The sequence below is a fragment of the Ruminococcus difficilis genome (assembly GCF_016680995.1).
The window spans coordinates 1-50,194 of sequence record NZ_JAEQMG010000068.1 but is presented as its reverse complement, the minus strand read 5'-3'; the positions used below and the strand labels follow the sequence as shown (position 1 = coordinate 50,194).

45 protein-coding genes are annotated in these 50,194 nt (G+C 52.9%); 11 read left to right on the top strand and 34 right to left on the bottom strand.

The window, feature by feature from the left end:
• The 3 genes from JKK62_RS08105 to JKK62_RS08095 form a co-directional block, all read right to left on the bottom strand.
• A partial coding sequence (locus JKK62_RS08105) for an AzlC family ABC transporter permease (protein ID WP_201427498.1) occupies positions 1-212 on the bottom strand: 212 nt, incomplete at its 3' end.
• Between the two features lie 39 nt (positions 213-251).
• On the bottom strand, positions 252-956 hold the full coding sequence (locus tag JKK62_RS08100; protein ID WP_201427497.1) for a Crp/Fnr family transcriptional regulator: 705 nt from the start codon (positions 954-956) through the stop codon (positions 252-254).
• A gap of 174 nt (positions 957-1,130) precedes the next feature.
• On the bottom strand, positions 1,131-1,901 hold the full coding sequence (locus JKK62_RS08095) for a 3'-5' exonuclease (protein ID WP_201427496.1): 771 nt from the start codon (positions 1,899-1,901) through the stop codon (positions 1,131-1,133).
• A gap of 496 nt (positions 1,902-2,397) precedes the next feature.
• On the opposite strand from JKK62_RS08095, the gene JKK62_RS08090 reads away from it, so the two are divergent.
• Entirely contained in the window at positions 2,398-3,813 is a 1,416-nt protein-coding gene (locus JKK62_RS08090) for a L,D-transpeptidase family protein (RefSeq protein WP_243411792.1), read from the top strand.
• Here JKK62_RS08090 and JKK62_RS08085 read toward each other — a convergent pair.
• Complete coding sequence (locus JKK62_RS08085) at positions 3,784-4,242, bottom strand: hypothetical protein (protein ID WP_201427495.1); 459 nt, start codon at positions 4,240-4,242, stop codon at positions 3,784-3,786. The genes JKK62_RS08090 and JKK62_RS08085 overlap by 30 nt on opposite strands.
• Before the next feature lie 292 nt (positions 4,243-4,534).
• Here JKK62_RS08085 and JKK62_RS08080 point away from each other — a divergent pair, with 292 nt between their 5' ends.
• Together JKK62_RS08080 and JKK62_RS08075 are read left to right on the top strand one after the other, a co-directional pair.
• On the top strand, positions 4,535-5,266 hold the full coding sequence (locus tag JKK62_RS08080) for a lysophospholipid acyltransferase family protein (protein ID WP_201427494.1): 732 nt from the start codon (positions 4,535-4,537) through the stop codon (positions 5,264-5,266).
• An 11-nt stretch (positions 5,267-5,277) separates the two neighbouring features.
• Positions 5,278-6,138 carry a diacylglycerol/lipid kinase family protein gene (locus JKK62_RS08075; protein ID WP_201427493.1) on the top strand — a complete coding sequence of 287 codons (861 nt, stop codon included), beginning with the start codon at positions 5,278-5,280 and terminating at the stop codon, positions 6,136-6,138.
• A gap of 34 nt (positions 6,139-6,172) precedes the next feature.
• Here the strand turns inward: JKK62_RS08075 and JKK62_RS08070 are convergent, their stop codons facing one another.
• Together JKK62_RS08070 and JKK62_RS08065 are read right to left on the bottom strand one after the other, a co-directional pair.
• Positions 6,173-6,877: a 5'-methylthioadenosine/adenosylhomocysteine nucleosidase gene (locus JKK62_RS08070; protein WP_201427492.1), complete on the bottom strand. Its 705-nt coding sequence runs from the start codon at positions 6,875-6,877 to the stop codon at positions 6,173-6,175.
• A 17-nt stretch (positions 6,878-6,894) separates the two neighbouring features.
• The gene (locus tag JKK62_RS08065) at positions 6,895-7,620 is read right to left on the bottom strand and encodes a 16S rRNA (uracil(1498)-N(3))-methyltransferase (RefSeq protein WP_201427491.1); all 726 of its coding nucleotides are present in this window, start codon (positions 7,618-7,620) and stop codon (positions 6,895-6,897) included.
• Between the two features lie 101 nt (positions 7,621-7,721).
• Between JKK62_RS08065 and JKK62_RS08060 the strand changes: the two genes are divergently transcribed.
• The 4 genes from JKK62_RS08060 (at position 7,722) to JKK62_RS08045 (ending at position 11,195) form a co-directional block, all read left to right on the top strand.
• On the top strand, positions 7,722-8,273 hold the full coding sequence (locus JKK62_RS08060) for a CinA family protein (protein ID WP_201427490.1): 552 nt from the start codon (positions 7,722-7,724) through the stop codon (positions 8,271-8,273).
• Between the two features lie 9 nt (positions 8,274-8,282).
• A complete protein-coding gene (locus tag JKK62_RS08055) occupies positions 8,283-9,281 on the top strand; it encodes a helix-turn-helix transcriptional regulator (protein WP_201427489.1) in 999 nt (332 codons plus the stop codon).
• Between the two features lie 141 nt (positions 9,282-9,422).
• Complete coding sequence (locus JKK62_RS08050; protein WP_201427488.1) at positions 9,423-10,262, top strand: helix-turn-helix domain-containing protein; 840 nt, start codon at positions 9,423-9,425, stop codon at positions 10,260-10,262.
• 138 nt (positions 10,263-10,400) lie between these two features.
• Positions 10,401-11,195, top strand: coding sequence for a hypothetical protein (locus JKK62_RS08045; protein WP_201427487.1), 795 nt, complete (start codon positions 10,401-10,403; stop codon positions 11,193-11,195).
• Positions 11,196-11,479: 284 nt separating this feature from the next.
• Here JKK62_RS08045 and JKK62_RS08040 read toward each other — a convergent pair whose 3' ends face one another.
• The 22 genes from JKK62_RS08040 to JKK62_RS07940 all read right to left on the bottom strand — a co-directional run bounded on the left by JKK62_RS08040 (position 11,480) and on the right by JKK62_RS07940 (position 38,611).
• On the bottom strand, positions 11,480-12,889 hold the full coding sequence (locus JKK62_RS08040) for an alpha-amylase family glycosyl hydrolase (RefSeq protein WP_436286304.1): 1,410 nt from the start codon (positions 12,887-12,889) through the stop codon (positions 11,480-11,482).
• Positions 12,889-13,437, bottom strand: a complete 549-nt coding sequence (locus tag JKK62_RS17470) for a starch-binding protein (RefSeq protein WP_243411791.1) — start codon at positions 13,435-13,437, stop codon at positions 12,889-12,891. The genes JKK62_RS08040 and JKK62_RS17470 overlap by 1 nt, the downstream gene beginning before the upstream one ends.
• Before the next feature lie 212 nt (positions 13,438-13,649).
• On the bottom strand, positions 13,650-16,193 hold the full coding sequence (locus JKK62_RS08035; RefSeq protein ID WP_201427486.1) for a leucine-rich repeat protein: 2,544 nt from the start codon (positions 16,191-16,193) through the stop codon (positions 13,650-13,652).
• Positions 16,194-16,344: 151 nt separating this feature from the next.
• On the bottom strand, positions 16,345-17,160 hold the full coding sequence (locus tag JKK62_RS08030; RefSeq protein ID WP_201427485.1) for a Cof-type HAD-IIB family hydrolase: 816 nt from the start codon (positions 17,158-17,160) through the stop codon (positions 16,345-16,347).
• 70 nt (positions 17,161-17,230) lie between these two features.
• Complete coding sequence (locus tag JKK62_RS08025; RefSeq protein WP_243411790.1) at positions 17,231-17,554, bottom strand: MGMT family protein; 324 nt, start codon at positions 17,552-17,554, stop codon at positions 17,231-17,233.
• On the bottom strand, positions 17,535-18,296 hold the full coding sequence (locus JKK62_RS08020) for a signal peptidase I (RefSeq protein ID WP_201427483.1): 762 nt from the start codon (positions 18,294-18,296) through the stop codon (positions 17,535-17,537). Before JKK62_RS08020 ends, JKK62_RS08025 begins: the two co-directional genes overlap by 20 nt.
• 151 nt (positions 18,297-18,447) lie before the next feature.
• Complete coding sequence (locus JKK62_RS08015; RefSeq protein WP_201427482.1) at positions 18,448-19,662, bottom strand: Ig-like domain-containing protein; 1,215 nt, start codon at positions 19,660-19,662, stop codon at positions 18,448-18,450.
• 17 nt (positions 19,663-19,679) lie between these two features.
• Positions 19,680-22,709, bottom strand: coding sequence for an InlB B-repeat-containing protein (locus JKK62_RS08010; RefSeq protein WP_201427481.1), 3,030 nt, complete (start codon positions 22,707-22,709; stop codon positions 19,680-19,682).
• A gap of 21 nt (positions 22,710-22,730) precedes the next feature.
• On the bottom strand, positions 22,731-24,689 hold the full coding sequence (locus tag JKK62_RS08005) for a hypothetical protein (protein ID WP_201427480.1): 1,959 nt from the start codon (positions 24,687-24,689) through the stop codon (positions 22,731-22,733).
• A 26-nt stretch (positions 24,690-24,715) separates the two neighbouring features.
• Positions 24,716-25,690: a hypothetical protein gene (locus JKK62_RS08000; protein ID WP_201427479.1), complete on the bottom strand. Its 975-nt coding sequence runs from the start codon at positions 25,688-25,690 to the stop codon at positions 24,716-24,718.
• 50 nt (positions 25,691-25,740) lie between these two features.
• Complete coding sequence (locus JKK62_RS07995; RefSeq protein WP_201427478.1) at positions 25,741-28,329, bottom strand: coiled-coil domain-containing protein; 2,589 nt, start codon at positions 28,327-28,329, stop codon at positions 25,741-25,743.
• Between the two features lie 90 nt (positions 28,330-28,419).
• Complete coding sequence (locus JKK62_RS07990; RefSeq protein WP_201427477.1) at positions 28,420-29,958, bottom strand: hypothetical protein; 1,539 nt, start codon at positions 29,956-29,958, stop codon at positions 28,420-28,422.
• 184 nt (positions 29,959-30,142) lie between these two features.
• Positions 30,143-30,874, bottom strand: a complete 732-nt coding sequence (locus JKK62_RS07985; RefSeq protein WP_201427476.1) for a signal peptidase I — start codon at positions 30,872-30,874, stop codon at positions 30,143-30,145.
• 58 nt (positions 30,875-30,932) lie between these two features.
• Positions 30,933-31,700, bottom strand: coding sequence for a hypothetical protein (locus tag JKK62_RS07980; RefSeq protein ID WP_201427475.1), 768 nt, complete (start codon positions 31,698-31,700; stop codon positions 30,933-30,935).
• Positions 31,701-31,938: 238 nt separating this feature from the next.
• Complete coding sequence (locus JKK62_RS07975; RefSeq protein ID WP_201427474.1) at positions 31,939-32,826, bottom strand: hypothetical protein; 888 nt, start codon at positions 32,824-32,826, stop codon at positions 31,939-31,941.
• Positions 32,827-32,866: 40 nt separating this feature from the next.
• Complete coding sequence (locus tag JKK62_RS07970) at positions 32,867-33,679, bottom strand: hypothetical protein (RefSeq protein ID WP_201427473.1); 813 nt, start codon at positions 33,677-33,679, stop codon at positions 32,867-32,869.
• Between the two features lie 302 nt (positions 33,680-33,981).
• Positions 33,982-34,155: a DUF6472 family protein gene (locus tag JKK62_RS07965; RefSeq protein ID WP_201427472.1), complete on the bottom strand. Its 174-nt coding sequence runs from the start codon at positions 34,153-34,155 to the stop codon at positions 33,982-33,984.
• The gene (locus JKK62_RS07960; protein WP_201427471.1) at positions 34,155-34,724 is read right to left on the bottom strand and encodes an LOG family protein; all 570 of its coding nucleotides are present in this window, start codon (positions 34,722-34,724) and stop codon (positions 34,155-34,157) included. The genes JKK62_RS07965 and JKK62_RS07960 overlap by 1 nt, the downstream gene beginning before the upstream one ends.
• Before the next feature lie 12 nt (positions 34,725-34,736).
• Positions 34,737-35,324, bottom strand: a complete 588-nt coding sequence (gene lexA, locus JKK62_RS07955; protein ID WP_201427470.1) for a transcriptional repressor LexA — start codon at positions 35,322-35,324, stop codon at positions 34,737-34,739.
• Between the two features lie 304 nt (positions 35,325-35,628).
• Entirely contained in the window at positions 35,629-36,276 is a 648-nt protein-coding gene (locus JKK62_RS07950) for an HAD family hydrolase (protein WP_201427469.1), read from the bottom strand.
• 117 nt (positions 36,277-36,393) lie between these two features.
• Entirely contained in the window at positions 36,394-37,320 is a 927-nt protein-coding gene (locus tag JKK62_RS07945) for a DMT family transporter (RefSeq protein ID WP_201427468.1), read from the bottom strand.
• Between the two features lies 1 nt (position 37,321).
• Entirely contained in the window at positions 37,322-38,611 is a 1,290-nt protein-coding gene (locus JKK62_RS07940) for an alpha-amylase family glycosyl hydrolase (protein WP_201427467.1), read from the bottom strand.
• A gap of 116 nt (positions 38,612-38,727) precedes the next feature.
• On the opposite strand from JKK62_RS07940, the gene JKK62_RS07935 reads away from it, so the two are divergent.
• Entirely contained in the window at positions 38,728-39,540 is an 813-nt protein-coding gene (locus tag JKK62_RS07935) for a hypothetical protein (RefSeq protein ID WP_201427466.1), read from the top strand.
• A gap of 60 nt (positions 39,541-39,600) precedes the next feature.
• On the opposite strand, the gene JKK62_RS07930 is transcribed toward JKK62_RS07935, so the two are convergent.
• On the bottom strand, positions 39,601-40,548 hold the full coding sequence (locus JKK62_RS07930) for a transketolase family protein (protein ID WP_201427465.1): 948 nt from the start codon (positions 40,546-40,548) through the stop codon (positions 39,601-39,603).
• Complete coding sequence (locus JKK62_RS07925; protein ID WP_201427464.1) at positions 40,548-41,396, bottom strand: transketolase; 849 nt, start codon at positions 41,394-41,396, stop codon at positions 40,548-40,550. Before JKK62_RS07925 ends, JKK62_RS07930 begins: the two co-directional genes overlap by 1 nt.
• Before the next feature lie 241 nt (positions 41,397-41,637).
• On the opposite strand from JKK62_RS07925, the gene JKK62_RS07920 reads away from it, so the two are divergent.
• The 3 genes from JKK62_RS07920 to JKK62_RS07910 all read left to right on the top strand — a co-directional run bounded on the left by JKK62_RS07920 (position 41,638) and on the right by JKK62_RS07910 (position 44,178).
• On the top strand, positions 41,638-42,405 hold the full coding sequence (locus JKK62_RS07920; protein WP_201427463.1) for a type III pantothenate kinase: 768 nt from the start codon (positions 41,638-41,640) through the stop codon (positions 42,403-42,405).
• A gap of 163 nt (positions 42,406-42,568) precedes the next feature.
• A complete protein-coding gene (locus tag JKK62_RS07915; protein ID WP_201427462.1) occupies positions 42,569-43,165 on the top strand; it encodes an ECF transporter S component in 597 nt (198 codons plus the stop codon).
• Positions 43,166-43,200: 35 nt separating this feature from the next.
• Positions 43,201-44,178, top strand: a complete 978-nt coding sequence (locus JKK62_RS07910) for a biotin--[acetyl-CoA-carboxylase] ligase (RefSeq protein WP_201427461.1) — start codon at positions 43,201-43,203, stop codon at positions 44,176-44,178.
• Positions 44,179-44,244: 66 nt separating this feature from the next.
• Here JKK62_RS07910 and JKK62_RS07905 read toward each other — a convergent pair whose 3' ends face one another.
• The 4 genes from JKK62_RS07905 to JKK62_RS07890 form a co-directional block, all read right to left on the bottom strand.
• Positions 44,245-44,733 (bottom strand): hypothetical protein, encoded by a 489-nt coding sequence (locus tag JKK62_RS07905; protein ID WP_201427460.1) that lies wholly within the window; start codon positions 44,731-44,733, stop codon positions 44,245-44,247.
• A gap of 136 nt (positions 44,734-44,869) precedes the next feature.
• The gene (locus JKK62_RS07900; RefSeq protein ID WP_201427459.1) at positions 44,870-46,438 is read right to left on the bottom strand and encodes a zinc ribbon domain-containing protein; all 1,569 of its coding nucleotides are present in this window, start codon (positions 46,436-46,438) and stop codon (positions 44,870-44,872) included.
• Positions 46,439-46,599: 161 nt separating this feature from the next.
• Positions 46,600-49,473, bottom strand: a complete 2,874-nt coding sequence (secA, locus tag JKK62_RS07895) for a preprotein translocase subunit SecA (RefSeq protein WP_201427458.1) — start codon at positions 49,471-49,473, stop codon at positions 46,600-46,602.
• Positions 49,474-49,507: 34 nt separating this feature from the next.
• Positions 49,508-50,194: penicillin-binding transpeptidase domain-containing protein (locus tag JKK62_RS07890; protein WP_279380612.1), on the bottom strand; the 687-nt coding region annotated here is incomplete at its 5' end.

Sequence of the window (50,194 nt, the reverse complement as noted above, 5' to 3'; positions counted from 1 at the left end):
GCGGTGGTGAGTATCGTCGCGCCGCCCGCGAGAAAGTCGACGCCCGCGTACTGACCCGAGCCCGCGAACATGGTTATGCTCATGAGTATCGCCCACCAGAAGCTGTAGCCCTTGCTCTCAAGGAGCACGCCGAAGCCGAATCCCAGAGCGAGGTAGCCCGCGAGTATCGGCAGGCTGTCGCGAAATGCGCGTTTAAAAGTCCGTTTTGTCATAAATCTTCCTTCTGTAATCCGTATCCCAAATTTTTCATATCAATATTTAAACAGCCGCGTGCTGAGTATCCGGAAGCGGCTGCGGTTGAAGTCGATAACTCCCTCTTTTTTGAGCTCGCCGAGAGTCCGCGAGAGCGACGCTCTGTCGACCGCGAGGTAATCCGCAAGCTCCTCGCGCGAGAACGGCACAGTGAATTCGTAGCACCGCACTCGTTCGGCGTAGTAATACAAAAAGCGCATGACCTTGTCCCTGACGGTGCGCTTTGAGAGGCAGGCGAGGTGCTGGGTCATCTCGTAGTAGAGGTTCTTCTGACCCGCGATGAGGTTGACGAGGATCTTGTGCTGAACCTGAACGTCGCCGAGCTCCTGAACGCGGATAGAGTCGGGCGTGAACATTATCATCTCGGCGTCCGACGACGCGACGAACTCAACAAGCGAGTTCTGGTAGTCGAGCATCGAGCAGAGAAGTCCGCTTGTTTCGCCGTCCCCGAGCGAGCGCAGAAGCGTGCGCGTGCCGTCGTAGCCCACGCTGTAGATGTGGGTCACGCCCGTGATAACAAGCCCTATCATGTGGGAGAACTCGCGGTCAAGGCGAATTCGCTGACCTTCGTAAAGCTCGACGTAGACAGGGTTTGCGTGGACGATGAAGGAGCGGATTTCGTCGCGGTTCATGCCGCGGAAAAGCACCTTGGACTGTAATATTTCAATGTGTTCCTCGCGGAAATGGTCGAGATATCTTTCCATATAATTTCACCTTAATGATTATAGCATATATTTTTGCAAATGCAACAGATATGCAACAAAAAAGCAACGTTACTTATCACGGGAACACTTCCCGCGAAAATGCAACGCTGCCTGAATATTTAACCTATAGTACGCGAGGAGCCCGCGGGCGCTTGCCCGCTGTCAAACCTCTTTTTATTGCTTGTTCCTGCGCCAGATGAAGCCGCTGTAGGGCTTGTCGCGTTCCATTGCGAGCGAGATCTTGTTGCTGATGTTCTGCTTCTCCCTGACGGTGAGCTTCTTCTTGAGCTGCGTCTGAGAGAGCCACTCGGCAGCCTTGCCGCAAGAGGCAAAGGTGATCTCGAACTCGTCGCGGAGAGCCACTACGCTGCGCTTGCCGGTATGGACGATATCCGCCGGGGAGGGAAGCTCCTCCTCAAACGGGCACTTGTCGATGACCTCGCTGCGCGACCTGAAAAATACCTCGCGCAGATATACCGCGTCGTCGAGGGAGTTGTGCCGCTGCACGATCTCCTCGCCGCGGTAGTAGGACACAGCCTTCGCAAGTCCGATGGAACGCTTCATCTTGAAATGCCGTCTGAGCTCGACCGAAAAGTCGACTATGTTGGCGATGATCAGGCTCAGAGCCGTCTGGGCGCTGAAATCCGTGACCGTAACGACCGTGTTGAGCGCAAACCGCCTGTCACAGTCGCCGTAGCAATAGAACTTCAACGCCTCGCTTTTGTCGAGCCAGTCGTAGAAACGGGCGAAAACCTCGTCCGCCTCGGGCGCAGAGAGAACCTCCTCGCGCGTTATGCCCGTCAGCTTGGTGATGAAGTCAGTCACCTTTTTCGGTTTTTTAGGGCGCACCAGAGAGTAGAAGCTCCGTCCGCTCTCGTCAACACAGCCCACCGAGATTATCTCCTCGGCAAACTGCGACGCCTCAAAATCGATGAAATACCTCATAGTCGTCCCTTTTTTTAAGCGTTCCTTATAGATAGAAAAACAGCACCGCCGCGTTTGCTTATAGAAGACATTCTGTGTTTTATTCTTCACGCGGCAATGCTGCAAGTTTTGAACATCAGGTTCTGCCATCCTTTAGTTCATTACAATTATATCATCTTTTTCAATATAATACAAGTTAATTCGGAAAACAATGTTGCTATTTTCCGGTGCCTCTTCTGTCATTTTTTGTAACAAGATATAATACGCGCTGATTTTCATGGCTTTTTTCGGTCATTTCAGTGCAGTTTCTGCCCCGGAAATATCATATTGTCAAAAATACCCCCAAAAATCCCCCGACGCATTGGCAGTTCATATAAAAAGCGGCTTTTCGCCGCAAAAAATTCTCTCAGGGAATTGACAGACCGCGGCAAAATAATATATAATAATCTAAATATCGATAACAGCCTATCTGAAAACCAAAACTTTGTATAATTTACGAGAGAGAGATGGAAGGTATATGAAAAAATCAAGAATTGCCCTTTCGGTGATCCTTGGCTCCGTGGTTCTGGTTTCCGCTGTCGCGGTAAGCATCTTCGTCGTCGCGAACGACACCGCCGCGTCGTCCCCGGCTCAGACCGCCGACGTCGCAAAAATGTCGCCCGCCTCGCTCAACGAAAATGCCGCGCTTCCCGTTCAGTCGCGCGGTGTGATCGACACAATCAAAAAAACCAGCTATGAGCCCGACCGCATTGACCTTTCCTGGGACGCTGCCGACGACGCCGACGGATACTCTGTCTATATCTGCGACAGGGACAGCTCCGAGGACTACGTCAAGGCAAAGGACGTCACCGAGCCAGAGGTTTCTATCGGTGAGCTCAAGAGCGGCACCCAGTACTGGATCAAGATCGTTCCCTACACCGTGATCGACGGCGAAACGAGAGAATATCCCGAGTCCGTCAAGAAAACCGCCACCCAGGCAGGCGAGGTTTCGAACCTCCACGCCCTGCACAGCTCCGACGAGATGGAGATCGGCTGGGACAAGTCCGACACCGCCGACAGCTACCGCGTTTACCGCTCCGTCGAGGACGGCAAGTACACGCTCGTCGCTGAGATAAACGACGCCGACAAGACCACCTTCGCCGACGACGACGTCAAGGAAGGCGTTCTCTACACCTACAAGGTCTGCGCGAACCGCACTCTGTACAACGGCGTCAACTACCCCTCAGAGGGCAGGACGATCCAGCTCGTCTGCGGCATGAGCGCGCCTACCGACCTCATCGCGACAAGCGAGGCGTCGAGAGTTCACCTGAGCTGGAACTACAACACCTACGCTACAGGCTACAACATCTATGTCGCTCACGGCGACAGCGACCTCGAGTACCTCGACGCGACCGAGAGGAACTACTTCATCACCGACAAGCTAACCGCAGGCGACACCTACACCTTCCGCGTTGAGCCGTACTATGTGCTCGGCAATAACAAGGAAGCCCGCGGCACATACACCACCTGCGAGATCGAGGTTTCCAAGGCGGAGGGCAAGAATAACGCCGCCACCGCCGCGGGAAGCGGTACGTATATTGAGATCAGCATTTCGCAGCAGCACCTCTGGTACTACGAGAACAACGAGCTGTATCTCGACACCGACGTTGTTACAGGCAACAACGACGGCGAGTGCAACACTCCCACAGGCCGCTACAGCATCAGCTCACGCGCTGTCAACACCACCCTCACAGGCCCCGGATATTCGTCCTTCGTCAACTTCTGGCTGGGCTTCAACGGCGGTATCGGAATCCACGACGCGAGCTGGCGCTCGTCCTTCGGCGGCACTATCTACAACGGCAACGGCTCTCACGGCTGCGTCAACACGCCTTATGACAAGGTAAAGATCCTCTATGAGCGCACCTCATACGGCACGCCCGTAATCGTATATTAAAAGCAAAAACGCACGCTGAACGCGTGCGTTTTTCTTATTCTCATACAGCAGCTTATCCGCCCTCGAGATCGCCTCGTGAACGGCGCTGAGGTCTGCGGCTGTCAGTCTGACAAAGCCGTAGGCAAAGCTCAGCTCGGGTCTGCCCTTGTCGGTCGAGTATTCCCTAAGGCAGATATCCGCGCCCACATAGGACGGTATCATGCGGCTGAGCGAATGCCTGTTATAAAGATGGGTAAGGCTGTCGTGGTTGGCTATATCCTCGAGCGCGCCGTTGAGCTCCTCGACGCGGAGCTTCTGATTAAGGCTGTTGACCCCGACGCGGTAGCGCACGATCGAGCTGCCGACGAGTATCAGGATAAAGAGCGTGTAGTTGATCGGCTGGATCTTGCCGGGCTTGAGCCAGTACAGCAACGGTTCTTTGAGCTTCATGCAAATTACTATTATTTTGTTTTAAAAAATTTATGGAGCAATTGTGCTGATTGGTACATTGCTCACTGTTATTTTAACACTATTTGAGGGTGTTTTCAACATCTGCGGCGCAAGTCTTTTCACGATTCCGAAATTTCATAAAAAAAGTACAAATGCCCGCGGCAACGCCTTTTGTTTTTGTCGTTATTCCGTATTTTTCCGCACTCAAAAAACGTATTTATTTGTGGAAATCGTTGACGTTCGGTCGATTTTTGTATATAATTATAGTATCTTATTATAAGGAATGTAAATTATGGGAACCGTTATTTTTTGGATCATTTTCTGGATAGTTATCGCTGTGCTCGCGTTCTGTCCGCTTTATTTCATCTTTCTCTTCATCGTCGGGCTATTCGTCGACATGAATAAGGAGTACGAGCACGACAGCAAATTCTTCCGCTTCCTGCTGACGAACTCCACCGCCGTCGCGGCAAAGCTCATTCGTATCCGCGTCAAGGTCACGGGCAGAGAGCTTCTGCCGAAGGATACAAGGTACCTGCTCGTGTGCAACCACCGCTCGAAGTTCGACCCGATACTGACATGGTACGCCTTCGGAAAGGAACAGCTCTCGTTCATCTCGAAGCCCGAGAACTTCAAGGTGCCGGTCTACGGAAGGATTATCCACCGCTGCCTGTTCATGGCGATCGACCGCGAGAATCCGCGCAACGCCATGAAAACCGTCAACCGCGCCGCCGATCTGCTCAAGCGCGGCGAGGTCAACGTCGCCGTTTATCCCGAGGGCAGGCGAAACTACGACGAGGGTCTGCTGCCCTTCCACGGAGCGATGTTCAAGATCGCCCAGAAGGCGAACGTCCCGATCGTGGTCATGACCGCGAAGGGCACGTATGAGATCCAGAAGAACTTTCCTCTCCACCGCAGCCATGTCGAGCTCGACGTTCTCGGGGTGCTGTCTGCCGAGGAGATAAAGGGTATGAAAACGACCGCAATCGGCGAGAGGGTCGCCGGGATCATGAATAAAAATCTGTGAGGCGAACAATTATGAAAACCTACGTTATCTACAACAAAAAGTCCAACAACGATCAGGGCGCCAAGGGCGCGTTCAGGATCAAGGAGATCTGGACGCAGAAGGAGCTTGTTTACAAGGAGGTCAATGAGTTCGACACCTATCAGGAGCTGTTCGACAGCATCTCGCCCGACGACGAGGTCGTTGTCTGCGGCGGCGACGGCACGCTGAATTTCCTCGTCAACGAAATCGACTGCGACTCCATCGAGAACCGCGTCTACTATTACCCCACGGGCAGCGGCAACGACTTCTGGACCGACATCGGCAAGAGCGCCGAGGACGGCCCCGCGCTGATCAACGATTACCTCGTCAGGCTGCCGTCCGTCATCGTCAACGGCATGACAAAGAAATTCATCAACGGCATCGGCTACGGAATCGACGGCTACTGCTGCGAAGAAGGCGACCGTCAGCGCACAAAGGCGGGCGACAAGCCGATCAACTACACCTCCATCGCGATCAAGGGACTGCTCTTCCACTACAAGCCCACCCGCGCGACGATCACCGTCAACGGCGAGACCCATGTTTTTGACAAGGCGTGGCTCGCTCCCACGATGAACGGCAGGTTCTACGGCGGCGGCATGATGGCGACTCCCGACCAGGACCGACTCAACACGCAGAGAACAGTCACTACTATGGTTATGTACGGCAAGGGCAAAATAGGAACGCTCGCCGCCTTTCCGTCAATCTTCAAGGGCGAGCACGTCAACAAGACAAAAATCGTCAAGACCTTCGTCAGCAACCGCGTCAAGGTAGCGTTCGACAGACCCGTCGCGCTCCAGATCGACGGCGAAACCGTCCTCAACGTCAGAGAGTACGAGGTCATCACGGCGGAATAAAATAAAAATCCCTTCCTCGGCGGAAGGGATTTTTTTATTCGGCAGTTTGCAGCAGGAACTTGTCCAGCACCTTGACCGTCTTGTCGGCGGCGAGGCGGCAGAACTTCACGAAGTCCATGCCCTTGTTCTCGTCGAGGTCGTCCGAGATCGCCCTGAGTATCGCGAACGGAACCCCGAAGCAGCGGCAGACGTGTCCGATAGCCGCGCCTTCCATCTCACACGCGACCGCGCCGAAGCGGTCGTTGAGCAGAAGGCGTTTCTTTCTGTCCGAAATGAATACGTCGCCGCTCGCGATTATGCCCTGAGCGACGCGAGTGCCGGGCAGCTCCTTACAGATCACCGCGAGCCTTGTCGCGGCTGCCTTGTCGCAGTCAAAATACGTGCACATTCCCTGACCGGGGAGGTTGACCTCGCCCTGCTTGTAGCCGAGGGCGGTGCCGTTCATGTCGTGCTCGACCGCCTTGCTGCCGACAACAAGGTCGCCTACGCTGACGATCGGCGAGAGCGCGCCCGCGACGCCGCTGTTGATGATCAGGCTCGGGCTGTATTCGCGGATAAGCGTCGCCGTACACATCGCGGCGTTGACCTTGCCCTCGCCGCATACGACGACAACGAACTCTCTGCCGTGCAGAGCGGCGGTATAGAACTTCATTCCGCCGATGATTTCTTCTTTTACGTTCTCCGAGAGCGCGACGATTCCGTCTGCCTCGAGCTGCATTGCGCAGATAATACCAATCATTTCCTACTCCTTGATCTCTATGAAAAATTATCCGTCTGGTACATGATTATCGAGAGAGCCGCCAAAGGCGCTGTCTCCGCGCGGAGGATACGCCTGCCCAAGGTCGCCGCGACTGCTCCGCTCTGCACCGCGAGCTCCGCCTCGCTCTCCTCAAAGCCGCCCTCGCTGCCGATGAACATTCCGACGCTCTCCGGCTTTTCGCTGAGGATCTCCTTCACGCTCTCGCCGCCGAGCTCGTAGAAAAATATGTTCCGCCCGTTCTCAGCCGACTGCTCCACCGCCTGCGCGAATGACACACACTCGCCGACCTGCGGTATAATTCCGCGGCGGCTCTGCATTGCCGCCTGCAAGGCGATTTTCTGCCACCTCTCGCGCTTCTTGCGCATTGACTTCTCGTCGGGACGCGACACGCACCTCGCGCTGAGCACGGGCACGATACGGCTGACTCCGAGCTCGACGCACTTACGGACGATGTAGTCCATCTTGTCGCCCTTCGGAAGCGCCTGATAGAGCGTCACGAACACGTCCGGCTCGTTCTCGCACCTTTTTCGCGAAATTATGCGCGCTGTCACGCAGTCGCCCGAGACGTTCTCCATCACCGCCTCGCACTGTTCGCCCGAGGGTGTGACGATCGTCACCTCTTCGCCCTGACGAAGCCGCAGAACCCTGATGTGCTTTGCGTTCTCGCCGTCAAACTGATAGACGTCCGAAGGCACCCCGCCCCCGGAGAAAAACCATGCCATACGCATTACTCCGTTCTATAGTATATAAATATAATACTCCAAATCAAAAATAATTGCAATATTAAATATATCGTGCTAAAATAATCAGAGAGGTGACTGCTATGGTAACATTGACATATGCCGACATCATGGCTCTGCTCAAAAAGAACGGGCTCGAGCCTGACAAGGTCGAATTTGAGGTGGTCGAAAGGCTCCGCGAGAAAAATCTCAAGGTCGCGACCGCCGAGAGCTGCACTGGCGGCCTGATAAGCGAAAGAATCACGCGCGTCAGCGGTGCAAGCGAGGTATTTGACTGCGGCGTATGCTCCTACGCGAACGAAATAAAAGAAAAGCTGCTCGGTGTTCGGCACGACACGCTGAGCATACTCGGCGCAGTATCAGCCGAAACCGCGATACAGATGGCTGAGGGCGTCAAAAAGCTCTCGGGCGCGGACATCACCGTCAGCGTTACGGGAATCGCGGGGCCCTCGGGCGGAACCTCCGAAAAACCCGTCGGACTTGTATTCCTCGGGATTTGCAGCGAAACCGACGCGTACGCCGTCAAGCTGCTCCTCGGCGAGGACAATGAGCGCGACTATATCCGCGCGATGGCGAGCACAGCTGCGCTGTTCATCGTGCTCGAGGAAGTACACAAATACATCGTCATCAGCTGAGGTGGAACCATGCCCAAAAGCGCTAACCAGAAAAAGAAGCTGCTCTACCTGCAGAAAATCCTTCTCGAAAAAACCGACGACGCCCACGCAATGACCGTTAATGAGCTCAAGGAAGCGCTCGCCGCCTACGATATCCACGCCGACCGCAAGACGCTCTACGACGACCTCGAGCTGCTCGGCGGCTGCGGACTCGATATCTGCACTATCCGCACCAACACCGTGCGCTACTACGTCGGCAACCGCGACTTCCAGCTCGCCGAGCTCAAGCTCCTCGTCGACGCGATTCAGAGCTCGAAGTTCATTACGCGCAAAAAGAGCCTTGAGCTTATCGACAAGCTCTCGCACCTCGTAAGCGAAAACGACGCAAAACAGCTTCGGCGGCAGGTCTTTGTCACGAACCGCGTCAAGAGCGTCAACGAGAAGATATACTACAGCGTCGACATTCTTCACAACGCCATCTCCGCCGACAGGCAGATCAGCTTTATCTACTACAAGTACGAGGTCGACTTCACCTCGCCCGAGAGAATCAAAAAGGTGCCCAAAAAGGACGAGCCGTATGCGGTATCTCCGCTCGCGCTCTGCTGGGACGACGAGAACTATTACCTCATCGCCTTTGACAGCGCCGCGGGGATCATCAAGCACTTCCGCGTCGACAAGATGGAGCGTATCGAACAGCTCGCCGCACCGCGCGAACACAACGATATCATCGACGCCTTCAACCCCGCTCAGTACGCAAAGGCGGTTTTCTCGATGTTCGGCGGCGAGGAAGCCGACGTAAGGCTCTCCGTCGACAACGACAAGATCGGCGTTATCGTCGACCGCTTCGGCACGGATATCATCATCTCACCCGAGAGCGACAAAACTTTTACTGTCAATTTACGTCTTATTTTAAGCCCCCAATTCTACGCGTGGCTCTTCGGAATGGAAAACAAGATAAGAATTATTTCTCCCGAATATGCGAAAATTGCTTTTTCTAACAAGATATTGGCGGTATCATCTGGGCATTAATGGTCATTTCTTGCTTTTATGTCAATTTTTTATCTTTATGGCAAAAAAACATTGACAAAATACCATTTATTTGATAGAATGATTGTACAATAGGATAAGTTTACACAGCACATTACTTGAACAAATTTTGGGGGATTTCTCATGAGTATTGAACTGCTGAATGCAACTTCGGCATCCAACTCGGCGTTCAGAGTCGTGTGCGGAACCATGCCTCGCGTTGAGAAGAGCATCTCACATCATGAGGCGTTGTTCGGTCACATAAAGCATGGCACTGTCACGCTGGAAACCGCCGACGGAGCAACACAACTGAATCAGGACGATATCTACTTCATATCGCCCAACACAAGGTACAAGCTGACCAAGTATGAAGCCGAAATTAGTGTTATCACCATTAATTTCACAAACCCTGCAGCCGTGACGCAGGACTACCTGCCGCAGAGCATTATCCGCGCGCTGATCAACGGCAACTGCACCAGCTACGCGAAGATTTCTCCGATTGAAGCTCCGCACAGCCGCATTCTGAACTGCATCTCGATTGCCAAGAAGGCTGAGTTCGAGAAGCCTGACTTCTTCCAGCTGCTTGTCTACGGCAAGATGTACGAGGCGTTCTACGAGCTCTTTGCCAACAAGTACGTCCGCATTGTCGACGCCGAGAGCAAGAGCAAGAAGTACCGCGCTCTGCAGAGAGTCACGAACTACATTGACGAGCACTACATCGACGGCCTCTCTCTCGACGAGGTTGCCGCCGCGACAGGAATCAGCCGCTACTATGTATCGCACCTCTTCAAGGAGCTTATGGACACCACCTTCGTGGGATATGTCAACGAGCTTCGTCTGAACCGCGCGGCGATGCTGCTGATGACCTCGGACAGCCCGATTATCGAAATCGCAGCGCTCTCGGGCTTCAACAACCTCTCGAACTTCAACCGTGCGTTCAAGCTGCACTTCGGCAAAACACCGTCAGCCTACCGAAAATCCTAATTGCACCACGTCCCGTTTCCGATGAGACGGGACGTTTCTCTTTTAAATAGCGGAGCATGTCTGCCAACTATCTCCCCTTGAAATCCGCGCAAGCTTGTGCTATAATAGGAACACATTATCAGAATTCAAGGTGAAAGAATGAATAAATTATCCGGGTTTTTCAAGAACCACAAGAAGGTCGTGATGATTTCCGCAACCGTGCTTGCTCTCGCCGTCATCGGAACGGTGGTCATGCTGACGGGCGGTCTGTGGAAGGCAGGCGACGGTGAGGCTGCCGCGCTGCCTGCCTCGAACATCTACCCCACAGCGCGCGCGACGGCGGACTCCGTCAACACACCGCCGGCAACCTCGGTTCCCAAAACGACAGCGGCTGCAGCAACAAAGACAACCGAAAAGGAAAACACGACCACAAAGCCAAGCACGACCACGCCGAGCTCGACGGCTCCCGACGGCACCGTACCCTTCGCCACCGCAATCGCGCCCGATACTCCTGCCGACTATCAGGCTCAGTGGGACGCGGGTTATCTCGTAGCCATCGACAACCCCGACTACACCTACTCCTGCTACCACATTTCGCTCACCGATGAGGATCGTGACCTGCTCGAGAGGCTCTGCTACGGCGAATTCGGCTCGGGCGGATTTATCGGAGCCGCGATGATCGCCCAGTGCGTCAGAGACGCGATGTGCTTTGACGGCTATTCCACGGTCGAGGACGTTATCAAGTACTGCCGCTACGACGGCAGCACCACCAGCGGCACCAGCGACGAGTGCGTTCAGGCTGTGCGCTACATCTTTGACGACGACGGCAGCGCGGTTCAGCACCGCATGCTCTATATGTACAACCCCTACATGGTCAAGAGCGCCTTCCACGAGAGCCAGAACTTCATTCTCAGCTATCAGGGCGTCAGATTCTTCGACCGTTTCGGATATTGATTCTCCGCCTTTTTAAATGTTCATCTGCATTATTGGTATCATGAACGGCGGGTCAGACGTTTGCGTTTGCGAAAAATGCAGCTGTCCCTGTCATACCTTTGTACTGAATCAAATAAATCCAAACTCAAACTTTAGATTAATCCGTAGGGGAGCTCCTTGTGGGCTCCCCTTCAAATTTGCAGAACAACTGCAATTTTGAAAGACAGCCGCAAGGGCTGTCACTACGTAATACTGCCAACTAAAAAAGGCTTGACCGAAGTCAAGCCTTTCTTTTATGCCTTTAATTACTTGAGATATGTGCCGTTTTCGCCAATCTTGCCGCTGATGCCCTTGAAGCCGCCTGCGCAGCATACATATACTCTCATGTTGCCCTTGCCGATGGAGGGAACGCTGAGTCTGCCGCCGGAGATGGCTACGCACGCAAGGCTGTCTACGCCGTTAGCGGTGTAGCGGCGTGTGAACGCCATGTTGCCGCCCGATACGTTAGAGGTTGTGTACTGACCCTTCTGGAGAGCGGGTACAGCGCGTCTGATCTGGTTGAGCTGCTGGAGGTGCTTTGCGAGAGGCTTGTTGAGTGTTGTCGCAACCGCGCCGCTCGCGCCTGTGTACTTACCGAAGTCGGTAGCTGTTACGCTGCCCTCGATGTTGTCGCCGAAGTAAGCACGGCCTGTCTTGCTCAGAGGAGCGTTGGGGCCGACGTCGATTTCGGCGCCCTTCTGGAACTCGATCTCGGAGCCGTAGTAGATACACGGAATTCCGCGGAATGTCCACATGAGATCCATGTTCTCAGCCCATGCCTGCTCGCCGCCGATGTAGCGTACCTTCTGGCAGAAGTCGGGAGAGTAGTCGTGGGAGTCAACGTAGGTTACGTTCCATGTGGAGTCGGTGAACGGAGTTGTGCTGAAGTTGCCGATCCACTTGCTGTCGGTTTCCTTCCATGTGTAGAAGAAGCAGGAGTCGGACGCGCCGCCCTCGTTGATGAACTCGCTCCAGCGTGCGCAGACCTCGCCGAAGATGTAGAAGTTCTTGTACTGGCCGCCTGTGAAGTGCGGGAAGTACGCGCTGTTGAGCGTCCAGCGGTTTATGTGCTTCTCTGTGTCAAGACGGAACGCGTCAACGCCCATGTTTACATACTGGGTGTACGCTTCCTTGATGTAATCAGCTACAGGCTGGTTCTCGGTGTTGACGTCGCGGCAGTCGCCCTCGATGGAGCCTGTCTGCTCGGTCGCCTGTCCCCAACCGGCGTTCTCGGGATCGTGATAGTAGCCCTTTGAGTTGTACTTGGGATTCTTGGTCGCCTGCATTACGTCAAGACGCGCCTGGAACTGCTCGCCCGGGGGCAGGCTCGCGTAGTTCGGATAGCCTGTCGCCATCTCGCTGCCGGGAATGATCTCCATGCAGTCCGCGGTGGACAGATCCTTGCTGTAGTTCTTCTTGAAAATCGGGCAAAGGAACGCTTCACCCCAGTTGCCTGTGTGGTTCCATACAACGTCCTGTACGATCTTCATGCCCTTGTTGTGAGCGGCGTTGATAAGATCCTGGTATGTAGCGCCTGAGCTCTCGTAGCGCGGGTCGACCTTTGAGAAGTCGAGCGCGTGATAGCCGTGGTAGTCGTAGCCCGAAGCGTTCTCAACAACAGGAGTGATCCAGATTGCGGAGAAGCCCAGCGCCTTGAGGTAGTCGAGCTTGTCGATCAGACCCTTGAAGTCGCCTCTCCAGGCGGGGTCGGAGTCGAGTTGTTCGCCTTCTGGTCGTCCCAGCAGTGAACGTTGTTGCCCTTGTCGCCGTCGTAGAAACGGGTGGTGATAACGAAGTAGATCGAATCCTCGCGCAGGTCGGTGCGATCCCATGTGACTATATCATCGGGGTCGTGGTCATACCAGCGGCTGTTCTTGTACCACCATTCGCCTGCGTTGCGGGTGAGCTCTTCAGACTGCTTTCCGTCTACAACGAAAAGGAAGTTGATTTTGCTCTCGGTGCTGAAGGTGTACTTGTAGTAGTTGTTGCCTTCATCAATCATCGCAGGTCCCGGATAGCTTGTCTCCTTGTTCTGGGGCAGGCTGTTCCAGTAGTAGATTGAAGGCTTGCCGTCTTCACAGATATAGTGAACCGTGATTCCGACAGCAGCGCCTACTTCCTCGCCCGCGTCGTCGGTCTCCGCAGCGGTCGCGGCAAAAATGCCCACCGTGCAGAAAACGCAAGCCGCCAACAGCAGAGCAAGAATTTTCTTCATATGTGCCATATATTCTCCTCCTTATAATCTGAATATGACTATACATTTATATTATAATTTAAGAGAAAAAATCTATTTTTCTTTTTTAGCATTATCCCTTTTGGCACCCTCCAAAGTTTTGACCGCCGATTTGTATATATTGTCCAAAGGCGCTCTTTCATACCCCTCACAGCCGCCTCAGACAATTCAAGGCAGGCTATGGAAAGCCTGCCTTTTGTGTTTTAATCGAAAGATTTGATTATTCCTGCGATGTACTTCTGGGCAGCGGTTGCGTCGTTGATGTCGACCGCGCCGTCCTTGTTCACATCGGCGTACTTGAGCTGCGCCGCATTGAACTTTTTATATGCCGCGGCGTACTTCTGGATAGCAGTAACGTCGCTTATGTCTATCTCGCCGTCGCCGTTCGCGTCGCCGTACACGGTGGGATTCGGCCCGTCGTCGAGCGCAACAAACGTAAATCCGTTGTCATTCGCGTAACGCTCAGCCTCGGTTCCCCTGCAGCCCTTGATCGTGAAGCCGTCGTACTTTTTGTAACCCCTTGCGTTTTCATCATCGTTCCATTCGTCTGAATATCCTAACGCGTCCTCGCCGATCGAGGTCACGCTCTTGGGAACGGTGACCTCCTTGAGCGACTCGCAGCCCCTGAAGGCGCTATAGCCTATTTTCTTTACCGTTTCCGGGATCTCGATTTTATCAAGCGTCTTGCAGCCCTTAAACGCGTCTTCGCCGATCTCGGTCACGCTGTCCGGGATCTCGATTTTTTTAAGCGAGGTGCAGTCGCAGAATGTATAACCATTGATTTTTTCGATTTTCGACGGAAGCTTGACCTCATCGAGCATCGCGCAGAGGTAAAACGCGCCGTCACCGATCTCGGTTACGCTGTCCGGGATTTTTATGCTTGTGACCGAGCTGCACGAAAACGCGTGATCGCCGATCACCTCAAGGCTCTCGCTCAGGCTGACGTCGGTGAGCTTGGTGCAATTGGTGAACGCGTATTCGCCGATTTTCTTTACTGTATCGGGCAACTTGACGCTTACGATATCGCTGACGCTGTACGCGGTTTCAAAGATCTCAGTCACCTCGAGAGCTCCCTCGGCGTCCTTGTCAAGATAAGCGCCGGGATTTTCGGGGTCGTACGGAGGATTGTAGTGAGAGGGAATATTGACCTCGGTCTCTCCCGATAAATCACCCATGAGCACTCCGTTTTCGATCACATACGGCGAGCACTCCTCCAGAGTAACCGAGCAGTCGACCGGGTCGCCGTAGACCTCCGGACTCAAAACATAGGTTTTTCCAGCCTCCGCCCTGAAGCAGCAGTTAAAATCCCGGAACGGATCATAGTTCCGGTTCAGATCTATTAATGTGATCGGAGAGTCATCAGCTGTGGATATAAATGTGGACACAGCCTCGTCATGCGTCGCAGCGCCCGGCTCACCGTCTCTGCTTGCGAAAAAGCGCACGCTGACGTCCTTCACGGGTTTAAAAACAAGCGGAACGTTCCCGCTGCCGACCTGTTCCAGCTTCACTGTTTCACCGACCTTGATTTCGGTATTATTCTCCTGTACCGTGTAATTACCGTCAAAATAAAAGAACAGATAATAAGTTTTGCCCGCTTCAAGATACGCCGGCAGTCTTTTAAAAAATTTTATTTCAGCATCAAACAGGTTACAGTATAGGTGTTCCGCATCGCCCGTAAGCGTCATTACAAAATCTTTTTCGGGAACCAGACGGTATATAGTGTCGCTTTCGCTTCCCGCACTGAACTCAACGCCGGGTTTGACGTCCTTTACGTAATTTACAGTGACGTTGATAAAATCATACATGCCTATATTATCTATTTCAGCTTTAAGATAATAACGCTCCCCTTTTTTTGCGCTGAATTCGATAAAATTGAATCCGTCATCGATCTGTGCCGTACCCAAAACCCGATCGGCGGAATCGGTCAGAGTAAAAGAGACAGCGCCACCGTAATAAACCTCGACCGCGGCTTCCATATCCTGCTCGGCGTCGTAATAAAATGCAGTTTCCCGACTGCTCACATGGCGCAGATTTTCTGCTCCGGTATGAAGCACGCATGCGTCGTCAAACATAAACCGGACAGTGCCGCCAACCCCGTATGGCACAATAAAAAAATAATAGGTTTTATTTGTTCCTCTGCAGTAGTCGACAGATCGACAGTTCTCGTCATATACACCTACATAAGCGTCGCTGTTATCATGTAAAATCACGCTGCCTTCCTCAATATCTCCGGAATTGAAGGTGTAAGCAAGGATATCGGTATCCTCCGTAACCTCAGCGCTTACCCACTCCTTAACATTTACCTGAACGGGGTCAAGTCTGATGATTTTACAGGTGCGGTCCTCTTCCGTATAGGGCGATTCAAAGTAATAAGTTTTACCCGCTTCAGCCTTGAATACGGTGTAGATGTTACCCACGGTGTAGATGTTACCCGTTGTCATACAATCATAACTATTAAACTCTTCATCGTAAACATTAAAGGAAAAATCGTTGTCCGTGTCCGCTTTAAGCGCGATCAGTCCGGACGCGTCCGCCGCGTATTTATAGTAACTGCCTCCGTTGTAATACACGAACTCAGTCTTGCCCGTGACGTCTGCCGCAATCTCAGGCGCGTAATCGTCATCATACGAGACGGCGCTTTCCGTTTCCGCCGCGCTTACCGACGAAACAGACGCAGTCGTCAGAACCGACGCCGCCATGCACATCGACAGAAACAGCGCTGTCAGTTTCTTGGTTGATTGTTTCATTTTCTCTCCTCTTTTCATATTATTAATTTCCTTTAGCCGCATACTTTATTGAGCATTAATCACAAAATTATATACATCTGTGCAGAATTACTATCGGCAATATTATAGTACCGTATTTCCGGTTTGTCAACAAAAAAGCCCGACCGTACGGTCAGGCTTTTGATAAAATCATCTGTTCAATTGTTTTCGCGACGCCGTCCTCGTCGTTGGTCTCGCAGACATAGTTGGCGATTTTCTTGACCTCGGGTTCGGCGTTGCCCATCGCGACGCCCATTCCCGCATAGCCTATCATTGTCATGTCGTTGTAGTTGTCGCCGAAGGCAATCAGCTCCTCGCGGCTGACTCCGAGCTTGTCGAGAAGCACGGGCAGCATCGAGCCCTTGGAAACGCCGAACGGCATTATCTCGAGAAAATACGGCGCGCTCTTGTAGATATCGAGCAGACCGTCGTAGCGCTTGCGCAGAAGCTCCTGGCACGCGTCGAGCTCGAGAGGCTCGCCCGCCAGAAGGAGCTTGTTGAACGGAAACTTGACCTCCGCCACAAAGTCCGCGCAGACTATCATCTCGGCATGAGTTACCTCCTGCTCGATGTAGGTGTAGTCGTTGACCTTTGAGTTCGAAAAGATTTTTTTGTCGTCAAAGGTATTGATCGTAACATTATAATCATTGAGCACGCTCACGATGTCGGCGAGGTACTCGCGCGGGAATAACTTCGTCGCGACGGTCTCGTCGGTAGCGCAGCTGATGATTTTGCCGCCGTTGTAGCTGAGGATATAGCCGTTGTAGCGGTCGAGCATGAGGTCGCGCGCAATCGGATAAACGCCCATGGGCTGTCTGCCCGAGGCGATAACCACGCGCTTGCCCTGTTTCTGAGCCTCCAGAAGCGCGTATCGTGTGCGCGGTGTGATTTCTTTACGCGAATTGGTCAGTGTGCCGTCAACGTCAACGGCAATGAGCTTATAGTCCATATCTGTCACCTCTAACCGTATTCACACAATCTTTATACATTATACCACAGTTTGTCGAAAAATGCAAATCTCACTGATTGCGCCACTGATACAACCTGAGGTCGACGTACCCGCCGTCCACCCTGACGCCTTCCGCTTCGAGCAGCCGCCGCTGCTCGTCCGCTCCGCCGAAGGCAAAATGCGGAGCCAGCCTGCCCTGAGCGTTCACGACGCGATGGCAGGGTATCACGCCCGGCATGGGATTTTTGTGAAGGGCGTTGCCGACAGCACGCGCTGCGCCGCCGTTGCCCGCAAGAGCGGCGACCTGTCCGTAGGTCGCGACGCGCCCGCGCGGGATAAGGCACACCGCCGCGTAGATTTTGTCATAAAAGGAGTTATTCTTCGTATTTTTCATCGGCATTCTCTTCGGGTTCATCTTCGGGTTCATCTTCGGAAGCTGCTTCGGGTGCTTCTTCGGAAGGAACGGCTTTTTCGGAACCGCTTTCTGCCATAATGCTGACCATATCCTGAGTGTTTTTCAGGGCACGGCGTTTTTTCTCCTCTGCCTTCTCCATATCCTCGCGCTGAATGCGCTCGATTATCTCGGATATGCTCTCCTCATCCTCGTCGCGATAATTGCCCGTCGCGATTTTGATGATGTTCATCAGCTCGTCGAAGAACACGAGCAGAAGCAGAGCTATGAAAATTATCAGTCCCCACGGAGAGAGGAACAAATCATAGATCGTGCGCAGAAAATCGAGTTTTTTGAGCATGAGCGACTGAACGCGCGAAAATGCAATCGGATTGTCGGCGATATAGTTCGCGTCACCCTTCGTTTGAAGCATCACAACACCGTTTGCTTCGTATGGCGCAACAATAATGCGGTGCGTTACATTCTTCTCGCCGAACTGATCGGAGCCGTCGAAGGTGATGATATCGTCGACCTTAAGCTCGTCGGATTCACCCACGTTACGGCTGAGTATCACGTCGCCGACCTCCAGCTCGGGAACCATGCTTCCCGACGACACGCGCTGCAGCGTATAGCCGAACAGCGACGGCGTGCCGCCCGCAAAGCGCGTCAGCAGGAAGGTGATGACGGCAAACGACAGGATTATTATAAGCGTCCAGCAGACGACGTTCTTTATCACGCGCAGCACGTTCAGTGTTTTTTGACCTTCACCCGCTTTTCCACAGGAATCTTAGCGGTAAGTTTATCCTTAAGTTTCATAGCATATTCTCCGTTGAGTTTCTACTATATAGTATAATAAAAAAGGGCTGCAAGCGCAACCCTTTTTGGTGATTTAGTTGTTACAGACCGAGGTAAAGGCTCTTTATATCGTAAGTCAAGTTCGCAGACGCGTCCTCCTTATTCTCAACGTACCAGTATACGGATGATGTAGACGCAATTCCGTCGACAGCATGACCGACTATATAATTGGTCGCGAGCGGCACATTGTAATACGACTGGTTGCTTGTTGAAAACACCTCGACGTCGCAGCTCGCAACGATATTAAAATCCGTCGGGCTGAAGCTGTTGGAGGTGACCTTTATCGTGGTTCTGCCGGGAGCAACGGGAGTTACATTTCCGCTCGAGTCCACAGTCGCGACGCTGGTATTTGTGGACGTATAACTCAGGGTGCCCGACATTCCGGTCGCGGCAAGAGAATATGTTCCCGCGTTTTCGGCTATTTCCGCAGAGGAGAAAAAGTTCTCGATTCCCGCCGCGGTTGAGGTGCTCTTAAAATTATTGCTCTGATTTACAACATCAACCAAGAACGTGTTGTTATCCGGATAATAAATATCATTGCCGTTAGTCAAAACCTTGCTAAAATCAACGCAGCCATTAGCGTCGTTCCACTCGCCGACAAGATATTTGGTCGCGTACCACGGAATTGTCGCGTAGTACATATCGTAAGACACGCCGCCCGATTGCCAGTTATTTGTTCTGAAATCTCCGTTCAGGCGGCTGTGACCCGTCAAATCGCTGTTGTCGTCCCAGTAATAGACGCCGTATTTTCGCGATGAATCATAATACGTACCGGTTCTGAATCCGACATATACGTGCTTCTGATTAACGGAAGCCGCGGTTTTTTTGCTTGTTCTGCCCGCGTTAGTAAGCTGAAATTCTTTGTGAGTTCTGAGTGGGCTGTTCAAGCCGATAAAGAGATTTGAACCAGACGCCGAATAATGAAGCGTAAGCTCGGAAATGAACAGAGAAACGTTCTGATCTGCAGATGTAGTATTATTGATATCCGTGCGGAAAAACACGCGTTCTCCGGGTTCAAGAGTGTAGCTGTCATAGTCGGTGGTCGAAGTTGATTCATATTCAACACCGTCCGCTGAATAATAGGTTGCAAAGGTGATGCCGTTGCCGTCATATGCATTTTGCGTCGACTCCCATTTCATCGACTCGCCGTTCTCATAGTTAGAGCGTGAATACCACGAAAAACTCGGGCACAAAAGCATAGTAACGATAAGCACTACCGCCAATCCGATAACAAGCAGCACTCTCGATTTTTTCATGGTCTTCACCTCCTGTTTTATCTTACTCTTACTGTCACCGCTTCGGATACTGTGGTTTCCAAGCCCCACTTATCCTTGATGACAACATAAACCTCGTAGTTGCCCGAATCCATCGGCATCCAAGTTACCGTTGATGAATCTGCCTTGCCTACGTGGTAAACGTCGGTTCCCTTCTTAACGTAATAATTGACCTTTGCTCCTGATTTCAGCGTACCGACCGTATTTGTCGTGCTGAGAGTTATCATGTTGCTGGGTCTGGGTCTGCTGACATTCAGCGAAACAGTTCCGCCGATATGATCAAAGACTTTCCAGTTTGCATTGCTTGATGTATCTGCATCTGTATAGAACACATTGTCGGTATAGGTCTTGCTTGTGTCATAGTCCACATCAAGTGTTACCTTTGTAGCATTGTCCGGATAACCAGCGCCGTCGGTATAAGTGCCCTGCAAGCCAATCGCGGCGGGTCGAACATAGGTATTCTGTTTTCCTAACAACGAGAGCGTTGCTATAGTGTTCGAATTGGACAATTCATGCTTAGTAGTATTGTAAACTGCTCCGCTGATTGAACTGATATCGTCGGTTGAGTTTTCTCGCTGCCATAGCCATGCTGAACCGACCGCTGTCGAGGTATTGAACATCAGCTCGTCATGTCTGTTGCTTGTCGTCGGCAGCGTCTCTGTTCTTTGGTAGAATACCGACAGCTTTTCGCTTCCGCTTGAGGAAATATCGAATACAAACGTATAATATCCGGTTGTAGCAATGGTAATATTCGCGTTAGTTTCGCTTGCGCCTGTGGTGGTATTGAAATTCTGGTCTACAAAGGTCTCGCCGAATGTAGTGCTGTTTGTATACCATGTATCGGTTGTTCCGCTGACATAATGATGAATCTTAAAGGAATATGTATTCGGTGTAAGCTCTTTTGTGACGTATACCTTGTTGGAGGAAGATACGTTGTTTACATAGTACATCTGATCGTCATCTTGCCATTCATTGAATGAACCCTTGAGATAATAGCTTGATGCAAGCGGCTGAGAAACAAACCTTGCTACGTATTCTTTGTCTTGAGTGACTGTATCCGTCGCGGGACTTGAACCGAGATCGACTTCGTTTTGGTCGTCTGTAATATCATAAATTCCACTGAGAGTAAAGCCGCTGCTCGCGGTCGCCGTAAGCGTTACCGTAGTGCCGGTGTCTACCGTCTTTGTGACTGACGCAGCTGCAGAACCTGTATCGATCTGAACGGTACCGCCTGCCGTGTCGGTGTCGTCATCATCGGTCACGACCTTGAACGAGATGTTATAAGTCTTTATAAATACGGCATAATAAGTCGCGGTTTGCTCCTGCGCCGGAGCGGTGACGCTCTGATTTGCGCTTGTCAGATTCGGACTGCTTCCGTCGGAGTTCACGCTCCATCCTACAAAGCGGTAGCCCTCGTTCGCAACAGCGATCAGCGTTACGTTCGTGCCCGCAGTTACATCAACATCTTGGGAATTCTCAACGCCGCCGGTAACCTTGATCGTGCCGCACGTAGACGAACTGCCGTCGGCATATCTGACCCTTACCGTTGCCGGAGGAGCCCAATAGCCTGTGGAAGCGCTGGTAATGAAGAACTGGGTTGAACCGCCTCTCGCACCGGCGTTAACTGTATTGTTGCCAAACGAGAAGGTAACGTTCGCCGAATCGTTTGTGGGTAAATAGCAGCGCCACATACCCTCGTTATAATTCATTTCGCTCTGAACGCTCGAGGTGACATTTGATGTGAGCAGAACATGAGCCGCGCTGTCCTCCGCGCCCGAGGTGGGAGTCGGCAGAGCAGAATGTCTGCTGACAAGCGTGATCTCCTGAACGTTGCCCCACGTTCCGCGACCCGTGGCGCCGTTCGCGTTGCCGTAAGCCTTGTAGGTAGTCGTACTTGCGCTCTGCATATCCGCTACTGTTGCCGTCCAGCGCTGGAGAACCGCTGAATCATTCTGATTGCTGATAGTCGTGGTGCCGGTCTGACAACGGCAGAAATACAGGGTCTTGGTATTATCGTCCAGTACAGAAGTCAGCACCTGAGCTTTCCACTCGTCTGTGCCGGAAAGAGACATTGAATAGCTCTTGGAGCCGTCGTACACGAACATCGGATAATTCGGGTCTGTCGCCCACTTCCATGTGGTGGCTCCTGCGGCGTTGTACTTGGAGGTATAGTCCTTAAAGGTGACGGTGGAAAGACCCGCGGCGAGTTTCAGACCGCTGACACTTATCGTCTTGCCGGCAAATGTAGTGCCGTTTCTTTCGGTATCCTGAAGCCACATCGTCACTCTGACCGTCTTTTCCTGACCCTGATCAATTGTGAACAGGGATTCCGAACCGATGGTGCCGGTGAGGAAGCTGCTGAACGCTCGTACGCGCGAGGAAGACACATTTCCCGATGAGCTTGATACAACGTTCTCGGTGAAATCGTCCATTGAGAATACTCTCGGCTCGGCGCTGCCGGCGCTGATAGCTATTCTTACCGCGTTTCTTATTCTGTGTTTTTCAGCCATTACTTCTTCGGTATCACCAGCGGTATACGAGGGAACGGCAACTCCGTCGATCTCTATTGTGGGAACCGCAAAGAAGAAGAAGTTGCACTTGCTCGTGACCGACTGAACCTTAAAGGAATAGCTGTAATAATTCACGTTTTTGTCGTGAACGGTCGCTTTTCTGTAGGGATCCAGCGTGTCTCCGACCTCAGAGGCGGTGATCGGAAAATAAACATCCTTACCGTTCGCGCTGGAAGCGGCGCCCAGATGGATACCGCCTGAGGAGCGGAAATACTTCGAAAGATCCAAATCGCCCGAGTAGCCCGCGCCCGAACCGATCTTCGCCGTAGTATACAGAGCGTTCTCAAATACTCCGTCGCCCCAGATTTTGATAGCGGAAATATTTTCAACCCACGCGGAGGTAGCAACCACCGCGATCGCGATAACCTCAAGGATAGCGACAACAGAGAGAATCAATCCTTTGCGCCGCTTCCCTTTAGCCGTCAGCTTTCTAATTACAGCGCTGAGCCTGTTTTTCAATGATGCCGCCTCCTTTCGTGATTATTGTGGAATCATTATCTTATTGTTTGAACCGTTTGACCTTAAGTTAAACGTTGGATTGTTGTTGTTTGTAAATTTATATGTAGTTGCCGTATAGGGATAGCTGCTGCCCATCGCGCCGATGTCAAAGTTCTCTTTACTGTTGTCCGGACGCTTCAAATACATCTTCGTGATCTCCGTATCCTTTTCAAGCTTATAGCCGTCCTTTGTAAAGCGGTTGGTAGCGCCGTTAGGCTTGTCAAGCTGAACCTCAAGAACATCATCACTGTTAGGCTTTTTAAGCGTCATCCACATAGTCGACGCGCCGCTTGACAGCGAGGTCTCGGTCTCAACATACGGGAAGTCAGTCGTGTTGACGGAAATATTGACCGTATACGTTGTACCCGTTGACGGTGTGGAGCCGCCTGAAACAGGATCATAATCCCAATAGCCGATACACGGAGCCAGCCAGTGCTCCATCTTTTCCTCGGTCGTTCTGAGCGGGTTACTTGCGTTATCGCCAACATGCGCGTATTTATTTCCGTTATCGCTCAAATTACCGTAGCCGTTACCTCTTCTTGCGGTGTACTCAACGCTTCTTACGTCCTCAGTTCCTCCGTCCACGGTTTTGTGGACGACGCGCGATTCCTGGAGCTGTTTTCTGTTGTCACCCGTTTGATATGACCCTCCGACGAGCGGCTGGTTTTTCTGCACTTCCCGCCAATTACTTATATCGCTGTTTATCATAGTATTGATGTCAGCCATTGTATGCCACGCGTTATAAACCATGCCTTTTACGGTCCTTCCGTCCGAAAGGGTTTGGGTATCCTTGCCCAGGCGGTAGAAGGAGATCTTCGTAACGGCATCCTTTCGTATCAGCCCTCGGTAAATAACCTTGATATTGTCTCCGCTGCCCTCCGTACCGATATAATCAAGAATAACCGTCTTATATCTGAACTGATGATTCTGATCCTCAACGGTGTCCTCGTATGACATCGCGACTATCTGATTCTGTCCGATCCAACGCGCCGCCGTATTTGACGAAATAGTACCGTCGTTAAAAGTAACGTTCTCTTCACCACCGTCGCCGATAGTGTAGTCAATAAAGCTGATAGTTTCAAAATCATCAAAATTGCTCTCTATGTCGACGTCAACGCTGATGGTTTTTCCGATGTAGGAATCGCAGTCTCCGGTGGTGCCTTCGAGCCATACGACCATGGTGCAGCGTTTCTTCTCGTTTGGATTCAGAGTAAACAACGGTTTTCCGTTGGGATAATAGAAAGATGAAAATGACTCGGGATCCGTTGTCTGTGTCGTGGGAGTACCGCTGCTGTCTATAGTATCAACCGCATTGGTGGACTTTGCGAATTCCTTAACTCTTGCGGCGGGATCGATCATCTTGGGCGCTGCGTTGCTGTCATCAATAAAAGCTATGCGGAGAGGACAATCCAGAGGAAAAATCTGGAATTTCGGTTTTCCGTTTTCATATTTAATCTCGATTTCATCCTGATAGGTTTGATCACCGATTTGGATTTTATATCCTTTGATAAATACGTTTGTTTTGCTTGAGCTGTTGGACAGAGTAAAATCCTTGTAAACATACCTGACGTTTCTGTCGCCGACATTTCCGTCGCGAAATTTCATATTCGCGGTGGTGGTTGTGAAATACCCCTCGGCGGGAAAAAACATATTTCTGCCGTCGAAGCTCGTTGCTTCGTCGAGCTTAAAGTCATTGATTGAAATATTGCTTGAGATCTGGATACCTTGATTCGCTCTCATGCTCGCGGCGGACTCAAGGAAAAAGTTTTCGGATACGATCTCGGCTCCGTCGTGTATCGAAAACCACGAAAAGGTAAACGTTAACGCAAGAGCAAAGCAAAGAAATACGGAGATATATGACTTTGTCAAGCTCATGTTTCTAACGCGAAACCGACGGCACAGTTTTATTCCGACCGCCTTGAGCAATGCAGAAAAATTCATATATCTCACCTCCGTTTATTATTGAATTAATCGTTGTCCGCCATCTTCAGCTTTAAATTCAACTTGAATCTACCGTCGACCATCGCGAGTCTAGATTCTGAATCCTCGCCTTCGACCCAAAGGTTGACGCGTACATATCCCGAATAATATTGGTTCTGATCATAGCTGGATAGCCGGATCATCTCAACATCTTCACCTAATTCATATGTACCCGCCGCGCTCGTAACGAAAAACGTATCCGAAGAAGTGTAGCTCAGTCGCTGCTTATCCAGATTATAATAAAAATGCTTATATGTATCGGATGTAGTCGGGCTGTTAAGAATCACGGTATTGTAATTCGGGGACGACATATCGCCCTCATAATACACATGCGGGGCGGGAAGCCAAACGAGCTTTTTATCGCCCGAGGAGCTTAACATTGACATTCTTACCGCGCCGATGACAGAATCCTTTGAATAGCCATCTCCTGCGGTAAGAGTGCTGACAGGCGATAAGGTGGAGTCTTCGGTCAATGCTATTGTTATCGGAGCCTTGGAACGAACGTACAAATCGAATGAAAGATAGTCGACATTCGTCTCAGCCCTTTCCCACGGATCAGTTGACGTAGTATCCACATGAGCAACGCCGTTGCTCTGCGTGAGCAGGGGTCTGACGAAGGTCGCTCCGTCGCTTGTTACCTCACAAAAAGACAATTCCTGGAGGAACGGATACAGTGGTTGAACAGGATTAGAATCCTCAACATTCAGAGTACGATCAAGATAAAGCGTCCCCTCTTTATAATCGCTGTTTGAAGGAGCGGACTCACTGGCTCCGACAACCGCAATCTCGATTCCGGGAGGAGTCTCACACTTCATGCTTATCCCGTCCGCTGTCGCTGAAGTTTTATGCGTAAACCACGACATGACGCCGATTACGGCGGCAACTGCAAGGGCGGCTAAAACTATTAAATTTTTAGCTATCATGCGCCACGTTTTGCGGCGGATCTCATCGCTCTTTTTCATTGCTATCCCTCGATGTCGCGGGTTTTAAGCCCCGGTTAAGCTTTTTGCGGTCAGGATTTCTTGTAAAAATAAATTCCTATGCTCGACTTGCCGTCCTTCTGCGTCTTATTATGGAAGGTGCGTGTAACCTGAATATCAGCGTCGGATTTGAGGAACTTCGCGAAGTTGCTGACCTCGTTCTTGTCTACCGTCTTGTATGTAACGTACGCGCAGGTCTTGTCCGCGTTCTTCATGTTTTCAACAACCAGATCCCTGCACTCGTTGATATCGGTCGTGCCGCGGAAGTTCTTGATGACCTTGAGCGTGCGGTGTGCGCCGCTGTAAAGCGTGACCTTCTTGCTGTCCTTGACGATATAGAGGCACTGCAGGTTCTTGTTGTTCGGCAGAGCGCTCATGTCCTCGCCCGCGGTGGAGATCATCTCCGCCTTGAGCGCCTGTGCTCCGAGTGCGCCGAGCGTGAAATCGTACTTGAACAGTCCGTCTACGCCGCGGTCGATCTTGAGCTCCTTGCGGTACATGGCGACTGTGTCGCTCGCCTTCTTCTCCGCCTTCTTCGCCTGTGCCTGAGCCTTGCCGACCTCGGTCTTTATCTGCTCCTTCGCCTTCTTGTCGGCGTCCTTCTGTGCCGCCTTCACGCGGTTGTCGGCTTCTTTCTGTACTGCCTTTACGCGGTTGTCCGCGTCCTTCTGAATCTTCGCCTTCTCGGCTTCCTTCTGCTTGTCGAGCTTCTCGAGAGCCGTTTCGTGCTCAGCCTTGAGCTTCTCGATCTCGGCTGTCTGCGCTGCGAGAAGCGCTGCCTTTTCGTCGGCGAATTTCTTGTTAAGCTGCTCGATTTCGGCGGCGTTCGCTGCCTTCTGAGCCTCGACTTCCTCCTGATGGAGCTGCTTTTCGTTTGTCAGGTCGCTCCTGAGCTGTACCACGTCGTTCGTCAGTCCCGCGATTGCGGCTGTCTGCTCTGCAATCTTCGCGTCGCGCTGCTCGAGGGTTCCCGTCAGCTCGGAAATCTGTGCGGTTGCCGACTTGATCTCCTTGTCGAGGGTGTCGATCGTCGCGACCTGCTTCGCGATAAGCTCGGTCTGCTCCTTTATCTTCTGCTTCTGCTGCGCGGTTTCCTCTTCGAGGGCTGCTACCCGCGCCTCAAGCGTTGCTTTCGTGTTTTCAAGCTCTGCTACGTATCTCTCGAGCTCGTTGATACGCTCGCGCTGAGCGACTATCGTGCGCTCCTGCTCGGCGATCTTTCTCTTCTGTTCCTCGATGATACCTTCGAGCTCTGTGATCTTCGCCTCGAGCTGAGCCTTGATTGCCTCGAGCTCCGCGACCTTCGCGGTCAGAGCCGCTACCATTGCCTCGAGCTCCGCGATCCTTGCCTCGAGCTCGGCGACCTTCGCTTCGAGCTCGGCGATACGTTCCTTCGCCTTGATCAGCTCTGCCTTGACCTTCTGCAGCTCGTTTCTGAGCTCCTTGATCTGATCCTCAAGAGCCTTGATGTTGCTCTTGAGCTGTTCTATCATTCTGTCGCGCTTTTCGATTTCGCGCTTCAGCGCCGCGATCTCGTTTTTCTGGTCACGAATAATCTTCTCGCGTTCGCGGATTTCGTGAAGTCTGATTTTGAGCTCTTCCTTGCGGACGTTCTCAATCATAGCCTCGATTTCACTGTCGCCCGCCTTGCCTCTGCCCGTGCGGTCCTCCTGGTAACGCTCCTCGAGCATCTTCTTGAGCGCGGGGTTGGTGGCAATTGAAATCATGAAGTGCTGGTAGCCCTGTGAAATGTATACCGCTTCCTGAACGTCCTTGTCCATCTTGCCCGAGAAATCTCTGCCGATGATCTCAAAGCCCGGCTTGTTGTACGCGCCGAGGTAGGTGAACAGGTCAAGACCAGCCTTGTAGTTGGGGTTCTTTGTCATCAGGTTGGTGCGGTTGATGGGCGGCTTTACACGGATACACTTCCTGAGCGCCATCATCATATCGGTGTTGAGGAAGGAATTGAGCTTCTCGCGGATACGGCGTACACGGTCAAAGTCCGAGAGCTTCTCGTAATCCTTGATATCGAGCAGCGCTTCCTCGGCGTCCTTAACCTCGTTTGAATAGTCAAACTTAAAGGTGATATGCTGGTTGTTCAGAACCAGATCGCGTTCCATCTCGACGCGGTTGTAGGTATCCGTCGGCGCGTCAACCATCTTGCGGTACTTGTCGCTTACGAAGTTGAGCGCTGTTTCGATCAGGGTGATGAGGAAACGGTTCTCGTAGGTTTCAAAGCTGTCCTCACGCTCGATCGTGAGCACTCTGTTGGGCGTGACCCTTCCCGTTTCATCTATGTTGTCGATAAAATTGGTGTGCTGAATGAGGTGCTTTACCGAATCCTTGTTGATGATCTTCGCCTTGTCGATCCGGTAGACCTCGTTGTTCTCGATAATGAAGCGGCGCTGCTCGTCGATAGCCTTTTCAATATATGGAAGGGTTTCCTCGATCTCGACAACCCAGTCCATGTCGATAACCTTTTCGTGAAGCTTACCCGAGAGGACGTCGGCTCCGTTATCGTTATCCTCCATGTTGGCGTGGAGGTAGTTCGCGGTAAAGTCTGTAGCGAGGTTCTTTTGCATGTATTTATAGCAACGGTAGTACTGATCAAAATTTTCCAAAACAAAATCACCTCAAATTTCTTTCTAATGAAACGCCTTATGGGATGCCGAAATAAGATTTTTAGCATCCCGCGGGCAGATTATTTCAGATTATACGAGCTTCTTGAGCATCAGCAGATAGCTCTTGCACTCATTCATGTTCTCCTCGCCGAACAGCTCGTCCATGTAGGCGATGAGTCCGTCGATCTCGTCGCGGATATAGGAGAGGTTGAGAGCCTCGAACTTACGGAGTACCTTGCGCGCGAGGATGTAATCCAGACCGTCGATCTCGGTTCCGCCGGTTCCGACGTACGCGGGTACATAGTCCTTGATCTGCTTCATGATACGGTTACCGAAGGCTACGCGGAAGTGAGCGATGATGTAGTCGTCAACGAGCGCGAGCTTCTTGAGAGTATCCTCGGAAACCGGGTTGTCCGCCTTAGCCTTGTTGAGGATCTCCTCAAAGTGCTTGTAGTTAATGACGACAGGCGGTGTGTCGGGAGCCTCAAAGGCAACGCCCTTGTTGTCGATGTTGATCGGCATCGCACGGTCGTATACCTTATCGGTAACGGCGAAGGTAGAGTCGTCGTTGTTGATGGTACCGCAGTACCACATATTGGGCGGCAGAGTGAACTTGCCGTGTTCGAGCAGCTTGGGGTCGTTCTTCCACTGGCTGGAAACGAGGTCTACGATCCACTCGTCGCGTCTGGGCATTTCGAGGATCGAGAGCATCTCCGCGAAGTAGTACTCAACGCGGGCGATGTTCATTTCGTCGAGGATTACGAGGTAAACGTTCTCGTTGTATCTCGCCTCGTACATAGCTCTGAGCAGCTCGGTCTCGTTGTACTTCTTCGTGAACTCGTTGAAGTAGCCGAACAGCTCGGAACGGTCACGCCATGACGGCTGAACGGGAGTGATTACGGACGGGTTGCTGACGTACTTACCGAAGGCGTACGCGAGTGACGTTTTACCTGTACCGGAAATACCCTGTAATACTATGAGCCTGGTTGACGCGAACGCTGCAACGAAGCGGCGGATCATTGCTATGTCATAGAAAAGGCCGAGTCGTGAGCACGCGAACAGACGGAAGCGGTCGCAGAACTCAGGCAGCGTGATGTCGTTGTCGTACTCAGGCGGCTGATAATCCGCCCAGTCCTCGTCGAGCTGTGTGAGCTTGAGGAAGCGTACCTCGCCGGTATCGCCGTCCTCTTCGCCCTTGTTGAGAGCCTCGATCTCCTCGCCCGTGAGCTCGGCGATCTCGTTGGGGTTCAGACCGATCTGTGATACCTTCATCGAGAGGATCTTGTCCTTCTCGAGGTTGAGGCGCATGACCTCTTTATTGAGCGCCTGTACTTCCTTGACAAGCGAATCGGTGTCCTTCCTTCTGCGGCGACCCTTGATAAACTTTTTTACAGCGACGACGATAAGCCATACGATCAAAGCCATGACCGCGGCGAGAAGAATGATCGCGATGATGGCGATAACCCACGCCAAGCCGCCTAACTCGGTCGTAAAATCGTTGATTATTTCCACATATTTCGGGAAGTTGAACATTCCCGCTATTCCGTTGAATATGCCTGTTATAATTGACCAGAATGAGCCAAAGAACTGGCCGAGAAATTGAAATAGAAAATCAAATACTGTATCCACGGCTCGTCGTCTCCTTAAAAAAATCTGTCAGGTTGATGTGTATGTTCGGATGTGTGACTCCTCGTCACCGGGAAATTCTGCAACGGATTGTCTTTCCGACCGGCCTTCCGGCCGGAAAGAATCAACCGTTTCAATAATGAGCACCTACGGGTGCGTTTAGGGACAAATTAGTTAAATGTGCTTGTTACAGCTCAGTATCGGACTGATCGCCTTCGGCAGGTGTTTGTACCGTCGGTTCACTTTCCTGTTTTAATTTCTGCTGTGCGAGATACTCCTCGATCGCGCGCTGCTTCTGTTCCTCCGTTAGCTCGGAGTTCGCAACGGCTGCGGCAGCCTCCTCGGCAGCCTTCTCCTTGTTGTAAGCTATGATGTTCATGATAACTCTGATTGCCTCGTAAACAAAGAAGAGGATCATCGGGAGCAGAATTACGAGGAAGAATCCAAGCTGAGTTCTGATGAAGCTGAAAAAGTTTCCGACGCCCGGGAATTTTGTTCCGGTGTAGACGGCTAAAATATCCTGAGGTTTTTTTAATTTCTCGTCGGGTTCGGGATTGGTGTTTGGATTGTCGCCCTGTGTTTTGTAATACTCAATACCGTTGTCTTTAACAACTTCTACAATGCGGTGAGTGTTCAACCGGTCTTCTCCGCCGATTTTCTGATAGAAGGTGACTATATCACCTTCCTTGAACCTGTCTGCTGAGTCGGTTGAAATCTTGCTGATAATCAAATCTCCCTCTGAGAACGTGTCCTCCATGGAATTTGACTGTACACTGAGCGGAGCGTATCCGAATAAATTGGGGACTCCTGAAGATTTTGAAGTTATCGCTAACACCACTACCAGTATTGATATAATTAATACTAAAATCACAAGTATATCAACAATAACGTTTATAATTTTTTTCAATGTTTTATTCATGCAGGGTCCCCAATTCTATTGTTTTAGTTTGCTTTAAGGCAAACCTTTCAATTTTTAATTAAGCAGCAGGTGTACCGGTTACGGTGAAGGTAAGACCATTCAAGGTCTGTCCGGCGTTAGTATCATAGCATTCGCTGTCCTGACCTTCGAACCAAATGTACAGATTAAAGTATTCTGCAGCCCCCGCAGCCAGTGTACCGGTACCAACTGTAATGGAAGTAGAAGAGCTTGCTGTGACGGTAGTGTCGCTCTCAGTAGTTGCATTAGTGAGCTGCTTGTTGCTATCGCCTGAGGGTGCGTAGGTGTTGTTCTCGATAGTCTGACCACTCTTGGCAGTACCAGCAGAATCACAAGGAACAAGCGCAACACGGATATAGCTAGATACACTTGCAGGATAGTTTATTGCAATTGCAACGCTGCTAACACTACCGGTATCACCATCATTTTTAACGTTCAGCTGCTCAGCGAAAACATAGTCGCTGCTAGCGCCGGGAGTTACCGACGTACCAGCTGCAGCATTCTTATCATACGCAGTCTCACCTGCAGCAACGCAGTTGTACCAGTTGCCATCAGCCGCGTGGGACGCAGGATACATTATATGCTGGGTTTCCGCAGTACCAAAGCCGTAAGCAACATGAGTTGTCCAAGCCTTGTCAGTCTTACTTATTTTCAGGGTGGAAGCCTTAATTGTCTTTGCGTAAAGACCGTCAGCAGTTGCGGTTGTGTTCTGTGTGAACCATGCGAAGGTCGCGGTTCCGAGTGCGAGCATTGCTACGAGGAGCATTGCTACGGACGAGATCAATAATCTCTTTCTTGATTTTTTCATTGAGAATTTCCTCCTAAATTAGATTTTTGCCCCTAAAACACCATAGGGATTGTTTGTTTATATCAGCGCGTCCGCGCTTATATACAATTGAAAGTTGAAAGTTGAAAATTGAAAATTATCGGCGGGTCAGGCGTTTCGTTCGCGGCTGCTGCTCCTGTCTTTGAGAAAACTGCCGGCTAAACTGCAAACCGGAGCGAAGCGACCCTAAATTTTCCATTTTTCATTTTTAATTTTTCATTTACTTTGTATCCGTTCCGATACCCTGACCCTCGTTGTAGTTCTTCGTGTCGTCCACGAGCTTGCCGTTGTTGTAGTAGTCGCCGAACGGGCTCCGGGTAGCGTCGGGGTCGTCGAGCTTGAAGAGCATTCTCATTCTTACGTAGCCGTCGCGGATATCGTCGATACACTCCGAGTCGTTGCCCTCGATCCAGATGACGATTGTGTACTTGTCAACGTCGCCGGCCTTGAAGTCCGTCGACTTCGCGCTCATGACTACTGTGTCGCTCTCGAACTTCGTCGCGTCGGTCTCCGGCTGCTCGCGGTCGTCGTACTTGCCCTTAGCGTAGATGCTCGGCTCGCCGTTCTTGTAGACCATCACGCGAACCGCCTCGTCGGCTGACTTCGCTACTCCCGTGACGTCGAGCACCGCGTCGTAGTCGATCGCTTCCTCGCCGTCGTTGCGCAGATAGAAGGTATAGGCTACGTAGTTCTCGCCGTTGTGCTCGCCGTCCTTTGAGGTATCGAGGTCGGTGGGCAGCCAGTTGTAGGTGATGTTGGTAACGTCGAGCGCCTGCTTCGCGCTGAGACTCACGCTCTTGCTCTCGAAATCCTTCGATTCGCTGAGGGTGAAGCCCTTGGCTACAGCGGGACGGTCGATCTCGATTACGAGGTCGCCCCACTTTGTAACAAGCATCGAAATGATGAACAGTATCGCAAGCACCGCGGTGACTGCGCCGAGGATTATTCCGAGAATCTTCCTTCTCTTTTTCAGTCCCATGATCTGCGCCGAATCCGTTGCCACGTGGTACTTGCGGATCGTCGGGTTCTGGGTCTGTTTATCATTCAGCCTGCCTAACTCCTCAGGAGTTATGGGTTGTTCACCTTTCGTTTTCTTTTTTCCGAACAATGTTATCACTCCAAAGGTTTAGTCTTGAAAATGCCCAGCCTTAAGAAATCGGTACGTTGTTGTTGTCGGTTCCGACGAAGCTCATCTGAACCTTGAGGTCGGCCTCCTGAACGTCGTCGTTGCACTGAGGATCCTCGCCCTCGATCCAAAGGCGGATCGTCACTTTCTTGGGCTTCATCTCGTCGAGGTGGAAAAGCCTTGTGCCGTCGGAATATACCATCGTGCCGCTCGGCAGATCAAAGGTGCTCAGTCTTGTCACCGCCGCGCCCTTGTTCGGCTCGTAGGTCGCGGTGCCGTTTGATTCGGTGGTGTAGCTCACGCGCGTGCAGCTTACGACCTGATTCTTCGGCGACGGGGAATCCGACGAAACCTTTGTGCCGGTGTCTCTCTGGTCATCGGCGTCCTCGGTGGTGAGATGAACCCACATGTCCTCGGTCGCGATGAAATAACAATCAAACTCGAGGAAGCTCTTTTTGTTTCTCTGACGCTCGGCGCCGCTCTTGTTTGTAAAGCGCGTGCCGTCGTTTGAGGTCACGGGGTCGAGCACGGTATCCGCGAGCTTTGTGTTGTCGCCCGCTAAGAACTCGTCGATCATCTCGTTTGTAATGACCTTGCCGTACTTGCTGAGATCGGTGCCGTAGTCGTGCATGGCGACCTTGAGCTGAACAGCAACGCTGATATGTACGTCAAGTGTGTCTACACCCGCGAAGGTATTGATCGTGAACCACGCGACGGTCGAGGTGGTCATCGAGAGAAGCGTGATGATCGCAATGAACACAATCAGCCTCCTGCGGCTTTTTGAGCTCATTTTTTCACTCGTCAGCTTCTCGGCTGCCTTTTTGAAAACACCCATTGCAGACACTCCTTTTTTCATCATTTATCGACAAAAAGTACAGTTTTGTATGCATTCACAAAAACATCACATTTGCTTTGTGCAGTTTAAACGCCAATTTCCTCCGTTATTAATTGATTTTTGATTAATACTGCGCGAAGGGCGGAATGTCAGGTTTTCAGGGCAAATTGTGCTGTGCGGAAGATAATCCCGGAACCGCTGAAAATACATACCTGAAAACATGGATTTCCGCGTGCAGCGGTCAAAATCCAAGATGTACCTTTCAAATAACGCCGCCCCTTTGCGGGACGGGCAATGAATTATTAATTTTGTTTTTGCACGATCTTGTACTCGTCGTAGAGCTGAAAGTAATGGCAGCCCTTTACGCTCTGGGTGAGGAAGCGCTCCATCTCGTCCTCGTCAAGATTGACCGAGCAGTAGTCGCCGAACTCTTCGTCGGCAACGTAGTGCGCGCACTGTTCGCAGCAATCAGCCATCATCTGCCTCCGTATTTGTCGTACTCGACAGCCGTGTAGCCGTCGATGATCTCAAAGACCTCTTCCTCGGTTTCGACGACCGAGTAAAGGCTTCTGGTGTCCTCAGAGAGAAATTTGCCGCGGATAGCGTTCTCCATGAGCTCGATCAGCCCGTCGTAGCAACCCAGAAGGTTGTAGATAACGATCGGCTTTTTGTGCCTGCCGAGCTGCTTGAGGGTCAGCACCTCGAAAAACTCCTCGAAGGTGCCGATGCCGCCCGCGCAGATGACAAACGCGTCGGAGTTGTCCTCCATGTACGCCTTGCGCTCGCGCATTGAGTCGGTGAAAACAAGATTGCACTCCTCGAGCAGGACATTCCTCTCCCTGAAGAAATACGGGCTGACTCCCGTCGGAACGCCTCCCTCTGAAATATAGCCGCGCGCAGCAGCTCCCATGATCCCGTACTTTCCCGCGCCGAAGATCATACCCTCGCCGCGTCTGCATATCGCCGCGCCGAGAGAGTACGCGGCGTCAAGATATCGTCTGTCGATCGCCTCGCTAGAGGAACCGAAAACGCAAACGGTGCTCAAATCTATCTCTCCTTAGTAATTTCTGATGAGTGAAACGACCTTGCCGAGCAGAACTACCTCGTCGACGATGATCGGCTCGAAGCTGTCGTTTTCGGGCTGCAGGCGGAAGCAGCCGTTTTCCTTGTAAAAACGCTTGACGGTGGCGCTGTCCTCTACCATCGCGACGACGATCTCGCCGTTCTCGGCGACGGGCGTGCGGTGGACGATCACGATATCTCCGTCGAGAATGCCCGCGTTGATCATACTCTCGCCCTGTACTCTGAGCGCAAAGAGCTCTCTGCCGCGCTTGAGCTGCTCGGGCACGGGCACGTAGAACTCAATGTCCTGGATAGCGGTGATGGGAATGCCCGCAGCGACCTTGCCGAGGACGGGCACACTGGCGCTCTTCTCCTCGCCCGCGATCTGAATGCAGCGGTTAACGCCGTGCTCGCGGATAATCAGCCCCTTTTCCTCGAGAGCCTTGAGGTGATGGTGCACCGTCGAGGTCGAGCTGAGTCCCGTGTAGTCGCAGATTTCACGCACAGAGGGTACCCTTCCGCTGTCGGAGCATTCGCGGAGGTATTCGAGTATCTTCGATTGACTTTTACTGAGTGTTTTCATAAGCGCACACACCTTTCCGACTATATTGTAACACAGGTTTTCGGAAAAATCAAACATTTGTTTTGACTTTTTTGAAAAAAATTTTTTCAGCGAGGTTTCAACCAGAATTCACACAGTTTTCATATTGATATAGTTTAATAAAAGCGTACTCAAAAGACGGAACCGCAACCGTCGAGTATATTGTTCTACCCTCCTCAATACGTGCCGGCACAGAGGCACGTAATTGTACCCCTCATTTTTTACAGACAGGAAACGCCCGATGTACCATCGGGCGTTTCTCTCTTTAATTTTCAATTTTTCATTTTCAATTTTCAACTATCCTCACGACGTCAGCCAGTCCGTCAGCGATGTCGTACAGCAGCGGCTTTATCTCCTCCGCCGCGCCGTCGAGGTCGGGCACCATGACCGTTTTGCAGCCTGCCGCGTGAGCCGAGCGTATCCCGTTCGGCGAGTCCTCGAGGGCTATGCACTCTTCGGGCTTCAGGCCGAGGAGGCTCGCGGCATATATATAGATATCGGGCGCAGGCTTGCCGTGCTCGACCTGCTTCGCGCTTGCTACCGCGTCGAAATATTTCAGCAGTCCGACGCGCTCGAGGTACTTCTCGGCGAGGGGCTTCGCGGTTGCCGTCGCGAGTGCGACCTTTATTCCCTTTTCTTTTAAATAGGAAAGAAGATACTCCGCTTGGGGCTTAGGCTCGATGCCGTGGACGTCGACATAGGCGTTCATCAGCTCGATACGCTTGTTTCGCACCTCGTCGTAGTCGAAGCTCTCACCGAACCAGCCCTGTAATTTTTCGATCGCGTAGGGTCGCGCCATTGAGCGGATACCGAGCGCGTGCTTTCGCTCCATCGGGAAGCCGCACGCCTGACCCGCCTCGCACCAGAAGCGGACATATAGCTTTTCACTGTCGAGGATAACACCGTCCATATCGGACAAAACGCCTTTAATCATGCTTTTCTCCTTTCGGAACCTCTCCCGCGTAAACGCGCGGCATTGCTATTACGGCGCGGTATAGTCCGCGATTCTGCCGCCGGGCTTCCCGGACCGTCCATATCAGTGAGAATACCTTTAATCATGACCTTCTCCTTTCGCTTTGATTGTAATATTTACAAGCACTATTCCCGCCGCTATCAGCAGCAGCGCGAGTAGTGTTTCTATTTTAAATACAGCTTCGCCGAGCAGCATTCCCGAGAGCGCGGTGCCGAAAACGGGTATCAGCAGCGTGTAGACCGAGATCTTGCTCGCGGGGTGGTGCTTGAGCAGCGCAGTCCATACGCTGAACGCCGCAGCCGACACAAACGAAAGCCACAGAAGTATCGCCACACCCTGCAGGCTCGAGAAGTTCAGCCTGCCGCCCCAAATCAGTCCGGCGACTGCCAGCAGACCACCGCCGGCAAGGAGCTGCCACGCCGTCACGGTCAGCGGATTCCGTCCGCTTGCGACCTTCTTTGAGAGCAGGTTGCCTGCCGCCGCGCAGGCGGTCGAAATGAAAATCATACTGTCGCCGAAGAGCGTATCGCCCGACACGCCGCCGCCCTGATTCATCACGAGCACGCCGCCGAAGCCGAGGACGCAGCCGAGGATTTTGAGAACGGTCAGCCTGTCCGAGCGGAAGAATACCGGCGCGGCGAGGACGGTCAGAAACGACGCGCAGGCGGTGATTATCGAGGTATTCGCGCCGCTCGTGAAGCCCAGCCCGATGTAGGTGAAAAAGTACTGACCCGCCGTCAGCACAAGACCGAGGGTCACGATCGGGAGCACGTCGGCTTTCTTCGGAAGGACGCGCGTATGCTGCAAGGCGGTGACGGGCAGCACCATCAGCCCCGCGAGGAAGAACCGGCAGCCCGCGAAGAGCAGCATTGCGCCGACGTCGCCGTCAGCCACTCCGAACGCCGAATATCCGAGCTTTATGAACGGAAACGCCGTGCCCCAGAGCAGGGTGCAGAACACAGAGAGCAGCACGGCGGCGGTTTTTGTTCGAAGAAATCCCTTCATATCAGAAGTTGCGCAGGATCACGGGCAGGCCGTTCGAGCTGAGCATTCCGCGGAACACCTCGACAGCCTCGCCGCTGATAAGGTTCTCATAAACGCCGTCCTCAAACTCGACGCGAACCAAACCGCCCTCGCCCCTGAGAGGAAATACGCCGAGCATTTTTCTGCCGTCATGCTCTCTGAGCGCGACGAGGGTGTCCTCCGAGGGCGCGGTGACGGTGTAGGAGCAGTCGGCAAATACCGGGTCGCGCTTTATATCTGACAGGCGCGCGATGTATCTGGTTAAATCAATGCTCTCCGCCGCGTTCCACCTGACGGTGTCGCGGTCAAAGAGCGACGGCGCGTGCGCGACAGCCTTTTCCTGTCCGTTGTAGATGAGCGTCATGCCCTTCTGGAAGAAGAGGAACGCCGTCCATGCCCTGAGCCTGTTTTCGTCGGGAATCAGGAACCTCGCGCGCGGCTGGTCGTGGTTCTCGAGGAAGCGGAGCTTGACGTAGTTGTCGGGGAAGGTGTACTCCTGACGGTTGAGCGCGTCGGCGTAGGCTTCAAGACTGCCGCTGCCGTCGAGGTATGCTTTCATCGCGCCGTAGACGTCGTAGTCGTACGCCATGTCGAACGCCTGAAAAATTTCTGAATCAGACAGCGCGGTCATTCCGCGTCCGCGCATATATGTAATGAAGCCGGGTTCGACGGACTCGCTGAGCCAGATGCAGCCCTCGCGTACCGTTTCGACCTCCTCGCGCGCCTTTAGCCAGAACTCGAGCGGAATCAGCGGCGCGACGTCGCAGCGGAAGCCGTCGACGATGCCTGCCCAGAACTTGAGCGTTTCGATCTGGTAGTCCCATAGCTCGCGGTTCGAGTAATCGAGGTCGATGATATCCGTCCAGTCGCCGACGCGGTTGCCAAAGCTGCCGTCGGGACGGTGATAGAACCACTCGGGGTGCTTTTGGCTCAGAACGGAGTCGGGCGAGGTGTGGTTATAGACCACGTCGATGATGCACTTCATGCCCTTTCCGTGGATCGCGCCGACAAGGCTCTTGAAGTCCGACATGCTGCCGAACTCGGGGTTGACCTCGCGGTAGTCGCTTATCGCGTAGGGCGAGCCGAGAGTACCCTTCCGCGCCTGCCTGCCGATCGGGTGGATAGGCATGAACCAGATGATATCCGTGCCGAGGGCTTTTATCTCGTCAAGGCGGCTCTGAACCGCGGCGAAGGTGCCTTCGTCGCTGAAATTGCGGACGAACACCTGATACATCACCTGATTTCTCAGTGTTTTTTGTGTTGATACAGCCATTTGTTACACCTCTTTCTTATATCTTGTATTATGAAAAATTTGTGCTATAATTTAATACGAAAGGTCTTGTATTATGAAAAATTTGTGCTATAATTTAATCCGAAAGGAGAATTTCTATGGAAAAACAAATTATGCGGGGCAAGGCGCCCGTTATGATATGCGCGGCGATCTCGCTGCTTGGATTTCTTGCCTGTATCTCTGTTATTTTCTTCACATCAGGCTTTGGCTCAGCGCAGAACGCGCAGGGTGGCTTCGGCATGATATGGTTTTATTTGCGTTATATAGTATTTCCGGTTCTGCCGTGCCTTATCTTTTCGCTGTATATCTTTTTCTTTCGCGAAACAAAGGCGGGAGTATTCCTTTTGCCGGCGGCTTTCGTGCTCGCGGCAATTCAGAAGGCGATCGCTGCCGTTGTTGTTTTTCAGCAAATTCCCTTCTATACAAGCAACGGCTTGGACAGCATAACTTCTTCCGACTCTGTTTTTCTGATAGCAAGGTACATTTTATTCATCGCGGCGTGCGGGGTTATCGTTGCCGCCGCGATAAAGGGATTGCCGTCAAAGCCGCTGCTTATCCCTGCGTCGGCAGTCCTCCTTTTCTGTCACACGAACCTGCTGTTCAACTACATATATCAGCACAACGTGTATTCAATTCCGCTCGAGCCTGCCGACATCATCACCTACGGTGCGCTGTTCGCGGTATTTATCGGCACTCTCATTTACGGCTTGGTAAATAAAACGCAGTCGTTTTCAGAGGTGTTCCGCGGTTTCAGCGAGAAGCAGACCGTCAAAAAGAACCTCCGCGAGCGCAGAGAACTTGAGGAAGAGCTTGACGAGCTGAAATTCCGCCGCGACAACGGATATCTTCCGCAGGAGGATTACGCCGAGCTTGCAGCGGAAATAACAAACCGGCTGAACGAGCTGCAATAATAAAAAACGGCGCTGTGAAGGACCGAAGCGTTTTGCTTCGTTCCTCGCAGCGCCATAATATTATTTCTCTTTTACAACCTCGCGGATAACGTTCGCGATATGCGGCTGGGTGAGCTTGAACTCGTCGAGCAGCTCCCAAGCGGGACCGCTGTGGCCGAACTCGTCCTGAACGCCGATTCGCGTTACCTTTACGGGACATTCCGCCGTAACTACCTCGCAGACCGCGTCCGCAAGTCCGCCGACAACGTTGTGCTCCTCAACGGTGATGATCCTGCCCGTTTCCTTCGCCGCCTTTATGATGATAGCGCGGTCGATTGGCTTGATTGTGTGAATGTTTATCAGGCGCGCCGAAATGCCCTCTGCCTCGAGCTCCTGAACAGCCTTGCGCGCTTCGTTGACGACAAGACCCGTCGCGATAACGGCAACGTCGTTACCCTCGTGGAGAGTGATGCCCTTGCCCAGCTCGAAGGAGTAGGTTTCGGGGTCGTTGAAGCTGTCGATAGCCAGTCTGCCGAGGCGGATATATACGGGGCCGTCGTACTCGATAGCCGCCTTTGTCGCCGCCTTCATCTCCCAGTGGTCGGCAGGATTGAGAACTACCATGTTCGGGATAGCGCGCATGATCGCGATATCCTCGATGCACTGGTGTGTCGCGCCGTCCTCACCCGTGGAGATACCCGCGTGTGAGCCCGCGATCTTTACGTTGAGGCGCGGATAGGCGATAGAGTTGCGGATCTGCTCGAACGCTCTGCCTGTTGCGAACATCGCGAACGACGCCGCTACGGGGATCTTGCCCGCAGCCGCCATGCCTGCCGCGACGCCCATCATGTTGCCCTCGGCGATACCGCAGTCGAAGAAGCGGTCGGGGTATGCCTTCTTGAAAACGCCTGTCTTTGTAGCCGCAGCGAGGTCGGCGTCAAAAACGACGATGTCCTTGTTATCCTTTGCGAGCTCGCAGAGCGCTTCGCCGAAGCTCTCGCGCGTTGCCTTCAATACTGTCTGAGCCATCAGCACTCGCCCTCCAATCTCTTGATTTCCGCCTTAAGCTCGGCGGTTGCCTGCTCGTACTGCTCCTTGTTGGGAGCGGTGCCGTGCCAGCCGACCTGATTTTCCATGAACGATACGCCCTTGCCCTTGACTGTTGCGGCAAGGATAGCCGTGGGCTTGCCCTTAACGGTCTTTGCCTTGTCCAAAGCTGATGCGATCTGCTCAAAATCATGGCCGTCGATCTTTATTACTTCAAATCCGAAGGACTCGAACTTCTTGTCAAGCGGTTCAATTCCCGCTACCTCGTCGACGGTGCCGTCGATCTGCAGACCGTTCTGGTCTACCATTACAACGAGGTTGTCGAGCTTGTGGTGAGATGCGAACATCGCCGCCTCCCAGACCTGACCTTCCTCTACCTCGCCGTCGCCGAGAAGTGTATAGGTACGATAGTCTTTGCCGTCGAGCTTCGCAGCCAGCGCCATGCCGCACGCGGCTGAGATTCCCTGTCCGAGCGAGCCTGTGCTCATGTCGACGCCGGGCGTCTTTTTCATATCGGGGTGACCCTGGAGCATCGCGCCGATGTGGCGGAGTACCGTAAGCTCGTTCCAGTCAAAATAGCCCTTGAGCGCCAGAGTGGCGTAGAGGCTGGGACAGCAGTGTCCCTTTGAGAGTACAAAGCGGTCGCGGTCTGCCCAACCGGGATTTGCGGGATCTACGTTCATCTCCTTAAAATAGAGATATGTGAAGATATCCGCCGCCGAGAGCGAGCCGCCGGGGTGACCGGACTTTGCGTGATATGTGCCGAGGATTGCGCCCAAGCGTGACTTTGCGGCAAGAATCCGAAGCTGTCTGAGTTCTGAACTATCCATCTGATTAACCATCCTTTCTCAAAAACCCCCATGGTTTTCAATGCAAGCCGCATCTGAATTCCGACAAATGCCGACGGAAAACCACAATGCCTAGCTATAAATATTATACACCATCGCGGTGAAAATTCAACAAATAATTAACCACTTTTTCAAATTGTAATAAAATACCTAATATGCACCTTGAAACTGTAGAAAAATGTGTTATAATTATTGATGTAATAATCATTAGGAGAAAACACTTATGCTGCTTACAGCCGACGTAGGAAATACCAATATAAAATTCGGTCTTTTCGAGGGCGACGAGCTGAAATTCAAGCTCAGGATCTCGACCGATACGCGCAAGACAAGCGACGAAATCGCGGTCGAGCTATTCACCTTCTTCCAGATCTACCATATCGACAACAAGGCTATCGACGCGGCGATAATCAGCTCCGTCGTACCTAAGATAACCCAGCCTCTGCGCGACGCTATCGAAGTCAGCACCGGCGTGCGCAGCCTTGTGGTAGGCCCCGGGCTGAAAACAGGCATTGAACTGCGTATCGACCGGCCCGAAACCCTCGGCGGCGACATAGTCTGCGGCTGCGTCGGCGCGCTCGAGAAGTACGGCGGCCCGCTGCTGATGATATTCATGGGCACGGCGACGGTCATCGGCTACGTCGACAGCAACAACGCATACCGCGGCGGCGCTATCGCACCGGGCGTGGGAATCTCGCTCGACGCGCTGACAAACAACGGCGCGCTTCTGCCTGCGGTCGACCTGCGCGCGCCGAAGAGCGCTATCCGCACCAACACCGTCGACTGCATTCGCTCGGGCGTTATGTTCGGCACGGCGTGTATGCTCGACGGAATGCTCGACAAGTTCCTCGCGGAAGCCGGAGAGGACTGCAAGATCATCGCCACGGGCGGGCTTGCTCCCCAGATGATAAGAAACTGCTCGCACGAGATCTTGTTTGACGAGAACATTATCCTCGAGGGCTTGAAATCGATATATAAGAGGAACAGGAAGTAAGTCAATGGAAAATTGAAAATGAAAAATGGAAAATTAAGGGTCGCTTCGCTCCGAATTATATTAATTTTCAATTAATCCGTACAACAGAGCTTCGGCTCTTTGTAAATAAACTTTGCGTCTTATCTGTATCAAATCGGCAGAAAGACAGCAGGAGGTTGTTTTAATGAAAAAGCAAAACACTAACAGCAAAACCTTTACGCTTGTGGGTCTTGCTATCCTGACGGCAATCATCATCGTGCTGCAGGTAGTCACCACATACTTCCCCACAAAGCCCTTCGCGATCACTCTGGCGCTGATCCCGATCGTCATCGGCTCGGCTCTCTACGGCGCGAAGGCAGGCGCGTATCTCGGCGCGGTATTCAGCGTCGTGGTTCTCATCATGTGCGCGGCAGGCGCTGACGCCGGCGGTGCGATGGTGTTCTACGCGAACCCCGCAATGTGCATTCTGCTCTGTCTGCTCAAGGGCTCGGCGGCAGGCTTCGTCGCGGGTCTTATCTACAACGCGGTCAGCAAAAAGAACCAGATCCTCGGCGCCGTACTCGCGGCACTCGCCGCTCCCGTCGTCAACACGGGCATCTTTATCGCGGGTCTGCTGCTCTTCTTCCGCGACGTTCTCGCGCAGTGGGCAGGCGACACAGACATTCTGTTCTTCGCCATCATCGGTCTGACGGGTGTGAACTTCCTCGTTGAGCTTGGCGTGAACATGATCCTCTGCCCCGTTATCGTAAAGGTTGTCAACGCGGTAAGAACAAGAAAGTAATCTATACACAGTACCTCCCTTTTGGGAGAGAGGAGATGATTGTTGTGAAAGAGCAGATCCTCGCGCTGCTCACGCAGTGCGGCGGCTACCTCTCGGGTCAGGCGCTCGCAAAGGAGCTGGGCGTGTCGCGGCAGGCGGTGTGGAAGGGCATCAACGCCCTGAGATCGAGCGGCTGCGTGATCGAATCCGCGCCAAACAAGGGCTACAGGCTCGTTTCGCTGCCCGAATATCTCAACGAAACCGCCATCAGAAAACATCTCGGCACCTCGGTTATCGGCAATAACCTGATCGTGCTCGACTCGGTAGGCTCGACAAACGATTATCTCAAGCGCCTCGGCAGCGACGGCTGCGAAAACGGCACCGTCGTCACCACGCGCGAACAGAAAAGCGGCAAGGGCAGGCTCGGCAGGGTATGGCAGAGCAAGCGCGACGAAAACCTCGCGTTCTCTATCCTCCTCCGCCCGAAGCTCGCTCCGAAGGACGTTACACCGATCACGCCTCTCGCGGGTCTTGCCGTGTGCAAGGCTCTGCGCAAGACGACGGGACTTGACTGCAGAATCAAGTGGCCGAACGACATTATCATCGGCAAAAAGAAGCTCGTCGGCATACTCACCGAGATGTGCGCGGAGTTCGACGCTGTGGAGTACGTCATCACGGGCATCGGCGTGAACGTCGATCAGATAGAGTTCCCCGAGGAAATCGCATACAAGGCGACCTCGATTCTGCTCGAAACGGGCAGACATTACGACAAGAACCGCCTTCTCGCGGCGCTGCTCGGACAGATCGAGCGTGAATTCACACGCTATAACCTCGAGCTTCCGCCCGAGGCTCTCGAGGAGTACGTTTCGCTCTGCGCGACGATCGGCAGGAGCGTCACCTTCAAGAAGGGCGAGCGCACCGTAAGCGGCGCGGCTGTGGGAGTTACCGCGGCAGGCGAGCTGAGAGTCATGCTCTCTGACGGCACCGTCCGCACCCTCAACGCCGGCGAGGTCACGGTTCAGGGAATTTACTAGATTCAAAATTAATTTTTACCAATTGCCAAAACTAAAACGGAGAGCAACACGCTCTCCGTTTTTCTGTTACTTAAATTCAAGTGTTACGCCGTCGCCGCTCTGAGTGAGGACTGCGGTGTTGCTTCCCGTGCGGAAGCTGCAGGTCGTACCCTCGTCCTTGATCGGGTCGCCGTACTTCTTGGTGAGCTCGTCCTTCGCTGTGTCATAGGCGAGCGCGCCGGCTGTGAGCTTGACCGAGCTGATAACGTCGCCGCCCTTCTGGACGGTAGCAACGCCTGTGGCAGCCGTGCCGAACAGCTGACCCTTGACCTCGATCTGGTTGTTGGCGGTATAGCTCTCCATGCCGACCTGATTTGTCAGCTTGCCGATCCAGCTCTCGCAGGTCAGCAGGTCTTTTGTTTCATAGGTCTTTGCCTGAACCGCGCTTGCAGCCGTTGTTGTCTGAGTCTTATTGCCCTTGCCCGTGCAGCTGCAGCCCGTGAAGGTAAGAGCGGAAAAAGCGGACGCTCCGACAAGCAGGATCGCCGCCGCAGTCGTCAGAAATCTTTTATTCATTGGTAATTCACTCCTTTATCCTCTATCATACCACATCAAAACAAAATATACAAGTATTTTATATCCGTCTTTTTGTCCGCGGAGTTTATAAAAAACGGGAGGTACGGCGCTTTGCCGTATCTCCCGTAAGATTTTATCAGATGAGCTTTGTCGCTGTGTAGTATTTGCTGTTGGGTTCGAGGTAGGAATTGCTCTTTGCAGCGTCGTCGGTCGACTTGCCGTGTGAGCCTGCGTAGCTCGAATAGCCGCCGTAGATGAACTCTCCGTTGACGAAGAAGCCCTTCGTCTCGAGCTCGAGGGTGCAGTAGTAATTCTGAGTCGAGTTGCGGACGATTGCCACGATGTCGTGGTAGTCGGAATTATCCTTCCAGCTTACATAGTACAGGTCGGTGACCTCGAGCTTGTCGCCCTTCTTGTATGAGGAATCGAGTTCGGGGTGATCGGTGATGTACTTCTTGATCGCCTCTGCGTTCTTCTTCGCGGACTTTTCGTCGAGCTTCTCGGGCATTGCAACGGTGTAGGTGAAGGGCTTGCCCTCGAGAACCAGACCGTAGTTGTCCGCCATATAGGAGTTGTCGCCATCGTAGCTGACGGTTACCTTGTCGCCTGCCTTGAGAGCGGCTTTCTTGTCAAAGCTGAGATAGATGCTTGTGATGTAGTTGTCATTCGCATCGTAAACAGAGGGAGCGTAGGACTCATAGCTCTCGTTCTTGACGGTATAGCTGCCGAACTTCGCCTCAAAGGGCAGGATACCCATTGTTACCTCGCCGAGGCTGTCGACGATCGCGCTCGCGAGCTTGTTCTTCTCGATGTAGCCGAGAAGGTCGATATTCTCGGTGTCAACAACGCTGTAGCCCTCAGCCTCGATCGAATCAGCGATATTTACGTTGACCGTGCCGCCGGCAAAGGACGCGCCGATCATGCTTTCCTCTGTTCTGAGGCTCTCGTAGCCGAAAGAATCCTTCTCGGGAAGAACGATTGTGATTTTTACCTCGCTGTCCTTCTTGAGGTTGCTGAAGGTTACGTACTTGTAGCCGTAGTCCATGTTGGAGGTGTCGCTTGAGTCAACATACTCGACCTTGATATCATAGAGAGCGCTGTCGAGAGCCGAAAGCGCCGCGGGCTTGCCGTTGAAGATCTGGGGATAAGCGTCGACGATCTTCCGGCTGTCGAGCTCGAACTCGCCGTTGATCTTGCCGTCTACAACACTTTCGCCGTGCTCGTAAAGATCAACTGTGACGAATTTGGTAAGATCGATCTTGGGTTTGGTCATCGGAATGATCACCGCGAAGATCACAACCAGAATAGCCGCGACTGCTGCAACGCCGATGCCGCCGAAGATGATGCCGAGCTTTGCAGCCTTGGGGAAGGGCTTCTTCTCTGCGGGAGGTACGGTCTGAACGTTTGTCTGATTGAAGTCATCCGCCATAGGAGGAACCGGCTGATAGCCTTCGGGAGCCTGCATGGGCTGAACCTCGGGCCGGGGTGCCTGTACGGGCTGAACCTCGGGCTGAGGTGCCTCGGGTGCCTGTACGGGCTGAACCTCGGGCTGAGGTGCCTCGGGAGCCTGCATGGGCTGTACCTCGGGCTGAGGTGCCTCGGGAGCCTGCTGAGGTGCCGCGTTCAGGGGCTTAACGGGAGCGCCGCACTTCTGGCAGAACTTATCGTTATCGTTTACGGGATTACCGCATTTTTCGCAAAACATAGATACTCTCCTTTGCATAATTATTCAACAATATAATTTTATTGTTTTTACGCGCTAAAGTCAATTACACGGTTTACCAAAATTAATGGCACAATCGGAGTCGGTTTTGGTGGTAAATAGGAAAGGAAGGGCGATTAGCCCTTCCTTAATAAATTGAAAATTTAAGCGTCGCGTCCGCAGCACTTCTTGTACTTCTTGCCGCTGCCGCACGGACAGGGATCGTTTCTGCCGACCTTCTTGCCCTTGCGGACGGTCTTGTTGGCGGTGTCGGTGCCATCGCCCGAGGTCTTTGTGGGCTGAGCGACCTGCTCGCGCTTGAGAGCCGCCTCAACCGGGTTGGGCTGCTGCTTCTTTTTCTCGCCCTTGTCGAGCATGACCTGATGCGCCGCTGCCGCAGCTGCCTCAGCCGCCTTGCGCGCAGCTTCGATCGCTTCCTGGCGCTTCTGGATCTCATACACGCGCTTGGGCATGATAAGCATCATCTTTATCGTATCCTCGCGGATATTCTCGATCATCTCGTCGAACATGTCGAAGCCCTCAAGACGGTACTCGACAACGGGGTCGTGCTGACCGTATGAACGCAGGCGGATACCTGCCTTGAGCTGATCCATCGCGTCGATGTGATCCATCCAGTGGGTGTCGACTGCCTTGAGCAGATATACGCGCTCCATCTCGCGGATAACCTCGGGAGCAAGCAGCTCCTCGTTTGCCTTGAAGATATTCAGAGCGTCCTCTTTGATCATATCGCCGATTTCGGACGGCTCCATCTCCTCGAGGTCGTCCTTGTCGAGAGCGTAGCGCTTCTCGTCGGTGATGATCCAGCCCTTGTAGTACTCGATAAGTCCCGGGTAGTTCCAGTTTTCGCGGGGGCCTTCGGGCAGATAGTGCACAATAGAGGTGTCGATCGAATCGGAAAGCATCTTGAGCACGGTGTCGTGAAGATCCTCGCCGTTGAGTACCTGGTCGCGCTGGCCGTAGATGATCTCGCGCTGGCGGTTGAGAACGTCGTCGTACTGGAGTACGTCCTTACGTATGCCGAAGTTGCGCAGCTCGACCTTTTCCTGCGAGCCTTCGATGATGTTTGAGAGCATCTTGTTCTCGATCGGGGTGTCCTCGTCGACGTTCATGCGCTCCATCATAGCCTTCATTCTGTCGCCGCCGAACAGACGCATGAGGTCGTCCTCGGTGGACAGGAAGAAGCGGCTCACACCCGGGTCGCCCTGACGTCCCGAACGTCCGCGGAGCTGGTTGTCGATACGGCGCGACTCGTGGCGCTCTGTACCGATGATCATCAGACCGCCCGCCTCTCTTACGCGGTCAGCCTCGTCCTTTATCTCGTCCTTGTATTTCTCGTTTAACTCTTGGAAGGTCTTTCTCGCCTCGAGAATCTCCTCGTTATCGGTCTCGGCGTAGCCTGTCGCCTCCTCGATAAGCTCCTCGGGATAGCCCTGCTTGCGCATGGAAGCCTTCGCCATGTACTCCGCGTTACCGCCGAGGATAATATCGGTACCGCGGCCTGCCATGTTGGTCGCGATGGTCACCGCGCCGTACTTACCTGCCTGGGCGACGATCTCGGCTTCCTTGTCGTGCTGCTTCGCGTTGAGAACGTTGTGCGCAACACCGCGGCGCTTGAGCATCTTCGAGAGCAGCTCGGATTTTTCGATCGAAATAGTACCGACAAGCACCGGCTGACCCTTCTTGTTCGCCTCGACGATCTGGTCGATTACCGCGTTGAACTTGCCGCGCTCGGTCTTGAATACGGAGTCGGGAAGATCCTGACGGATAACGGGCTTGTTGGTCGGAACCTCGACAACGTCGAGCTTGTAGATCTCCTGGAACTCCTCGCTCTCGGTCTGACCTGTACCTGTCATGCCCGACAGCTTGCCGTACAGACGGAAGTAGTTCTGGAAGGTGATTGTCGCGAGCGTCTTGCTCTCGCTCTGAACCTTTACGCCCTCCTTAGCCTCGATAGCCTGGTGCAGACCCTCGTTGAAGCGTCTGCCGTACATCAGACGGCCTGTGAACTCGTCGACGATGATGACCTCGCCGTCCTTGACAACGTAGTCAACGTCGAGCTTCATTACGCCGTTAGCCTTGATTGCCTGGTTGATGTGGTGAGAAATCGTGAGGTTCTCGGGGTCGGTGAGGTTCTCAAGGCCGAAATGCTCCTCAGCCTTCTTTACGCCGAGCTGAGTAAGGGTAGCTGTCTTTTGCTTCTCGTCGACAACGTAGTCGATGCCGTTCTCCTCGTAGTAGGCTTCCATGTCCTCCTTGGAGTCGAGCTCGGTGAAGCGCTGTAATTTGAGCGTCTTTGCGAACGCGTCAGCCTTCTCGTACAGATCGGTGGACTTGTCGCCTTTGCCCGAAATGATAAGAGGTGTACGCGCCTCGTCGATAAGGATAGAGTCGACCTCGTCGACGATCGCGAACGCGTGGCCGCGCTGAACCTTGTTCTCCTTGTAAACTACCATGTTGTCGCGCAGGTAGTCGAAGCCGAGCTCGTTGTTTGTGCCGTAGGTGATATCCGCGGCGTAGGCTTCCTTTCTGAGGTCGTTCTCGAGGTCGTGTACGATAAGTCCGACCTTGAGTCCCATGTACTTATAGAGCTTGCCCATCCACTCGGAGTCGCGGCGGGCAAGGTAGTCGTTGACGGTTACGATGTGAACGCCGTTGCCCGTGAGCGCGTTGAGGTACGCGGGCAGCGTCGCAACGAGGGTTTTACCTTCACCTGTTTTCATCTCGGCGATACGTCCCTGGTGGAGCACGATGCCGCCGAGCACCTGTACGGGGAAGTGCTTCATTCCGAGCACTCTCCAGCTCGCCTCGCGGCATGCCGCAAACGCGTCGGGAAGAATATCGTCGGTCGTCTCGCCGTTTGCGAGGCGTTCCTTGAGAAGCGTCGTCTGGTTCTTGAGCTCGCTCTCGCTCATTGCGGCATACTTGCTCTCAAGCGCGAGAACCTTGTCAGCGATGGGCTGGATCCTCTTGACCTCGCGCTTGCTGTAGTTGCCGAAAAGTGATTTTAAGAAATTCATTTATATCATTATCCTTTCGTGGTTGTTTTCTGTATTAATATCCCCTGAGAGCCTGCGCCGCGCTCTGCATGGCGGTCTCCGCAACGGGACGCGCGTACTGGCTGCCGAAGCCCGCGTCCTCTACGACGCAGGCAAACGCGAGCGGACAGTCCTCGTCGGTCGAGAAACCGACCATCCACGCGTTGGGGCTTTTTTCATCGCCGACCTCGGCTGTACCCGTCTTTGCGCGTACGCTCAGGCTGCCGAAGGTATAGGACGGCATTGACTGGCTGAGCGTCGAGGCGGTGGAGCTTTTGAGGAGCTCGCGGCTCTTTGTGTCGTTAAGACCTATCATCTTGAGCAGATCGCCCGTACCGCTCTTTATATACGTCGGGTTGACGGAGTTGCCGCCGTTCGCGATGGCTCCGCAGAGGATTGCCATCTGCATCGGGTTGACCTCGTCGTTGTACTGTCCGACGCCCGACCACGCAAGCTCGTTTGTCGTCGCCTTGGAAACGTCGTAGTGACCCTTGGCTGTGCTCACGTCGTCGATCTCATAGCTGAGGTTGATTCCCATCTTCTCGGCTGCCGCGGTCATTTTTTCGGGGCCGAGCTCAACCGCAAGCTCCGCGAAAACGATGTTGCAGGAGTGCTCGAGCGCGCCGTAGAAGTCGAGCGTGCCGTGAGCCTCGCCGTCAACGCAGCGAACCTCCGCACCGCCGATGTCCTCGTGACCCTCGCA

What these genes read in the sequence shown, in the direction of transcription:
- JKK62_RS08100 (WP_201427497.1), bottom strand. Translation starts at nt 956, where the DNA reads ATGGAAAGATATCTCGACCATTTCCGCGAGGAACACATTGAAATATTA.
- JKK62_RS08095 (WP_201427496.1), bottom strand. Translation starts at nt 1,901, where the DNA reads ATGAGGTATTTCATCGATTTTGAGGCGTCGCAGTTTGCCGAGGAGATA.
- JKK62_RS08090 (WP_243411792.1), top strand. Translation starts at nt 2,398, where the DNA reads ATGAAAAAATCAAGAATTGCCCTTTCGGTGATCCTTGGCTCCGTGGTT.
- JKK62_RS08085 (WP_201427495.1), bottom strand. Translation starts at nt 4,242, where the DNA reads ATGAAGCTCAAAGAACCGTTGCTGTACTGGCTCAAGCCCGGCAAGATC.
- JKK62_RS08080 (WP_201427494.1), top strand. Translation starts at nt 4,535, where the DNA reads ATGGGAACCGTTATTTTTTGGATCATTTTCTGGATAGTTATCGCTGTG.
- JKK62_RS08075 (WP_201427493.1), top strand. Translation starts at nt 5,278, where the DNA reads ATGAAAACCTACGTTATCTACAACAAAAAGTCCAACAACGATCAGGGC.
- JKK62_RS08070 (WP_201427492.1), bottom strand. Translation starts at nt 6,877, where the DNA reads ATGATTGGTATTATCTGCGCAATGCAGCTCGAGGCAGACGGAATCGTC.
- JKK62_RS08065 (WP_201427491.1), bottom strand. Translation starts at nt 7,620, where the DNA reads ATGGCATGGTTTTTCTCCGGGGGCGGGGTGCCTTCGGACGTCTATCAG.
- JKK62_RS08060 (WP_201427490.1), top strand. Translation starts at nt 7,722, where the DNA reads ATGGTAACATTGACATATGCCGACATCATGGCTCTGCTCAAAAAGAAC.
- JKK62_RS08055 (WP_201427489.1), top strand. Translation starts at nt 8,283, where the DNA reads ATGCCCAAAAGCGCTAACCAGAAAAAGAAGCTGCTCTACCTGCAGAAA.
- JKK62_RS08050 (WP_201427488.1), top strand. Translation starts at nt 9,423, where the DNA reads ATGAGTATTGAACTGCTGAATGCAACTTCGGCATCCAACTCGGCGTTC.
- JKK62_RS08045 (WP_201427487.1), top strand. Translation starts at nt 10,401, where the DNA reads ATGAATAAATTATCCGGGTTTTTCAAGAACCACAAGAAGGTCGTGATG.
- JKK62_RS17470 (WP_243411791.1), bottom strand. Translation starts at nt 13,437, where the DNA reads ATGGCACATATGAAGAAAATTCTTGCTCTGCTGTTGGCGGCTTGCGTT.
- JKK62_RS08035 (WP_201427486.1), bottom strand. Translation starts at nt 16,193, where the DNA reads ATGAAACAATCAACCAAGAAACTGACAGCGCTGTTTCTGTCGATGTGC.
- JKK62_RS08030 (WP_201427485.1), bottom strand. Translation starts at nt 17,160, where the DNA reads ATGGACTATAAGCTCATTGCCGTTGACGTTGACGGCACACTGACCAAT.
- JKK62_RS08025 (WP_243411790.1), bottom strand. Translation starts at nt 17,554, where the DNA reads ATGAAAAATACGAAGAATAACTCCTTTTATGACAAAATCTACGCGGCG.
- JKK62_RS08015 (WP_201427482.1), bottom strand. Translation starts at nt 19,662, where the DNA reads ATGAAAAAATCGAGAGTGCTGCTTGTTATCGGATTGGCGGTAGTGCTT.
- JKK62_RS08005 (WP_201427480.1), bottom strand. Translation starts at nt 24,689, where the DNA reads ATGAATTTTTCTGCATTGCTCAAGGCGGTCGGAATAAAACTGTGCCGT.
- JKK62_RS08000 (WP_201427479.1), bottom strand. Translation starts at nt 25,690, where the DNA reads ATGAAAAAGAGCGATGAGATCCGCCGCAAAACGTGGCGCATGATAGCT.
- JKK62_RS07985 (WP_201427476.1), bottom strand. Translation starts at nt 30,874, where the DNA reads ATGAATAAAACATTGAAAAAAATTATAAACGTTATTGTTGATATACTT.
- JKK62_RS07980 (WP_201427475.1), bottom strand. Translation starts at nt 31,700, where the DNA reads ATGAAAAAATCAAGAAAGAGATTATTGATCTCGTCCGTAGCAATGCTC.
- JKK62_RS07970 (WP_201427473.1), bottom strand. Translation starts at nt 33,679, where the DNA reads ATGGGTGTTTTCAAAAAGGCAGCCGAGAAGCTGACGAGTGAAAAAATG.
- JKK62_RS07965 (WP_201427472.1), bottom strand. Translation starts at nt 34,155, where the DNA reads ATGGCTGATTGCTGCGAACAGTGCGCGCACTACGTTGCCGACGAAGAG.
- lexA (WP_201427470.1), bottom strand. Translation starts at nt 35,324, where the DNA reads ATGAAAACACTCAGTAAAAGTCAATCGAAGATACTCGAATACCTCCGC.
- JKK62_RS07950 (WP_201427469.1), bottom strand. Translation starts at nt 36,276, where the DNA reads ATGATTAAAGGCGTTTTGTCCGATATGGACGGTGTTATCCTCGACAGT.
- JKK62_RS07945 (WP_201427468.1), bottom strand. Translation starts at nt 37,320, where the DNA reads ATGAAGGGATTTCTTCGAACAAAAACCGCCGCCGTGCTGCTCTCTGTG.
- JKK62_RS07940 (WP_201427467.1), bottom strand. Translation starts at nt 38,611, where the DNA reads ATGGCTGTATCAACACAAAAAACACTGAGAAATCAGGTGATGTATCAG.
- JKK62_RS07935 (WP_201427466.1), top strand. Translation starts at nt 38,728, where the DNA reads ATGGAAAAACAAATTATGCGGGGCAAGGCGCCCGTTATGATATGCGCG.
- JKK62_RS07930 (WP_201427465.1), bottom strand. Translation starts at nt 40,548, where the DNA reads ATGGCTCAGACAGTATTGAAGGCAACGCGCGAGAGCTTCGGCGAAGCG.
- JKK62_RS07925 (WP_201427464.1), bottom strand. Translation starts at nt 41,396, where the DNA reads ATGGATAGTTCAGAACTCAGACAGCTTCGGATTCTTGCCGCAAAGTCA.
- JKK62_RS07920 (WP_201427463.1), top strand. Translation starts at nt 41,638, where the DNA reads ATGCTGCTTACAGCCGACGTAGGAAATACCAATATAAAATTCGGTCTT.
- JKK62_RS07915 (WP_201427462.1), top strand. Translation starts at nt 42,569, where the DNA reads ATGAAAAAGCAAAACACTAACAGCAAAACCTTTACGCTTGTGGGTCTT.
- JKK62_RS07910 (WP_201427461.1), top strand. Translation starts at nt 43,201, where the DNA reads ATGATTGTTGTGAAAGAGCAGATCCTCGCGCTGCTCACGCAGTGCGGC.
- JKK62_RS07905 (WP_201427460.1), bottom strand. Translation starts at nt 44,733, where the DNA reads ATGAATAAAAGATTTCTGACGACTGCGGCGGCGATCCTGCTTGTCGGA.
- JKK62_RS07900 (WP_201427459.1), bottom strand. Translation starts at nt 46,438, where the DNA reads ATGTTTTGCGAAAAATGCGGTAATCCCGTAAACGATAACGATAAGTTC.
- secA (WP_201427458.1), bottom strand. Translation starts at nt 49,473, where the DNA reads ATGAATTTCTTAAAATCACTTTTCGGCAACTACAGCAAGCGCGAGGTC.